Source organism: Dyella tabacisoli (assembly GCF_003350925.1).
Lineage (GTDB): Bacteria > Pseudomonadota > Gammaproteobacteria > Xanthomonadales > Rhodanobacteraceae > Dyella_C > Dyella_C tabacisoli.
In genome coordinates, this window is sequence record NZ_KZ857173.1 from 1 (window position 1) to 57,671 (window position 57,671).

37 protein-coding genes are annotated in these 57,671 nt (G+C 61.0%); 26 read left to right on the plus strand and 11 right to left on the minus strand.

Going from position 1 to position 57,671, the window contains the following annotated elements; translation table 11 throughout:
• The 3 genes from DVJ77_RS00005 to DVJ77_RS00015 form a co-directional block, all read left to right on the plus strand.
• Window positions 1-3,672, plus strand: a 3,672-nt coding sequence (locus DVJ77_RS00005; RefSeq protein WP_114843437.1) for a non-ribosomal peptide synthetase, incomplete at its 5' end; no start/stop codon positions are given.
• Between the two features lie 61 nt (window positions 3,673-3,733).
• Window positions 3,734-3,940 carry an MbtH family protein gene (locus DVJ77_RS00010; RefSeq protein ID WP_114843438.1) on the plus strand — a complete coding sequence of 69 codons (207 nt, stop codon included), beginning with the start codon at window positions 3,734-3,736 and terminating at the stop codon, window positions 3,938-3,940.
• A 361-nt stretch (window positions 3,941-4,301) separates the two neighbouring features.
• Window positions 4,302-5,273: a sigma 54-interacting transcriptional regulator gene (locus DVJ77_RS00015; protein ID WP_114843439.1), complete on the plus strand. Its 972-nt coding sequence runs from the start codon at window positions 4,302-4,304 to the stop codon at window positions 5,271-5,273.
• A gap of 188 nt (window positions 5,274-5,461) precedes the next feature.
• On the opposite strand, the gene DVJ77_RS00020 is transcribed toward DVJ77_RS00015, so the two are convergent.
• The gene (locus DVJ77_RS00020) at window positions 5,462-6,859 is read right to left on the minus strand and encodes a neprosin family prolyl endopeptidase (protein WP_114843440.1); all 1,398 of its coding nucleotides are present in this window, start codon (window positions 6,857-6,859) and stop codon (window positions 5,462-5,464) included.
• A gap of 1,386 nt (window positions 6,860-8,245) precedes the next feature.
• Between DVJ77_RS00020 and DVJ77_RS00035 the strand changes: the two genes are divergently transcribed.
• The 22 genes from DVJ77_RS00035 (at window position 8,246) to DVJ77_RS00140 (ending at window position 42,747) form a co-directional block, all read left to right on the plus strand.
• Entirely contained in the window at window positions 8,246-8,863 is a 618-nt protein-coding gene (locus DVJ77_RS00035; protein ID WP_114843442.1) for a Pvc16 family protein, read from the plus strand.
• Window positions 8,860-10,251: a peptidase associated/transthyretin-like domain-containing protein gene (locus tag DVJ77_RS00040; RefSeq protein WP_114843443.1), complete on the plus strand. Its 1,392-nt coding sequence runs from the start codon at window positions 8,860-8,862 to the stop codon at window positions 10,249-10,251. The genes DVJ77_RS00035 and DVJ77_RS00040 overlap by 4 nt, the downstream gene beginning before the upstream one ends.
• Before the next feature lie 2,051 nt (window positions 10,252-12,302).
• On the plus strand, window positions 12,303-13,481 hold the full coding sequence (locus DVJ77_RS21655) for a phage tail sheath family protein (RefSeq protein ID WP_425480309.1): 1,179 nt from the start codon (window positions 12,303-12,305) through the stop codon (window positions 13,479-13,481).
• Between the two features lie 10 nt (window positions 13,482-13,491).
• On the plus strand, window positions 13,492-13,938 hold the full coding sequence (locus tag DVJ77_RS00050; RefSeq protein ID WP_114843445.1) for a phage tail protein: 447 nt from the start codon (window positions 13,492-13,494) through the stop codon (window positions 13,936-13,938).
• A 3-nt stretch (window positions 13,939-13,941) separates the two neighbouring features.
• Window positions 13,942-15,933 (plus strand): phage tail sheath family protein, encoded by a 1,992-nt coding sequence (locus DVJ77_RS00055; RefSeq protein WP_114843446.1) that lies wholly within the window; start codon window positions 13,942-13,944, stop codon window positions 15,931-15,933.
• Complete coding sequence (locus tag DVJ77_RS00060) at window positions 15,933-16,463, plus strand: phage tail protein (RefSeq protein ID WP_114843447.1); 531 nt, start codon at window positions 15,933-15,935, stop codon at window positions 16,461-16,463. The genes DVJ77_RS00055 and DVJ77_RS00060 overlap by 1 nt, the downstream gene beginning before the upstream one ends.
• Before the next feature lie 59 nt (window positions 16,464-16,522).
• Window positions 16,523-16,729, plus strand: a complete 207-nt coding sequence (locus DVJ77_RS00065; protein WP_114843448.1) for a hypothetical protein — start codon at window positions 16,523-16,525, stop codon at window positions 16,727-16,729.
• 10 nt (window positions 16,730-16,739) lie between these two features.
• The gene (locus DVJ77_RS00070; protein WP_114843449.1) at window positions 16,740-17,435 is read left to right on the plus strand and encodes a CIS tube protein; all 696 of its coding nucleotides are present in this window, start codon (window positions 16,740-16,742) and stop codon (window positions 17,433-17,435) included.
• A 7-nt stretch (window positions 17,436-17,442) separates the two neighbouring features.
• Window positions 17,443-18,684: a phage late control D family protein gene (locus tag DVJ77_RS00075; protein WP_114843450.1), complete on the plus strand. Its 1,242-nt coding sequence runs from the start codon at window positions 17,443-17,445 to the stop codon at window positions 18,682-18,684.
• Window positions 18,681-19,178, plus strand: coding sequence for a phage baseplate assembly protein V (locus tag DVJ77_RS00080; protein WP_114843451.1), 498 nt, complete (start codon window positions 18,681-18,683; stop codon window positions 19,176-19,178). The genes DVJ77_RS00075 and DVJ77_RS00080 overlap by 4 nt, the downstream gene beginning before the upstream one ends.
• Before the next feature lie 15 nt (window positions 19,179-19,193).
• Window positions 19,194-19,934, plus strand: coding sequence for a hypothetical protein (locus tag DVJ77_RS00085; RefSeq protein ID WP_114843452.1), 741 nt, complete (start codon window positions 19,194-19,196; stop codon window positions 19,932-19,934).
• A 12-nt stretch (window positions 19,935-19,946) separates the two neighbouring features.
• Window positions 19,947-20,351, plus strand: a complete 405-nt coding sequence (locus tag DVJ77_RS00090) for a GPW/gp25 family protein (protein ID WP_114843453.1) — start codon at window positions 19,947-19,949, stop codon at window positions 20,349-20,351.
• On the plus strand, window positions 20,351-22,333 hold the full coding sequence (locus tag DVJ77_RS00095; protein ID WP_114843454.1) for a putative baseplate assembly protein: 1,983 nt from the start codon (window positions 20,351-20,353) through the stop codon (window positions 22,331-22,333). Before DVJ77_RS00090 ends, DVJ77_RS00095 begins: the two co-directional genes overlap by 1 nt.
• Window positions 22,330-24,615 carry a phage tail protein gene (locus DVJ77_RS00100; protein WP_114843455.1) on the plus strand — a complete coding sequence of 762 codons (2,286 nt, stop codon included), beginning with the start codon at window positions 22,330-22,332 and terminating at the stop codon, window positions 24,613-24,615. Before DVJ77_RS00095 ends, DVJ77_RS00100 begins: the two co-directional genes overlap by 4 nt.
• A 24-nt stretch (window positions 24,616-24,639) precedes the next feature.
• On the plus strand, window positions 24,640-26,148 hold the full coding sequence (locus DVJ77_RS20965; RefSeq protein ID WP_225427672.1) for a collagen-like protein: 1,509 nt from the start codon (window positions 24,640-24,642) through the stop codon (window positions 26,146-26,148).
• A 115-nt stretch (window positions 26,149-26,263) separates the two neighbouring features.
• A complete protein-coding gene (locus tag DVJ77_RS00110; protein WP_162791293.1) occupies window positions 26,264-28,198 on the plus strand; it encodes a hypothetical protein in 1,935 nt (644 codons plus the stop codon).
• A 10-nt stretch (window positions 28,199-28,208) separates the two neighbouring features.
• Entirely contained in the window at window positions 28,209-30,485 is a 2,277-nt protein-coding gene (locus tag DVJ77_RS00115; RefSeq protein ID WP_114843457.1) for a hypothetical protein, read from the plus strand.
• The gene (locus tag DVJ77_RS00120) at window positions 30,482-32,089 is read left to right on the plus strand and encodes a hypothetical protein (protein ID WP_162791294.1); all 1,608 of its coding nucleotides are present in this window, start codon (window positions 30,482-30,484) and stop codon (window positions 32,087-32,089) included. The genes DVJ77_RS00115 and DVJ77_RS00120 overlap by 4 nt, the downstream gene beginning before the upstream one ends.
• 4 nt (window positions 32,090-32,093) lie before the next feature.
• Window positions 32,094-34,217 (plus strand): ATP-binding protein, encoded by a 2,124-nt coding sequence (locus tag DVJ77_RS00125; RefSeq protein WP_114843459.1) that lies wholly within the window; start codon window positions 32,094-32,096, stop codon window positions 34,215-34,217.
• Window positions 34,218-34,223: 6 nt separating this feature from the next.
• Window positions 34,224-38,576 carry a hypothetical protein gene (locus tag DVJ77_RS00130; RefSeq protein ID WP_114843460.1) on the plus strand — a complete coding sequence of 1,451 codons (4,353 nt, stop codon included), beginning with the start codon at window positions 34,224-34,226 and terminating at the stop codon, window positions 38,574-38,576.
• 2 nt (window positions 38,577-38,578) lie between these two features.
• Window positions 38,579-39,595 (plus strand): hypothetical protein, encoded by a 1,017-nt coding sequence (locus tag DVJ77_RS00135; RefSeq protein WP_114843461.1) that lies wholly within the window; start codon window positions 38,579-38,581, stop codon window positions 39,593-39,595.
• Window positions 39,596-39,606: 11 nt separating this feature from the next.
• On the plus strand, window positions 39,607-42,747 hold the full coding sequence (locus tag DVJ77_RS00140; protein ID WP_114843462.1) for an eCIS core domain-containing protein: 3,141 nt from the start codon (window positions 39,607-39,609) through the stop codon (window positions 42,745-42,747).
• 129 nt (window positions 42,748-42,876) lie between these two features.
• On the opposite strand, the gene DVJ77_RS00145 is transcribed toward DVJ77_RS00140, so the two are convergent.
• The 9 genes from DVJ77_RS00145 to DVJ77_RS00185 all read right to left on the minus strand — a co-directional run bounded on the left by DVJ77_RS00145 (window position 42,877) and on the right by DVJ77_RS00185 (window position 55,160).
• Window positions 42,877-44,064: an iron-containing alcohol dehydrogenase gene (locus tag DVJ77_RS00145; RefSeq protein WP_114843463.1), complete on the minus strand. Its 1,188-nt coding sequence runs from the start codon at window positions 44,062-44,064 to the stop codon at window positions 42,877-42,879.
• Between the two features lie 59 nt (window positions 44,065-44,123).
• Window positions 44,124-45,125, minus strand: a complete 1,002-nt coding sequence (locus DVJ77_RS00150; RefSeq protein ID WP_114843464.1) for a LysR family transcriptional regulator — start codon at window positions 45,123-45,125, stop codon at window positions 44,124-44,126.
• 505 nt (window positions 45,126-45,630) lie between these two features.
• The gene (locus DVJ77_RS21595; RefSeq protein WP_263853798.1) at window positions 45,631-45,753 is read right to left on the minus strand and encodes a hypothetical protein; all 123 of its coding nucleotides are present in this window, start codon (window positions 45,751-45,753) and stop codon (window positions 45,631-45,633) included.
• Window positions 45,754-46,227: 474 nt separating this feature from the next.
• Window positions 46,228-46,809 carry a YceI family protein gene (locus DVJ77_RS00160; RefSeq protein ID WP_114843466.1) on the minus strand — a complete coding sequence of 194 codons (582 nt, stop codon included), beginning with the start codon at window positions 46,807-46,809 and terminating at the stop codon, window positions 46,228-46,230.
• A gap of 140 nt (window positions 46,810-46,949) precedes the next feature.
• The gene (locus tag DVJ77_RS00165) at window positions 46,950-48,434 is read right to left on the minus strand and encodes an efflux transporter outer membrane subunit (protein WP_114843467.1); all 1,485 of its coding nucleotides are present in this window, start codon (window positions 48,432-48,434) and stop codon (window positions 46,950-46,952) included.
• On the minus strand, window positions 48,427-51,606 hold the full coding sequence (locus DVJ77_RS00170) for an efflux RND transporter permease subunit (protein ID WP_114843468.1): 3,180 nt from the start codon (window positions 51,604-51,606) through the stop codon (window positions 48,427-48,429). The genes DVJ77_RS00165 and DVJ77_RS00170 overlap by 8 nt, the downstream gene beginning before the upstream one ends.
• An 11-nt stretch (window positions 51,607-51,617) precedes the next feature.
• Window positions 51,618-52,829, minus strand: a complete 1,212-nt coding sequence (locus tag DVJ77_RS00175; protein WP_114844160.1) for an efflux RND transporter periplasmic adaptor subunit — start codon at window positions 52,827-52,829, stop codon at window positions 51,618-51,620.
• A 141-nt stretch (window positions 52,830-52,970) separates the two neighbouring features.
• Entirely contained in the window at window positions 52,971-53,792 is an 822-nt protein-coding gene (locus tag DVJ77_RS00180; protein ID WP_114843469.1) for a class I SAM-dependent methyltransferase, read from the minus strand.
• Between the two features lie 138 nt (window positions 53,793-53,930).
• Window positions 53,931-55,160: an MFS transporter gene (locus DVJ77_RS00185; protein WP_114843470.1), complete on the minus strand. Its 1,230-nt coding sequence runs from the start codon at window positions 55,158-55,160 to the stop codon at window positions 53,931-53,933.
• Between the two features lie 579 nt (window positions 55,161-55,739).
• Here DVJ77_RS00185 and DVJ77_RS00190 point away from each other — a divergent pair.
• Window positions 55,740-56,627, plus strand: a complete 888-nt coding sequence (locus DVJ77_RS00190) for a LysR family transcriptional regulator (protein WP_114844161.1) — start codon at window positions 55,740-55,742, stop codon at window positions 56,625-56,627.
• Window positions 56,628-56,656: 29 nt separating this feature from the next.
• Here the strand turns inward: DVJ77_RS00190 and DVJ77_RS00195 are convergent, their stop codons facing one another.
• Window positions 56,657-57,544 (minus strand): DUF1684 domain-containing protein, encoded by an 888-nt coding sequence (locus DVJ77_RS00195; RefSeq protein WP_114843471.1) that lies wholly within the window; start codon window positions 57,542-57,544, stop codon window positions 56,657-56,659.
• Window positions 57,545-57,671: the final 127 nt, after the last annotated feature.

Consider the following 57,671-nt stretch of genomic DNA (forward strand, 5'->3'; position numbering starts at 1 on the left):
TTCGATCTGGCGCATGACATTCCGCTGCGCGCGCAATTGTTCCGGCTGGGCCCGCAAAGCCACGTGCTGTTGCTGATGCTGCATCACATCGCCGGCGACGGTGCCTCCTTGGCCCCGTTGGCCCGCGATCTGGCCCAGGCCTATGCGGCCCGCCTCGATGGATACGCGCCGCACTGGACACCGCTGCCGGTGCAATACGCCGACTACACGCTATGGCAGCACGATGTGCTGGGCGAGGCGTCCGATGCCGACAGCGTGATTGCCCGGCAGATTGCGTATTGGCAACAGACTCTGGCCGAACTGCCCGAGCAGATCGCCCTGCCTACCGACCGCCCCCGTCCGCCGGTCGCCAGCTATCGCGGCCAGCATCTGCGTTTCGATATCGACGCCGCGTTGCATCGGCAACTGTTGACCCTGGCCCAGCGCCACGGCGTGACCCTGTTCATGCTGCTGCAAGCGGCACTGGCGACCTTGCTGACTCGCCTGGGTGCGGGTACGGATATCCCGATCGGCAGTCCCATCGCCGGCCGCACCGATGCAGCGCTGGACGATCTGGTCGGCCTGTTTCTCAACACGCTGGTGCTGCGTACCGACACCTCGGGCAATCCCAGTTTCGAGGCCTTGCTGGCGCGTGTACGCGAGACCGATCTGGCCGCTTACGAGCATCAGGACTTGCCGTTCGAGCAACTGGTGGAAGTACTCAATCCCACCCGTTCGCTGGCCCATCACCCGTTGTTCCAGGTGATGCTGGTGCTGCAGAACAACGCCAGCGCGTCGCTGCAACTGCCTGGCCTGCAATGCACCCAGCAAGCTACCCCGCTGACCGTCGCCAAATTCGACCTCAGCTTCGATTTCTCCGAGTGGCTGCTGGAAGATGGAACCCCTGGCGGTCTGTATGGAAATCTTGAATTTGCCCTTGATCTGTTCAGTACCGATGCCGCGCAAACGCTTATCGACCGCCTGCGACGACTGCTCGCAACAGTCGCCACCGATCCTGCTCAACCGATCGGCGCTATCGATCTGCTGGACGATGCCGAACATCAGCAGCTACTCGCCTGGAACAACACCGCGCAACCGATCCCCGCGCTCACACTACCGACCCTGTTCGAGCAGCAGGTCGCGCGCACGCCCGACGCCATTGCCGCCGTCTTCGAGGATCAAGCTCTCGAAAATCAGCGCCTCAGCTACACCCAGCTCAACGCGCAAGCCAACCGTCTGGCCCATGCCTTGATCGACCAGGGTGTCGGCCCCGAGACCCTGGTCGCCGTCGCCTTGCCGCGCTCGCTCGACCTGATCGTCGCCTTGCTCGCCGTACTCAAGGCCGGCGGCGCCTATCTGCCACTGGATACCGACTACCCCGCCGAGCGCCTCGCCTTCATGCTCGATGATGCGCGGCCGGCCTGCGTACTTACCCGTGCCGATATCGCGACCCGCTTGCCGCACACCGCACCGTTGTTGTCGCTCGACCACCCCGACACCATCGCGCGCCTGCAACACGCACCGACCCACAACCCCGCCGATACCGAACGCCTGCGTCCGTTGCAGCGTCTACATCCGGCCTACGTCATCTACACCTCCGGCTCCACCGGCCGACCCAAGGGCGTACCCAATACCCACGAAGGCCTGGTCAATCGCCTGGCCTGGATGCAGCACGCCTACGGCTTGCAGCACGACGACGTGGTCTTGCAGAAAACCCCGTCCAGCTTCGATGTCTCGGTATGGGAGTTCTTCTGGCCGCTACTTGAAGGCGCGCAGTTGCTGCTGGCCAAACCCGAAGGGCATCGCGACCCGGCCTATCTGACCGCGTTGATTCGCGAACAAGCGGTGACCACGCTCCACTTCGTCCCTTCGATGCTGGAAGCGTTTCTGCAGGAGCCCACTAGCGCCGACTGCACCGGCTTGCGGCGGATACTTTGCAGCGGCGAAGCCCTTCCCGGCGCGTTGCGCCAGCGCGTGCGCGAGGTGCTGGATCGACCGCTGCATAATCTCTACGGCCCCACCGAGGCGTCCATCGATGTCAGCGCCTGGGCCTGCCAGGACAACGATACTGGCGTCTCAGTGCCGATCGGCGCGCCGATCTGGAACACCCAGTTGCACGTGCTCGACGAGCACTTGCGGCCCTTGCCGATCGGCGTGGTGGGCGAGTTGTATATCGCCGGCACCGGTCTGGCCCGTGGCTATCTCAACCGCCCCGGCCTGACCGCCGAACGCTTTGTCGCCAACCCATTTACACCTGGCCAGCGCATGTATCGCTCCGGCGATCTGGCCTGTTGGCGGGCTGATGGTCAACTGGAGTATCAAGGCCGCATCGACCATCAAGTGAAGATCCGCGGCTTCCGTATCGAGCTGGGTGAAATCGAAGCGGCACTGACCCAGGCCGGCTACCCGTTGAATACGGTGATCGCACGCGCGACGGGTTCCGATCAAAAGCAAGTGGTCGCCTATGTGGTCGCCGCGCACATCGATGTCGCTGCGTTGCGCACGCAACTAAGCACCCGATTGCCCGACTACATGGTCCCGGCCGCCTTCGTCAGGCTCGATGCCCTCCCGCTCAGCCCGAACGGCAAGCTGGATCGCAAGGCGCTGCCCGCGCCCGATTTCACGCCGACCAGTATGCGTCTGCCCAGCACGGCACAAGAAGTGATGCTGTGCCAGCTATTCACTGAGGTATTGGGGCTGGACCGCGTCGGTGTCGATGACAGCTTCTTCGACCTCGGCGGTCACTCGCTGCTGGCAAGTCAGTTGGTCGGCCGTATCCGCAGAGAGCACGGCGTCGAGATAAGCATCCGCGCCATGTTCGAGGCGCCTACTGTCGCAGCCCTGGCCAAGCGCATGGTCAACGGCGATAGCGAGGAGGCCAGCAACGCCTTCGAAGTGATCTTCCCATTGCGTGCCGGCGGCAAGCGGTCGCCGTTGTTCTTCTTCCATCCAGCCCTGGGGCTGAGCTGGCCGTATGCCGCTCTGATGCGCTATATCAGCGCCGACCACCCCGTCTATGCGGTGCAGGCGCGCGGCTACGCAGATGGAGACAAACAGTTGCCCGCCGACATGGAGGCGATGGTCGAGGATTATGTCGCGCAGATTCGACGTATCGATCCAGAAGGCCCGTATCACCTGCTCGGATGGTCGCTAGGCGGAAATATCGCCCATGCGGTGGCTACACGCTTGCAGCGAGAGCAAGCGGATATCGCCCAACTGGTGCTATTTGACAGCTATCCGTCACTGGCTACCGACGCCCCTGCGGCGAGGGCAGCCGACCCTACGGCGCTATATGCGCAAATCCTTAAAGAAGTGTATGGGCACGTGCCGGAGTCCTACCTGCAAGAACCCTTCTCGTACGAAAAAGTCCGCGACCTGCTGCGCGAAAGTGCATGGTCGTCGCTATCCGAGCGGCAATTGGAAGTATTAGCTTCCATTTACCAAAACAATTGCCAGGTACAGCAAAACCATCGCGCCGGATACTTCGCCGGCCCGGTAACGTTATTCATGGCCACACAGGAGCGCGACGGCAGCAACTCCATGCCGGAGGACTGGCAGGACTTTGTAGACGAGATCGTCGTGCACCCGATCGACAGCACCCACGGCAACATGATGAACCCGCAAGCGGTGCGGCATATCGGCCCGTTGCTGTCAGACCTGCTAGCCGAAGACCGGGAGGTATGTCGCTCTTGAATCTAATGCAAACCGCTGCCGAAAAACTTGAACCCCGCAATCACTTACCTGGAGAAAAGTCATGAGCAATCCCTTCGAAGATACCAACGGCACTTTCCTGGTCCTGGTCAACGACGAGAAACAGCATTCGCTATGGCCGCAATTCGCCGAGATCCCGGCAGGCTGGAAAACCATGTTCGGCCCAGAGCAGCGTCAAGCTTGCCTTGACTACGTCGAGAAGTACTGGACCGATATGCGTCCCGCCAGCTTGGTGGCGATGGAGCAGTAAGCGGCCGCTTACGTTACACAGGCCGTATCGATATTCGATGGCCCACCTTTGGTGGGCCATCGCCGTCTATATAGATGTACCCATCTCCTGCCTTCAGATTGACTGCATCCATTTCAACTCGGTTAGAAATGCACGGCAATACATTGAATAACATCATTTTATTTCCTCACCCTGACTGACGACGGACTTCGCCGGCACAGACATGGATGCCTCCCGACTTCACCGCGCTTTCCAAGTCGCCCAGGCAAACCACCCCTACCGCTGAGATTTCAGGCTCGTGTGGAGTATGTTTGCGGTCCCATCCCGGTCATATGGATGTCGGAGCATGGGGACGTCGAGGGGGGACAATGGAGGCGATGACATGATCGGAAGGTCGCGTGCTTTCAGGGAGATGTTGGCGCTTATCGAGAAAATCACCGCATATGACGCACCCGTATTTATCGAGGGTGAAACCGGCACGGGTAAAGAACTCGCGGCGCGTGCGATTCATTATCAAGGACAGCGTCGAAACGGCCCTTTTGTTCCACTCAATTGCGGCGCCCTGCCCGACAGCCTGGTCGAGAGCGAATTGTTCGGTTATTGCCGTGGTGCATTTACCGATGCACGCACCGATAAACCCGGCGTAGTCGAACTGGCGCACAAGGGCACCTTGTTTCTCGATGAGGTGGATGCACTGTCGTGCAAAGCACAAGTGGCCTTGTTGCGCTTTCTGCAAGACCAGCAGTTTCGACCGGTGGGCGGCTGCGCCGAGCGTCGTTCGGACGTCCGTATCGTTGCGGCGACCAATCGCAAACTCTGCGATCTTGAGGCGCAAGATCATTTCCGCATGGATCTGCTTTATCGGCTACGCATTCTTCATTTGCATATGCCGCCTTTACGCGAGCGCGAGGATGATGCCGAACTATTGGCCGAGCATTTCGTGCAAATCGGCAGCGTGCGTTTTGGAAAATGCGTTCGGCCGATCGATACGCAAACCCTACGCTGGTTCAAGTGTTATGGCTGGCCGGGAAATATTCGTGAACTGGAAAACCTGGTTTATCAGGGCTTTTTGCTCAGTGACGGCCCTTGCGTGCACATGGCCGCACCCGCGGGGTTGCAACCGGTGGAAACCAGCGCGAGAGAAATACTCTTGAACTATCGCTGTGCGAAGGATCGCGCTATTACCGAATTCGAGACACATTTTTTACGTCAAGCCATGCTTCATGCCGGCGGCAATGTATCGGCCGCCGCCCGCCTGATCGGCACCGAGCGCCGTCACCTTGGACGCTTGCTGAAAAAATACTGTATCGACGCATCGATACCGGCGAATTCGGAGCCTGCTCGACTTCTTTAGATCGGTCCGATCCCGAAACCGCCAGTCACATGCCGAATCCCCGCGTGCCCTAACTGCGGCTCTGGGAACTTGGCCACTATTAGTGCCCCTGAGATTTCCAAGTGGCCTGCGCGGCAATCGGTTCCCGCGTGACGCCGTTCGCTCCGGGCGCCACGCGGGAGTGGTTTCATAGCACACAGCAACAACTGCTAACAGCCGTAACCGCCAGGTCCACCGAAGTAGAAGTAAGTGCCCCAGTAATTGGTGGGCGGCGTATAGCCACCCCAGTACGGGCCGGCGATGGTGTAGCAGCTAGGCGAGGGCTGGGCCACGGTTAGGCTGTCCCAGATGGCATTGGCATTGGGGTAGTCCCAGTAATAAAGCTGGCGCTGATAGGCTGCATAGGACCATCCGTTGCTGGCGTAATAGCCGCTGCCTTCCGGCGGCCAGGGATTCGATCCCACCGACTCGCTGCCAAACTCGAGGAGCTGGGCATTGGTGCGCATCGGACCGCTTCCGTAGATCGAGCCGGGGTAATAGCCCACCCAGGTGATGCCGCTCGGGCTGCCAAGCCCCAGCCACCAGTTGCCCTGAAACAGGTAGAACTGCGCGGTGAACTCGTACTGCGCTCCACCCACCGTACTGTAGTTCGCAAACGGGCCGCCGATGAACCAACTACCGTTCACCTGCACAAACGCGCCACAGCTCAAGTTGTAGCACCCGGTGCTCCCGTAGCCGTCCGCGGTCCAGTAGATGAAAAGCCGGGCACTCTGATTCCCGTACAAGCCGGGGTAGTTCTGCCAGCCCACTTCGGCGGTTTGCAGCACCGGGGTATAGGCGATCGTCCATGACTGCGCCAGGGAGAAAATTTCTCCAAGCCCCGTATCCACGTAAGGAGACCACAGATTGATCGTGTCAGTCTGCCCCGTGTTGTTGACGTACTGATATGTATAGGCGTACTTGTGCGCGACCGCGCTAGGTGGATACACCGTCTTACTGGGGACGTGTTCCGCTCCGTCCGGTGCCTTCTGGAAGTAATCCCTCAATGTGGGGAAGCGGGACAGCTCCTTCAGCGTTATCCGACGCATAGGGATGGTGCCCTCGCTGCAGATGCGGGAATGCCCGTATTCGTCGATCTTCTCGTTGGCCGCCAATTGCGAGGTGACTGCCTGCGGTTGCTTGAGGCCAGTGCCATCATTACCGCCGATACGGACTGACGGAAATGTCGTTGGGACCGGCGGTGGTGCGGCAATGGCTTTCAAGCCGCCCTGGCGTGCGCCTGGCTGTTGCAGCATCGGTACGCAGTCGAAATAATCGCCGCCCAGAACGAAACTCTGCTGGACCTGCACCCCTTCATAGACATGAAGAACATGCTGCCGCATGTCTTCGAAAGCCGCCTCGCTCTTCACTTTATTGTTGCCATCCAGCACAAAATTCGTCGCATGGGACGAGTGGGTGTTTTCCATAAACTGCTGGAACGAAACAAACTGCGTTTGATTCGCTTGCGCCGCCAGCGGAAAACTTCCAGCAAGCGCAAACAAAGCTCCCAATACCCATGGCAGCCGCTCGTTACACGAGCGTAGTTGGTAATTGATTGTGCTTTTCACGACAAAAATCCTCCGTTTAAACAAAGAAAAGATAATCTAGTCGTAAATCCATCAACCAACCTGACCTAGCCGATAAAATAGCTGAATGCCAGGAGCGCCGGCTTGCGTCATTGGGTCGCGAACCAGGCGCGCATAAACGCACCCTCGGCAACTTACGATGCCGCAAGATAGTATCGTGAGGCCCGAACTCCCAAGAAAAATGAAAACCACAAGCCAAGCTTTATGATAATTAATCATGCATACCATCGAGTCAATCGTCCATAAGGCATATGCCTGCAAAAATGCGCACTGGCAAATAGAAAATGAATACGCTGTCACGAAATAGAAAATTGAGACTAATATATTTAATTATGTGAATATAAATAATCATTTTCATGAAATATTAGTTGACCATGTAACCATTCCCGATCATTAGGGAAACTCTGATTTTCCCTGTGTGCGCTGGTTTGTGGGCATCGATCTGGGGCGCGAGCCGGCGCCGGGTGAGACCACGGTGTGCAAATTCAGGCACCTGTTGGAAGCGCAGCGCGATCAAGGCGATCACCGATGAGAGGCTGGGCGAGCTGACGGCGCGCAGGTGCAACCCTTGTTCGCGCCCTCGAACCTGTGGCTGGCACGTTGAACCTTGCCAGCCTCGACAGGCGAGGTGCGTCTGTGAAGCGGGAAATGGCTTAATCAGAGGCAGATCAGTGGTTCGATCATGAGAAACGGCCGCTCAAATCGCCATTTCTCGCAACCATGCCGAAGTTTCCTCACGGCCATATGGACGGCTATTTTATCCCCAATAGATCGGGCCATCCCTGGAACGACCGATGCCGGCACCACCTGTGCGACCGCCCGCCCCGCTTGCGCTTGATGACACCCACCCCCTGGGTGCCGCTGCCCCCACCCCTATCAGTGCGTTTTCGCTGCTTTGATGCGTTTTATATCGCCCGCAGTGAGGCGGGGCGAACCCACCCCGCCTTTTGGGTGATTATTTAAATCAAGCAATATCAACAGCTTAATTAACTCACCGTACTGGCACGCCATTTGCCTCTGAGAGCAAGTAGGCATTACGTCGATGAGATAGGGCGGAAGTGCACCGATGGCTTGCGATGACGACGCCACGAGGAAAGCAAGCCTGCGCGCTGCGGTTCTCCGTCATATCGCAGGGCACCCGGATGCATCCGACACGCTGGAAGGCATACAGCGCTGTTGGCTGCTTATCTCCGTTACGCCTGATGTCTCGCGACTGCTTGAGGAAGTGTTAGAGGCATTGGTGACAACACAACAGATGCGGCGCACATCGCTGCCCGATGGCGGCGTGCTTTACACGGCATTACATCAAGAACGCTGACTTAAGAACGCTCACCTCGGAACGATCAAGTCAATAAAAGGACGTTGTGGATGTATCAGGCATTGCATGCGACCAGCGCGACCTTGCAGAAATTTCTCGGCGATCAAATCGTTGCCGATAACTTTCTATATGCCCCTGGTGCGCCTTATCGCCAACGCTCGATGGCCGTTGTGCTCAATACGCCCAAGGAAATGGAGGAGAACACCCAGGAGGGTATTTCGCTGTGGCTTTATCGCGTGGTGCGCGACGATCAACGCCTCAACGATCCGCCGCTGCGCACCGGCCCGCATACATTGAAGGCGCCGCCGCTGCCGCTGCGCCTGCACTATCTGGTAACCCCACTGACCTCACGCGCCAACAAAGGCGACCCGGATACCGAGCAGTATCTGATGGGCAAGGTCATGCAGTGCCTGCATAGCCATGCGGTGATGCAAGGCGCCGACTTGCAACAAGAGTTGAGCGGCACCACCGCCGAACTTCATGTGCGGCTGGAATCGTTGTGCCTGGAAGAGCTGACCCGCGTATGGGATGCCTTGGAGGGGTCTTACCAACTCTCGGTGTCCTATGAAGTGAGCGTCGTCAACATCGACGCCGCACAAGCGCCGGAGCCGATCGAACCAGTGCTGGAAGTGATTCCGCGTGCGGGCCTGATCGTGAGTACCGCATGACCTACGAAACCGTCACGGTCGGCAGTTATCAATACCAGGTTGCGTTCGACGCGCCGGTACCGGTGCGTGCGCATCCCTGGGCCATCGCCAGTGGCCGCGTGGTGGACGAGCTTACGGGAGCGGCGCCCACGGTGCCGGTAACGATCCAGGTGCAGGAGCCGGGCTTGTCGGTGGTGAGTGGCGCCGACGGTACGTTCGCCCTGGTTGCGCTGCCCTGGCAGCGTTTCTCGATGTTCGACACCGGCGCGCTTTCTCTGCACCTCACTGCGATAGCCAGCCATTACCTCAGCTACACCTGGGAAGCGCACTTACTCGATTTGCGCAGACATGTCGCCGCACCGGCGGTGGCTGCCGGCGCCACGCAAGTCACGTTGAATAGCACCGCCGGGCTTTTCAGCGGACAGACGCTGTGGTTCGGCCCCACCGGCGCCACCGAGGAAGCCACCCGCATCGCGGCGTTAGGCCCTGGCGCGCAACAAGTCACGCTGGGTGCGCCCACGCAATTTGCGCATGCGGTAGGCGATGTCGTGGTAGCCGACGAGTACGCCACTACCGTGCTAAGCGATGCTCCGCTGCGGCGCGCGCCCACCGTATTGCGCGGACGCACCTATCGCCGGGACGATGCCACGCAGACGATTACCCCATTGGCCGGCGCGACGATCAAGCTCACCGATTTCTGGCGCAGCCTGCCCGCGTTGCGCGCGATGCAGCCCGGCGCAATGACCGATCCCAACCCCGCGCTACGCCAGTTTGCGCTGGCGTGCGCGCCGGGTATTTATCTCGCGCATGGCAGCGGCACATCGCTGCAAGCCCTGCCGCTATCGCCCGTGCCGGGCACTGAAAAAAACCTCGCCGCAGCCTGCGCGGCCGGAGCGACAGCCTTGTCGCTGACCGATCGTGTAGGCGTCAGTGCCGGGCGCGTGCTGTGGCTGGATGCCGTGCAGGGCGACGCTGCCGAGGCATTGCCCGTGCAAAGCATCCCAGCCGTTGGCAGCGCGGTTGAACCCGTCAGCGCCACGCTGAGCATGCCCACGCAAGTCGTGCATGGCGTGAACGCCGGGATCCAGGTTTTACAGCCGATGGCCGCCACGGCGAGCGCGACGTTGCGCGATGCGGCGGCGGCCGGGGATCGCTGCGTTCTGCTCGATGGCTTGACCGGCCTCACCGCCAGCGGCTGGGCCGAACTTGGCATCGGCGTAGCGGAATACCAGCGCGTGAGCTTGTTGAACGCGATAAGCGACGCCGACGGCTATTTCCGATTTCCGCCGCTGCATCGCCTGGCCGCCCTGCAATTGCAGGCCAAGTCAGGCGTGCTGCCGCTGATGAGTCTCACCGTACAACCCGACTACACGCAAAGTGAAAACTGGATCGACATCGTCTTCGCCTGACCGACATCACTTGACCAACCTCGCTTGGCTAAGGGAGAACAGCAATGCCTGAATATCTCGCGCCTGCCGTCTACATTGAAGAGATCGACACCGGCTCCAAACCCATCGAAGGGGTGAGCACTAGCACCGCAGGCATGCTGGGCATGACTGAGCGTGGACCGGTCAACGTACCGGTGCTGGTAACCAGCTACGGCGACTATGCGTACTGGTTCGGCGAACGCCTGGACCCGGCGCTCTTCCCTGGCGAAACCTGTTACTTGCCACATGCGGTGGAAGGCTTTTTCACCAATGGCGGCCAACGCCTGTTCGTCTCGCGGGTGCTGGAAACCGCCAGCGCGGTTTTCGCCGACACCAAGCTGTTCGACCGCGGCACGGCGGCGGCCGTCTCCACGCGCCTGTTGACGGGAGTCAGCGCATCGCCGCCCAGCAGCACGATTTATGTGCTGAGCAATACCGGCCTGAATCTCACCGTGCCACCCACCTGGGTACAGATCGGCGATGGCTCCAGTGCCGAATTCCGCACTGTGCTCGCTCCCGCCAGCACACCCAATAGCGTGGCTTTGCGCCTGCCATTGCATTACAGCTACGACAATGCAGCGGCGGCCGTCACGGTCGATCATTTCCCGGCCGCCCTGGTCGCGGCATCGTCGCCCAAGCTGCTGGTTGCCGTGGTGCCCGGCGGCACCGCCATCACCATCGATAGCGGCACCGGCATCGCCGCTGGCACCCTGATCCGTCTGGGCACGATCGCCAACGGTGACGAAGAATTGCTTTATGCCAGTGGCGCGGCGACGCCGGCGGGCAGCGGCCGTTTCGAAGTGATGCTGAGCACACCCGCCAGTTTCACGCACTCGGGCGGCAACCCGGCCGACAAGATCGATGTACTCAATGCCTTTGTCCCCGACCCACCGGCAGCGGCGGCCGACATCACCACGCTAGCTGCTCCCGGTAACTCGGTAAGCGCAGGCAGCTCCTTGTTGTTCGTGGCCGCGCCGGGCAACTTCCTGACGGCTGGCGATCTGGTTCGCATCACCGATGGCAGCCACACCGAGCTGCGGCGCATCGGCCATCTCGGCAGCCTGCCGCTCGCCACGCCAGCTTATGCACCCTATCTTGCCGGTGCGGTGGTCGAGGAATGCACGGTCGCCGACGACATCTACGGTAATCGCAGCGTCACCGTCGCCGCCGCGGCAGGCGATACCACGCTGACCCTGGACAAACGCCAGGGCTTGTCGGTCAGCGATGTGTTGCGCATCGGCCTCGCGGCTGATCCCTTGCACGAATTGATCGAAGTCGCTGCCATCGCCAATCATCTAGGCGGCGTCGATCCCGGCGTGGTTACGCTGAGCGCCCCGCTACAACGCGCATGGGCAACCACCACCCAGGTGCGCGCACAAGTAGTGACACGCACTACGACGCCTGCGGCAACGCTATCGATGGCGGCCGCCAGCGGCGATGCCACGCTCATCATCTCGGACTTCAGCGGGCTTTCGGCTACCAGTGTCCTGCGCATCAGTGCCAGCGGCGATCAGTACTTCCATACCCTGAGCGCCGCCCCCGCCGCACTCAATGCGCAGCCGGTGACCTTGAATGCGCCGCTCAATCTGATGCACGCCGCCGGCGAGCAAGTCATAGCGCGCACGCCGCTATTGACCGTGCGCGCGCTCGATCAAGGCGCCTGGGGCAACCGGTTGCGTGTTGCGGTGATCGACAACGACCCGCCTCTGGCCAAGACCAGCATCCGCTCGATTCAGGACAACCAGCATCTGCGGCTGATATCGGCTAACGGCATCGAGGCGGGCACGGTATTGCTGCGCGTCGACGCCGCTGGGCACACGTTGTCCACGCACAAGGTCATCAAGGTCGATCGCCAGAGCGATTCGCTGATTACCCTGGATGCCGCCACGCCATTGCCAGGCACGGCCGCCGTGGCCGACCGCGTGGTCTCGCAAGAGTTTCAGCTCAATGTGTATTTGCTGCGCCAACCCGATCCGGCCGTCCCCACGCGTAGCGAAACGATACTGACGGTCGAGGCGTTTCCCTATCTGTCGATGGACCCGCGGCATAGCCGTTACGTGCACAAGGTGATCGGTACCACCTGGGTCATCGGCGCGGCGCCGCCACTGGACGACGACGGCCAGCCGCTGCGCAAGAGCGACCGCCGCTCCGAGGGCGAATCCTGGCTGATCCGCATCCGCGACGAGCAAAGCGACTTGAGCAAGAAGCAAGCCGTGCGCCTGGGGCCGACACCGTTGACCGACACCCTGCCCAGCGGCGCCAAGCAACCGGCACGACTCTCGCTGACCGGTGGCGACGATGCCGTGGCAACGGTCAACGACACTACGTATATCGGCCAAGACGACGTCGAGCCGGAGCTGCGCACGGGCTTGTACAGCCTGCGCAACGAAGAGGAAATCAGCATCGTCGCTGCGCCGGGCCGTACCGGTGCGGCGCTGCAGGGGGCGGTGATCGCGCATTGCGAAAACATGCTGTATCGCTTCGCCGTGCTCGACGGCCCGCCACCGCCCGATGACCAGCTCACCGACGTGCAGACCTTGCGCCAGCAGTTCGACAGCAAGTACGCCGCCATCTATCACCCCTGGCTGGTCATACCCAACCCCTACCCCGTCAATCTGAGCAGCATCGCCGATTATCCGGTGCCGCCCAGTGGACACGTGATCGGCGTGTATGCGCGCGTGGACAACGAGCGCGGCGTGCACAAGGCCCCGGCCAACGAAATCGTGCGCGGCATTACCGGATTGCGGCGGCGCCTGCACAAGGGTGAGCAAGACATCCTCAATCCCTATCCGGTGAACATCAATGTCATCCGCGACTTTCGCGGCGACAGTCGCGGGTTGCGCGTCTATGGCGCACGGGTCATCACCAGCGATCCCGATTGGAAATACGTCAACGTGCGGCGCCTGCTGATTTTCATCGAGTCATCGCTTAACCGTGGACTGCAATGGGTGGTGTTTGAACCCAACGCCGAACCGCTATGGGCGCAGGTGCGTCGCTCGATCAGCAACTTCCTGACCCAGGTCTGGCGCAGCGGTGCGCTGGAAGGCACCAAGGTCGAGGAAGCCTTCTTTGTGCGCTGCGACCGCACCACGATGACGCAGACCGACATCGACAACGGCCGCTTGATCTGCCTGATCGGGGTAGCTCCGGTGAAACCGGCGGAATTCGTGATCGTACGGATTGGCCTGTGGACCGCGACCGCGACTGACTGAGGAGTAAAGCATGGCTACCGCCGAACGTAGAGATCCGTACCGCGCCTTTAATTTTCTATTGCAGATCGACGGCATTCCCCTCGGTGGCTTCAGCGAAGCCAGCGGACTCACCGCCGAGGGCGATGCGGTCGATTACCGCGAAGGCAGCGACAAGCAATCGAATGTGCGCAAGCTGGTCGGCTTGCGCAAATACGCCAATATCACGCTCAAGCGCGGCTACACGCAGGACACCTCGCTATGGGATTGGTATATCAAAATACGCAACGGCGTACCGGATCGGCGCAACGTCACCATCGTGCTGATGAATGAAGCACGCACCCCGGTACTGCGCTGGCACGCCGAAAACGTGTGGATCAACAAGATCGAAGGCCCCAGTTTCAAAGCCAGCGGCAACGAGGTGGCGATCGAATCGGTCGAGCTGGTGCACGAAGGCCTGATTATCGAGCCGGGCAGTTAATACATGGCCGCTTATGCCACCCCCGGCGTTTACTACGAACGCGTCGATAGTGACGCGGCGTCGGTGTCGCCGTTGCGCACCGACATCGCCGGCTTCGTCGGCATGGCGGCGCGCGGCCCCTTGCATATACCGATGCCGGTGCAATCGTGGCGACAGTTTCAAGCCTACTTCGGCGACTGTATCGGCGGTGGTTATCTGGCCTATGCCGTGCGTGCGTTCTTCGAGAACGGTGGCCGCCGCGCATGGATCGTGCGCATCGCCTCGTCGTGGGCCGACACTGCCGCGTTCGATCTGACCAATCAGGCGGCACAGCCGGCCTGGAGCATTCGTGCGATCAGTCCGGGCGGATGGGGCAACACGCTGCGGGTAGCGCTGCGGGCGACGCACCGCGTGCAAACCTTGATGGACCCGCTGCAATCGACCCCGGAATACGCGCGGGTGACCAGTGTGGCCGGGTTTCAACGCGGCACTCACGTGCGGATACCGATCAAGCCGGGCCTGGCGGTGTACCGCATGGTCGCTGCCGTCGATGCACCCGCGCATCGGCTGTACTGGGTCGATCCCGATCCACGCGGCCGCAGCGACGCGCAACAACCGTTGACCGGCCTGGACCCCAACAGCACGCCCTTGCTGGAAAGCGTGGAATACACCGTGCTGGTTTTCGATGGTGCGCGCCTGCTGGCCACCTATGAGGGCTTGTCGTTGCTACCGGATCACCCTCGCTATGGCCCACAGGTGCTTGCGCCACTGCCGGCGCCGCCGCCCGATCCGCGCGACTGGAAACTCCCGGATACGCCGCCAACGCTTTGCATTGTCGAACTGCGTACACCGGCGCAGATCGACGCCATGCAGCCGCTGGCGGATGCCGCCGTGGGTTCGCTGCTTGGCGGTGGCGTCGATGGCCTGAATCAACTGACGGTGCGCGACTTTATCGGCGAGCCGGTGGACCTCGCCGACGACGATGCCGTGCGGCGCGACAAAACCCGCGGGCTCGCGGCCTTGGCGGCGATTTCCGAAGTCGCGCTGCTGGCGATTCCCGACATCCATATTCAACCGGAGCAGCCGCCGCTTTATCAGCCCTTGCCGCCGTGCATTCCCGATCCGTGCCTGCCGCAGCCGCCACCGCCCGATGCCATGCGTGTGTCGGTGGATGCCGATCTGCCGCCGCGCTTCAGCGACGCGGCGGTTTATCAAGTGCAGGCCGCGATGGTGCAGCAATGCGAGACATTGCGCGATCGCTTCGCCTTGCTCGACGCACCCTACGATTGCGTGCGCGATCCGCGCTTAGGTATCGCCGCCGTGCGCGCATGGCGGCAGCGTTTCGATTCGCCTTTCGCCGCGCTGTATTACCCCTGGGCGCGCGTCGTCGATCCTTTGTTTTTACCTACCGTACGCTCGCGCGATATTCCGGCCAGCGGCCATGTAGCGGGTTTTTGCGCCGCCACCGATATCGCCGCAGGCGTACACAAAGCGCCCGCCAATGGCGAGTTGATCTGGCTGCAAGACCTGACTCAGCCTGTCGATACGGTGACCCACGGCCTGCTCAACGACGAGCATATCGACGTGCTGCGCGCCTTCCCCGGCCGTGGCCTGCGCATTTTCGGCGCACGCACCTTGTCCAGCGACCCGGACTGGATCTATATCAACGTGCGCCGCCTTATCAGCATGATCGCCAAGGCGCTTAAGCAGAGTTGCCAGTGGGCCGTGTTCGAGCCCAACGACATCGTCACCCGCAGCAAACTGCATCTGGCGATCACCAGTTTTCTGTTGATTCTGTGGCAACGCGGCGCGCTCGCCGGCAACGCGGCTCGGTCCGCCTTTTATGTCATCTGCAACGAAGACAACAACCCGCCGGCTATCCGCGATGACGGTCAGCTAATCGTCGAAGTCGGCATCGCACCGGCGATCCCCTTCGAGTTCGTCGTTCTGCGCGTGGGCCGGGTCGGCAACGAGTTCGACATCACCGATACCGGCCAGCCGGGAGGACATGCGTAATGAGCCGCACCGACCCCCTGCTCAACCACAATTTTTTGATTAGCCTGATCGACACCAGCAGCCTGCTGTCGGTGATTGGAACCATTGCGTCCAAGGTCCTGGACAGCGCCGTCGGCGGCTTCAGCGAATGCACCGGCATCGATATGGCGATGGCGCCCGAAGAATACAAAGAAGGCGGCCGCAACGGCGGACTGCTCAAATTTCCCACGCGGGTGACCTGGAGCAATCTCACCTTGAAGCGCGGGCTGGCAAACAGTACCGAACTATGGGATTGGCACTACGGCTTCGCCATCGGCGAAGGCAAGCGCCGGGACGGCATGATTACCTTGCTGGACGAACAGCGAAGCACCCGTTGCATCTGGTACTTCACCCGCGGCCTGCCGATCAAATACACCGGGCCGGCCCTCAACGCCACGCAAAACAACGTCGCCATCGAAGCCATCGAGATTGCCCATGAAGGCCTTTATCAGGTGGGCGGGCTGGGCACGATCAGCGGCGCCATCGGCGCTATTGCCGGATTAGTCGGCTGAATGACAGCGAGATAAGTGCGATCGAATAAAGCGTTACGGCAAACCCAACGAGGTAAGTCATGAGCGTCGAGATTGGTGAAGTGTCGAGCACGGTGCATACGGTGGATAGCGAGCTGCCGCTTTCCGCGCAGGCCATGCAGCGTCTGGTGCACGCGGTGAGTACGGCCGTTCGCGATAGCCACGCGCACCAGAAACGCAGCGAGGAAGAACGTCGCGTCACCGGCGGAGTAAGTGCCGAACGCGATGCCGAAAGTCACGGCGACTGAGGGTCAGCGCATGGAACAACTGCAAAAAGCCATGTTGATCGCGACCTATAGCGATGGGTCGATGGACGCCTTCGAAGTGCCGTTCAACCCCACCGATTTCTCGCTGGACAAGAGCGCGCAGATTGCCGAGATCAATATTCCCGGCCTGGATTCGCCGTTGCTGCAATTCGTGCGCGGCCAGAACGAAAAGCTCACCGTGGAATTGTTCTGCGACACCACCGATCACGGCATGGGCGACGGCGCAACCAGCGTCACCACGCTGACCGATAAGGTCTATTCGCTGATAAAGATCGAACCGGCGGGGCATGCGCCGCCGATCTGCACGTTTATCTGGAACAGCAACTTTCCCGGCGCCGATATCTTGTCCGGCGCAGGCAATCAACGCCGCAACGAATTCCAGTGCGTCGTCGAGAGCATCAAACAGAAGTTCACCTTGTTTGCTCCCGACGGCACGCCGCTGCGCGCGACCCTGACCTTGGTCCTGCGCGAATACAAAACCCTGGATCAGCAACTGGCGCAACTCAATCTCAGTTCGCCGGACCGCAGCCATAGCCACGTCACCCGTCGCGGCGACCGCTTGTGCGGCATCTCCTGGCAGTACTACCACAAGCCCGATGCATGGCGGGCCATCGCGACCGCCAACAGCATCGAAGACCCGCGCAGGCTCGGTGCCGGCGTTTTTCTACGCATTCCAAAACTGAACTGAGCCGCCCATGGAACTGGTCACACTTGCCCAAGAATCGGCACTGCAAAACGGCTTCTACGTGCCGCAGTTCGAGGTGAAGATTCAAGGCGTAGGTTTGCCGCACGACGTGCTGCGCGACGTTATTCAAATCAACTATCACGACAACATCAAAGAAATCGACGGCTTTGAAATCACGGTCAACAACTGGGATTCACTTACCCGCCAGTTCAAATACGTAGGCGCGGAAACCCAGGCCGACCTGGACGGATCGACCGCCGACAGCGAGCGCTATCGGCTGTTCGATCCGTGCAACAAGCAGGTCGAGGTATGGATGGGCTATGCCGGCGACCTGCGCCTGATGCTCAAGGGCAGCTTCACCACCCTCGAACCCAGCTTCAATGCCGGCGCGCCCACGCTCAATGTGCGCGGCTTGAACGCGTTGCATCAGTTGCGACGCAAACAGTACAGCACCACCTGGAACGACAAGCGCGACAGCGAGATCGCCCGCAACATAGCCACGCTTACCGACAGCACCATGGGCAGCAACGCCAAGCGCTTTCCGATGCCGCTGGTGATCGACAGCAATGCCATGGGCCGCGAAGAAGCCATCCCCTATGTCGCCCAAAGCAATCAATACGACATCGATTTCCTGCTGGCGCGCGCATTGCGCCTGGGCTATGTGGTCTATATCCGCGAAGGCGACCCCAACGCCAGCGACCCCGACCAGCAGCAACAGCATGTGTACTTTGGCCCCTCCGACGGCCGTGGCCCCGGCACCCGCGACGTCACATTCCGCCTGCGCTGGGGAGCTTCGCTGACCGAATTCAAACCCACCTTGACCACCGCGCGCCAGGTGCGCTCGGTCACCGTCAATGGCTGGGATAGCTCGCGCAAGAAAGCCATTACCGTCAAAGCCAGCCTCGGCGACCGCGATTTGAACGTCAACACCGATATGCACAAGCTGATCGGCGCTTGCGATCCGCGCGAAGAAATCGTTGTCGACAAACCGGTGCACACCGAACGCGAAGCCAAGCAAATAGCCCAGGCGATTCTTAAAGATCGCGTCAAGGAAATTGTCAAGGCCAACGCCACCTGCGTCGGCCTGCCCGATCTTCGCGCGGGCCGCAAAGTGATGATCGAAGGCTTAGGTGAACGCTTCAACGGCTCGTACTTCGTCACCGACTCCACTCACACCATCAACGACAGCGGCTACATCACCAAATTCAACGCGCGCCGCGAAGTCACCGGAAACCTGGAAGGCCTGCGATGAGCACCATCCACGGCGTGGTCATCGGCATCGTCAAGGAAATCGATCCGGCGCAGGCGGCGGTCAAGCTCGACTTTCCGTGGAAGCAGCCGGCGCAGCGCAGCAACTGGGCGCGCATCGCCGCACCGATGAGCGGCGGAAAACGCGGCGTGTACACCATGCCCGAACTGGAGGACGAAGCCCTGGTCGCTTTCGATCATGGTCATTTCGATCACCCCTTCGTGGTGGGGTTTCTCTGGAACGGGCATGACAAACCGCCGGCCGATAAACGCGAGTTGCGGGTGATCCGCTCGGTCAACGGCCACGAAATCATTCTTTACGATCCGCCCGCGCAAGGTGGCGACAAGGGCTTTATCCGCATCAAGGACGCGCACGGCAACCAGTTGGAGATGGCCAATGGCCGCATCACCATCCAATCGGTGGGCACGCTGCAATTGAACGCGCCCAATGTCGTTATCAACGGGCGTCTGGTGGCGCCGGTGGGACCGGCGATATGAGATCAGGAGCGCGCCATGAGCATTGACGCCAGCACCGATATCGATACCGACACCAGCGCGGCCATCCCCTGTATCGAGCTGAAGGCGCTGAGCGGTATCCCGACGATTCCGCTGCTCGGCGGCGCCGAGCTCAATGCTTTCGTGGATCTCGCCAGCGGCCCGACTAGCGATTGCAAACTCAATCTCAACTTGTTGATCCAGCTTGGCCCGCTGTTCGCCAGCATGGCCTGCTTGTTCAAGATCCTCAACGTAATAAGCAAGATCAAGGATTTCGCCAGTGCGGTGCCGGACCCCACCAAGCTCGCCACCTCGGTACCGAAACTGCTCGATGCGATCGCTCAGTTGGAAGGCTGTATACCGGCGCTGCAGATTCCCAATCTGATCGCCATGCTCAAGCACATCCTGCTGCTTATCATCAATATTCTGCTGTGCTTTCTGACCCAGGTCGACAGCATTCTCAAATTCAAACTGAGCATCAATATGGACGGCACCGACGACAACCCGGTGCTCAAAGACACCTTGATCTGCGCGAGCAACAGCGCCGATGCCGCGATGAGCAATGCGATGTCGTCGCTCAAGCCCCTGCAGTCGCTGATGATGATTATCGGCATCATCGCCGGCCTGACCGGCCAATCGCTGGACTTGCCCGACTTCAGCGCGATTGCCGGTGGCGCCAACGATATTGAAAAAACCGTCAGCTCGATCAAATCCGCGGTGCAGGGTTTGAAGGGCATCGTCGATTCACTGCCAGGTTGATGGGATAAAGCGATGAGCGACGACACACGCGAATTTCTCGGTATCGGCTGGAAGTTTCCCTTGCAGGTAACGGCCAGCGGCAGCGTGGCGCAATCGCGCTATGAGCAGCGCATTGAAGAGTCGATCTATTTGATTCTGTCTACCGCCCGCGGCGAACGCGTGATGCTGAGCGACTTCGGCTGCGGCATTCATGAGCTGGTATTTGCGCCCAACAATGCGGCGACCCGCTCACGAGTGGTGCAAGGTGTGCGCAAGGCGCTCACCGCCTACGAGCGCCGCATCGATGTACTCGATGTCAATGCCGACAGCTCGTCCGGGCAAGACAACCTGCTGTTGATTCGCATCAACTACCGCATCCGCATCAACAATGCGCTTGGCAACCTCGTCTATCCCTTCTACATACAGGAGGCTGCCTGATGCCGCTCGACAACTTGCTGCCGATGATCGACGACCGCCGTTACGACGACATCGTTACGGAGATCCGCACCCGCATCGCACGCTATGCGCCAGAGTGGCGCCCCGGCGATGCCGCCTGGACCGATGTCAACGACAACGATCCCGGCGTGACCTTTGCGCAAGTATTCGCCTGGCAAGCGGACATGCTGCTGTATCGCATGAACCTGGTGCCGCAGCTCAACTACATTAAATTTCTGCAACTGCTTGGCATCGAACTGGAGCCGGCGGAGCCAGCCAACGCCGAGGTGACGCTGCCGGTGTTGACCACCAGCGCGAACAGCGTGGTGACCGTGCCGTCACGCACCCCGTTGAGCGCCGACCCCGGCGATGGCGGTACGCCGTTGATCTTTGAAACGGTGCGTTCGCTGAAGGCTTTCCGGGCGCAGCTCAATCAACTGCTGACCGCAGAGGGCGGCGGCTATAGCGACATCAGCAACGCCAATGACGGCGTGACCGGCTTTCAGCCATTCGGCCCGCAAGCAGCCAAGGATGCGGAGTTGGCGCTGGGCTTTGTGGACAGCGCCCCGCTACCGGCCGAAGTGCTCGACCTGGCTATCGTCGTACAAAGCGATCCGCAAGCTTTCGGCTGGTACGGCTGCGGCGACACCATCGCCACGCCGGCCAAATTGGCGTGGGAATACTGGGACGGCACCTATTGGACACCGCTGACCCTGCTTAAAGACGAAACCCTGGCCTTCACCCGCACCGGCCACGTGCAATTGAAATTGCCCGCGGGCGGCATTACCGCCACGGCGAAATTCAGCGGCAACCCTAAAGACACCACCAAGCGCTATTGGATTCGCGTGCGCGTGGCGTCCAGCCAGTACCTGAATCCACCGATCTTGCTGGCGGTACGCACCAATACCGTCCTGGTCGAACAAGCCGAAACGATCCACGACGAGATTCTCGGCGGCAGCGACGGCAGCCGCAATCAAAGTTTTCAGCTCAACGGCCTGCCGGTAGTCGCCGGCTCGCTGCAATTGCAGATACAACAAAGCAACGACGGTTTCGATACCTGGACCGAAGTCACCGATTTCTTTGCCGCCGGACCAGCCGACCAGGTCTACGTGCTTGATCGAAGCTCGGGAAAAATCCTCACCGGCGATGGGGTCAATGGCGCGATCCCGGTGGCCTATGTGGGTAACCCCGGCGCCAACGTAGTGGCTCGTGTCTATCGCGTCGGCGGCGGCAAACGCGGCAATGTCGCGGCCGGGCTGATCGATACGATGACCACCCACGTAGACGGTATCGATGACAACGGTATCGGCAATCTGTTGGCCGCTTACGGCGGCCGCGACGAAGAGACGCTGGATCAAGCCAAGAAGCGCGCACCGCAGGCTTTACGCAGCCGTGATCGCGCTGTCAGCAATAGCGATTTTGAATACCTTGCGACACAGGCCGGCAATGTGCGTCGCGCCAAGGCGTTGCCGTTCTTCCACCCGCAGTTTCCCGGACTCAAGGTACCGGGCACCGTGTCGGTCGTGGTGGTACCCGATACCGACGACCCGGCACCGCAAGCCAGCGATGGCCTGCTGCGCACCGTATGCAGTTATCTCGATGCCCGCCGTCTGCTGGCTACCGAATTATTTGTGTTGCGGCCGCTCTATCAGCTAGTGCTGATACAGGGCGATGTGATCGCCGCCGACGATGCCGACCTGGCGCAATTGGGCATCGCCATCGAGCAATCGTTGCTCGATTATTTTCATCCGCTGAAGGGCGGCGAGAAAGGCGACGGCTGGCCGTTCGGCGGCACCATTTATTACTCACGGGTCTATCAGCGCCTACTGGGCATCCAGGGCATCGCCAGCATCAGCGACCTGACCATCGTGCTGGACGGCGAAGCTCAGCCGCCGTGTACGGATATCCCGATTCAACCGCACGCCTTGCTGTATTCGGTGCAGCACGCGGTGATCGCCAACTACGATGCCGGGGCGACCGCGTGAGCACAATCACCGCAGGCCTGATACCACCCAACGCACCGCAACGAGTGCCGGCACCGCCGCAGTTGCCTGACGATGCCTTGTCGCTGTTACTCAATGCCCGCGTTGGCTGGCGCATGCTCGACGACGGCGGTTTGCGCAAGACCCCGCATGAGGGCGATATCACGCTGCCCTGGTTTGCCGGCAGCGCGCGTGATTTTGGCGAGCCGTCGGGAAGCTTCGGTGGACTGTGCACACCACTGCAAGTCGCCGCCGCTGGCAACAGCCTTTATCTGCTCGACGCCACCACCCAGCTCAGACATTTCGATCCTTGCTGTTGCCGGTTTGTCACCATCCCCTGCACCGGCGGCCATGGCGGCGGCGGCCGGCAACTGCGCAATCCCGGTGGCATCGCCACGCATGGCGGGTTGTTATATGTCTGCGACAGCGGGCGCGATGGACTCACTATCAACGGCTCCGATCCACGCCGGCAGGCATTGCGCGAACGCCTGCGCCGCGAGAACCACCGCGTCAGCGTGTTTCTTTTGAACGGCTATGCGCTGCGCGGACATCTGCGGCCGGCTGCGGAGAAATATCCGCATTGGAAACCACGCGCCGTTGCCTGCGATGCACGCGGCGGTGTCTGGGTCACCGATATCGCCAATCAGCGCGTGCACCACTTCAGCGCCAACGGTCATTGGCGCGGCACGCGCGGCCCCTTGTTCAACGTGCCGTTGTATATCGCGGTCGATCGCTGCGGCGTGATCTACGTGGTCGATCTCGATCCCGTCCACAACAAGCCGCGTTTGCAGACGATGCACGCCGACGGCGCCTTGCTGCCGCCGCCCGCCAGCGTGGAGGCCGCCGCCGAACGCTTCGATGCCCTGCCCTTCGCGGTGCTGGCCGATGGCACGCTCGACCTGCGCACGCTATGCAGCGAGAACCCGTGTGCGGCCAGTGGCTACTTCGACGACGATGGCGAACCACTGAGCGCCGCGCCGCCTGCACCGTCTCAGATCTACGAAGTCGATGGGCATTTTCTCAGCGGTCCGCTCGATAGCGGCATTCTCGATTGCCAGTGGCATCGCATCGCGCTGCAGGGGTTGATGCCGGCTGGGTGTTCGATCCTCGCTGAAACCTTTTGCGCCAATGAGGCCTATAGCGCGGCGCAGATCGACGGCTTTGCGCAATGGCAGGCATTGACGGTGGCCTTGCCCAGAAATAGCGACAAGACCCCGTGGTCATGGGACGGCCTGATCCGCAGTCCGCCCGGCCGCTACTTATGGTTGCGCATGAGTTTGCGCGGTACCGGCAAAACCACGCCAACCTTGCGTGCGGCCGAGATCGAATTCCCCCGGATCACCTCACTGCGTTATCTACCGGCGGTATTCGCCAGCGAGCCGGTAAGCGCGGATTTCACCGCGCGTTTCCTCGCCTTGTACGACACCACCACGCGCAGCATCGAACGCACCGTCGATAACCTCGCAAGCTGGTTCGATCCGATGAGCACGCCGGCCAAGGCCGTCGGTGGCGCGACAGTCGACTTTCTCACTTGGCTGGCGTCATGGGTGGGCCTTAGTCTCGACCGTGGCTGGAGCGAGGCGCGACGACGCGACTATCTGCGCCGGGCGAGCCAACTGTATGACCTGCACGGCACCCCGCGCGGCTTGCATGAAATGCTGTTGCTTTTGCTCGGCTGGCGTGACGCCGCGACGCGTTATTCGCACCGCCCGGCGCGGCGTCGATGCGTGGAAACACCGCGCAACTGCCGCCCCGTCCCCGCATGTATTCCCTACCAGCCACCGCCGTTGCTGCTTGAACATTTCCGCTTGCGGCGCTGGTTGCAGCTTGGCACCGGCAGGCTGGGCGAACAGGCGGTGCTATGGGGGCGGCGCATCGTCAATCGCTCGCAACTCGATACCAATGCGCGCACTAATCGCACCCTGCTGCTGACGACGCCCGACGCCGCCAGCGACCCCGTGCTGGTGCACGCCAACCGCATCACGGTATTCGTGCCCTCGCGCTACCGCGACCAAGCGCAACGACGCTCGCTGGAGCAGCTACTGCGCAGCGAATGCCCTGCTTACGTGCAGTACGACATCGAATACGTCGAGCCGCGCATGCGCATTGGCGTGCAATCGATGATTGGTCTGGACGCGGTCATCGGACGTCTACCGCAAGGCCTGCCACTGGGCACGACCCCTTTAGGAACGGCGTCGATCTTGAGCGCCGCCGCCCCTGCCATCCCGCCGGCGCAACGCATCGGGCGCAATGCGCGCCTTGGCACGCCACCACCCCTCAACTGACGGAACGCTTCGGAGAACGAGATTATGGCCAGCGATCCCATCGAAGCCACCCAGGCAAAGTGTCCGGCCTGCGAGTACGAGCCGTTCTCGCGCAATGCCTACTGGACCGGCAAGCTGATGTTGGCGCGCGATTTTATCGACGAGCAGCATTACGTCGTGGAGAAAATGCGCCATCACAATCAGTACCTACATGGCGAAGGCGTGGTCTGCGGGTTGAAGGTAACCCAGCACAACAAAGCCAGTTGTCGCAGCCATTACGTATACGTCGAGCCCGGCACCGCGGTGGACTGTTGCGGTCACGACATTGTGGTGACCGATCGCGACATCCTCGACATTCTCGCCCAACCGGCGGTGATGGCGATCAAGGACACCAAGGCGCATACGCTGCAAATCTGCATTCGTTATCGCGAATGTCCCAACGAGGACATTCCGGTGCTCTACGACGATTGCGGTTGCGACGACACGCGTTGCGCACCCAATCGCATTCTCGAATCCTATGAGTTGGGCGTCATCGTCGATCCGCCATCGGTCACCGTGCCGCCACCACCGGCCAAGTGCGGCGATCTATGGCTGCAAAGCCTGGACGGCTGTCCGCATTGCGACCAACCCGATTGCCTCGTGCTGGCCACCATCGCCAACTACGTGGTCGGCAATCAATTGGTGGACCCGCCGGCTCCGGTGCCGGCGCCGACCGAAGGCTTTGCGCTGATCGACAACATCACCGGGCGCATCTTGCTACCGAGTACGCAAACGCTCAAAGAAGTCATCGACTGCATTCTCACCAACCCCGGTGGCGGTGGTGTGGGGCCACCCGGAAAAGACGGCGCCCCCGGCAAGGACGGCGCGCCGGGTAAAGACGGTGCGCCTGGCAAGGACGGTACGCCCGGCAAAGATGGTGCACCCGGCAAGGACGGCGCGCCGGGTACCAATGGCACCAATGGCACCGACGGCGCCCCCGGTCTTCCCGGCAAAGACGGCGCGCCCGGCCCAGGCCTGGAAGCAGGCCTGCGACGCATCAATGCCTTGAGCTGGACGCATGGTAATACCGAGCCATCGGTATTCACCATCACGCGCGCCGATGGCAGCCGGGCGTTCGGCTTTGTGATCTCTTTCAATGGCCCGATCCTGTTTGGTACAGCCAACGATCAGCATGTTTTTCAGGTCCTGGTGCCACAGAACAACGCCAGCGCCGCATCCATCGTGAACTGCCGTTGTGCGCTCAAGGGCAGCATCGTGCCGGTCAAGGCGACGCTGTCTGGCCATCTGGTGATCGACGCCGTTGAAATCCCCGGAAGTCCAACGACCATCGACGCGATCGCTTTTGTGCCGTCAACGAAAGAGCTGCCCAACATCTTCGATTTCTGGGCCATCTTGCGCTGCGACTTCGTACTGGAGGGCGCCGGCAAAACCGCTGTCGCCGGACAGTTCACCCGCGCCGAACTACCTACCGGGCAACTGAGCCACGGCAGCCCCTACGGGATTCAGGGCGGTCTTTTCGAGAGCTGGTTCGGCTTGAAGGGTCAGACGCCATGATCCCCGCAGCCAAGATCGACCCATGCAGGCATGCCATGCGCATGAACCTTGTTGTGACCACCATCGAATGCTTAGCGCCGGCGCCCGGAATGCCGGCCACATCGAGGACACGCTAATGGCTATCAGCACGTCCAATTATCAGCGCGGCGCCATCCCCTACCCCGATTGCAACGCGACACCCATGTGCGACAGCACGCCAGTGTGCCCGGCATGCGGCGGACTCGAATGTCTTTGCCGGCCACGTTTCTTCGCCGGGCAATTGCTGACCGATGAAGACCTCAACCGTCTCGATCATTACATCGTCGCCAAGAATCGCCTGCATAACCGATATCTGGTCGGCACCGGCGTGGCCTGCGGCCTGGAGGTGATCTGCAATGTCTGCGGACCCGACCAGGGCGGCACCAAGGTGACCGTGCGGCCCGGCTATGCCGTATCGCCCTGCGGCAATGACATCGTGTTGTGCAAGAACGTCAGCGTGGATGTCTGCGACTTGATCGGTAAATGCCGGCCGCAAACCGATGCCGACTGCTTTCAGCTTTTTCCCGCGGCTGTCGAGACGACGAAGGTCAAGATACCCGCTGCGGAGTTGGGCAAAATAATCAAAGACATCAACTATAAGACGGGCAACAAAACGACAAGCTACGGTGATACCGAAGACTGGGTGCTGGCGGTTTGCTATGCGGAGAAACCATCGCGCGGTGTCGGCGCCTTGCGAGAATCGGCCAATGGTCCAGGCGGCTGTTCCTGCGGCGGTCAAAGTGGATGCAGTTGCGGCGGCAGCGGCAGTAGTGGTGGCTGTTCGTGCGGTGGGTCCAGCTCAACCGGCAAAAGCGATTGCGGTTGCTCATCAACCAGTACCGCCAGCAAGCCGGCCAAGAACGCGCCGGTTTCCTGCGAACCCACGCTGACCTGCGAGGGGTATAGCTTCAAAGTCTACAAAGCGCCCAATACATCGCTTAACAGGTGGCAAACCAACTATGGCGAAGCGGCCAAGCGCTTCATGTGCTGCATCTTGCCGCTGATGGAAAGCGTGCAAGGCTCGCTGAAAAACAAAGCCTATAACCACGGGCAAATCTACGGCTATCTGCTCAGCCTGCGCGACACCATGGCAGAGTTCATTCGCAGTCAGGGCTTTTACGATTGTGAACTGGCCAGCCGATTGGCCGCTGTCGGTATCACCGCACCGGACAGCAGCGTGTATGACCTGAAAAAGAAGTCCACCGGCCTGTTGCTGATGCAGAGCTATGCCCGCTCGCTGCAAGGGCTGAGCAGCATCGCCGAAGCGGTCATGCAGAAATGCCTCTGCGGCGCGTTGTTGCCGCCATGCTCGCCATCGGCCATGGCCGACTGCGTGCCGCTGGCGACGATTACCGTGTCGGCCAGCGACTGCCGGGTCATGCAAATCTGCAATATCAGCGCACGCGCGTTTCTGCCTACCTGGCCGAACATCCAGTACTGGCTCTCAATGTTCAGCGGCAACGGCGGCTTGTTCGGCAACCTGCGGCAGACGCTGGAAGACATGTGCTGCGGCGGCATAACCTGGGGATCGAGTATCGGCGTCAGAACCGGCGCGAACGGCTATTCCATGCATGTTCAATCGGCACAGGTTCAAGCAGATGTAGCGAAGGGCAAGGCCAAGGCGCCGCCCGCGCCTGCCGCCGACACGACCGTACCTGGGGTATTCGCCTCATTGCTGGGCAATGCCATCGCGCAGCCCGATCGTCAGGTCAACGCGCAGAGTCTGTTTCTCGGCAGCCTGGGTATGACGCAAGCCGACGGCACGCCGCTGGTCAGCGAACAAGAGCAAGCGCATCCGGCCGATTTCCTGCTGGCGCATCAGGTCATGGCGCCACTGCTGCGGCAAATATTGCCTGCCTCCGCATTGGACATGTTCAGCGCATCGCCTACCGCATCGGCCGCAGCCGCGCCGGCCGGGGCGACCGGCAAAACCGTGGACGTCAATGAGCTCGCCGAGCAAGTGAATGCGCTGAGGAAACAACTCGCCGAGCACAAACGACTGATCGCCACCATGACCAAGCGCAAGCCCTGAGGATACTGTCATGGACCAGAGTCAACGCCCGGTTTTCTTCGAGGGGCAATACCTAGGCGCTGCCGACCTGACGGCCGCCGTGCTGTACGAACACGTGCAGACGGCGCGTCATGCCTTGGGCGCGCATACCTGGGGTATCGCCATCGGATTGGATCTGTTCGAGCGCACCCTGCCCTCGGGTACGTCGGTCGATGTATCCCTATTGCCGGGCGTGGCCTGGGACGGCTACGGCAATGCCGTGGTCATCACCTCACCGGTCAAGCTCGGCGTCGATGCTTTCGCCAATTTCCAAACCGACACACCCGACGGCGGGGTGCTGGTCAAGATATGGGTGCGCTACAAGGAGGCAGCTACTCCCACGACGCCGGCCGGCTTCGCCTTATGCAGCGGCGATACATCCAACCGTATTGCGGAGAGCTACGCCATCGTCGTCGGCGATCCGCCGAAAGGGCCGCATGACTCGATCACCTTGGCGGGCCGCAGCGTGCAACCCGATATGGCATTGCAGCTATTCAATCCCGACGAACCCACGCTGTACGACGAATCGGTGCCGTTTCAACAGTTTCCCGAGTCTGGCGATAAGCGGCGCTGGTTGATTCCGGTAGGTATGGTGCGCTGGTTTAAACAAGGCAGTCAGCCGGGTACGTTTTTGCCGCGCGACGACAGCGGCGGCAGCGATGGCCTGCAAAGCAAGGATAGCGATCAAATCCGCGCGTTTCGCCAATACCTCGGCGTCGTCGCGGAAAGCGTGCAAGCGGCCGATGGCGTAATTCGTTTGCGCGATCGCAGTGTCGACCCCACCAGAGTGCACTTTCAACCGCCACGCATTGACGATGCGGCGCATCCGCCGGAAAACGATCTGGTCTGGGTCGAGGGCAATCTACGCGTCTTGGGCGATGCCCGGCTGCTCGACGGCGCACTGGATTTCCGCACCGATACCGGCGATCGCAAAGGCGTACCGCAAGTGCTGCGACGGGTGGATGGCAACAAGGCGGGCGGCAGCGATCTGCAAGTGCTGTTTGCCGCCAAGGATGGCGCCAGCGGAAAAAATGCCTTCTCGGCCGGCAATGTGAATGTGGACAGCACCGGCGCACTGAAAGAGATCGTGCCCTTTCTCACTGTGCGCGACAACGGCTTGACCTGCGTCGGCGGCGATACCCCGGCGGCCACCTTGCATGTCGCGGGCGATCTGGCGATCGATAAAATCAGCGGTGGCGCGGCGCGTGCGCTGCCGGCCCATGCCACCCTGATCTGGAACGACGGTAGCTGGCTTTGGCTCAATGCCAATCAAGACCAGAGCCAGCCGATTCCCGGCGTGCGCACGCCGGGCGAATTCGCCTGTGGCTCCTTGAACGTCGGCGGCACCGGCGGCAACTGGAGCGACCCCGGTACAGGCAATGCCTGGTTCAGCGGCTCACTGGGCATCGGCACCAACACCTTGGATGCCAGCGTGGTTATTCAAGGGGCCAATAAGCATCAAGGCAAACTGTGGTTGTTTCGCAACGACGCCGATTTTGAATATGACGGTGGCGACGATTTTCTCTACGTCTTCCAAAACAATGGCAACGTCACCGCATTCTTGGGCGGCAAATTCGGTTTCGGCACGACGACGCCCACGGCGCAGGTGCATGTCAGCGGTAACCTGCAGGTGGACAACGGCTTCAGCACCAGCGGCACAACGATCTTCAACGGTGCGTGCACGTTTAAAAGTACGGTGACCTGCGAACAAAGTGTCACCCTGCAGCAAACGCTTACCTCCAGCAGCAGTGCGCAATTCACCGACATAACCGCCACCGGCGGCCTGACAGCCAATCATTCGACCATCAGCAGTTGGATCAATGTAGGCGACGACGTCAACGTCAGCGGTGACGTGAATGTCAGCGGCGACGTCAACGTCAGTGGCAGCAAGAATTTCGCTATCCCGCATCCTAAAGACGCCACCGGACAGTGGTTGGTGCACGCCGCGATCGAAGGGCCGGAAGCCGCGGTTTTCTATCGCGGCGAGAGCTGCTTGCACAACGGTGCCGCCACGGTGGAGCTGCCTGATTATTTTGAAGCGTTGACCTGCGCTCAGCAGCGCACGGTGCAACTCACTCCACGGTATGAAGGCGATGAGCCGGTCTCCGCCCTTGCCAGTACCTCGGTGCGCGACGGGCGTTTTCACGTGCGCGCGATCACTCCCGGCAATGCCGAGCAGCGGTTTTATTGGGAGGTAAAAGCCGTTCGTTCCGATCTGCCGCCGCTACAGGTCGAGCGCGTGGCCGATGCGAGTTTCATGCGCTCATGAACGCTCTTTCCTCCACGCCAGCCTTACGTGTGCGGCGATGGCAAACGCGCTATTTCGTTTCGTCTGCGCATCCGGCGCCCAAGCAGGTGCAACAAAAGCTGGACCAAGCTTTACGTACACGTACCGCCGAAGCATTGGCGGCGGTATGTGCCCGCTTGCTCGCCGCCGACGATGCCAGCCTGGTTTTCATCCGGCGGCTGGATTTGGAATGGCATGTGGATAGCGCTGGCGATGCCGACCAGCTCGCTCGATGCAGCGCGCAAGCATTGGGCAAGGCCTTGGCCCAGACGTTGGCGGCAGGAGAGAGCGACAACCTGATCCGCTTTCGCGATCGCGCGGCTTATCTGGCCCGCTTTATCGGCGATTGCGCGGCAGGCGATGCCTGGCAGCGCTGGTATTACGCGTCGTTCGACGGTTTGCGTCTATTGCCTGCTTCGGCAGCCATTCGCAGTGTCTTGATCGACGAGCCGCAGGTGGGACTCGCCGCCTTGTTGTCGCTCTCGCACGAATCCGCGCTACGCATTCTCACGACGCTAACCGCCCATGACGCGCAGCGTCTGCTGCAAAGCTGGGATACCCCGGCCATGGATGCCACGGCGAGTTTTATCGCCACCGTATCGATGGCACTGCATGCACCCTATCTCGCCCACTCGATAGAACACCGCAGCCTGTGGCTTTATCTCGCCATGGCAGCGCAGGGTACGGCTTGTGTACCCGCCTGCTGCGCCGTTGCCGGCTTGATCGAAACGCTACACCAGCTACCCGAATCACAGCGGACCCTATGGATCGATGCTTTTGATCCGGCCCAGTCGCTGCACGGCCATGTGCCGGCCACCTGTCTTACCTGGTTGAGCGGCATACCAGCGACGGTGCGTCAAAGCGGTTTGCGGCAACTTGCCGGCCATATGTCAGCGCCTGCGGCCGATGCATGGCCGGATACCACCTACACCCCGTTCGGCGGTGCCTTCATGCTGCTGACCAGTCTCGATGCGATGGCCTTGCACGAACTCACTCGCGATTGGCCGGACCTTGAGGTGAGCGTCGACATGCAAGACGACGTGCATCTATCCGCACCCCAACTGATGCGCTGGCTGCTGCTTGCCCATGCGCAAGGCGCTCAGCGGCTGCGTCCCTTTCTTGCCGACCCGGTATGGCGTGCCTTGCTCGGCATCGATGCGCGTCTATCGACCGAGATGATCGTGGCCTGGCTAGGCATGCTCGGCATGCGTCGCCGCCGTGGCTGGCTGCGTGGGCTGCACAGCGAAGATAGCCCCCGTGCCGTCGTCGACGACGAACGATATTTCCTGATGTCGCTGCCCGGTCCCTGGTCATCGCGCTGGCATGCCGCGCTGGCGACGGCGGCACAGCATCTATTGCATCGTTTTGCTTGCAAAATTCCCGGCTTTGCCACTTCGCGTGCGCATTATCTGCATAGCCAGTTTCTGGATGCCGGCGCCCAACTTGAGTGGCAGCACGAGCATGTGCAGGTCACCCTGGAACGCCCTCCCCTCGCCTTGCTGCTCAATCTCGCCGGGCTCAATCGCGGACAGCGCGAGCTGCCCTGGCTGACCACGCCCGCCATGACTTTCTTCAGTCGCGAGTAATGCCATGACGCTAGCCCCCGCGCTCTATCCAACGACCTTGCTGGCGCGCCTGGACCGTTTGATCGAACGCGAGGTGCTGCGGCTGCGTGCCCGTTATCAGCTTTCGCTGGACGAGTTTCGCGGTCTTTACATCAGCGACGCGCAGATCGACGAGGTGATCGCCCAGGCCTACGCCAACGCCGATTTGACCGATACCCGACTGGCCGATCTCTATACCGATGCCACGGCCGATAGTCGCGGCGAACGCGATCCCCGCTGGGAACACATGTGCCGCGTTTTTCAGCTTTCCACGCTGGAAGAGGATCTCGTGCTGATTGCGCTGGCGCCGGAGCTTGATCTCAAATACGAGACGCTTTACGCCTATCTCAACAACGACGTCACGCGCAAATGGCCGACCACCGATCTGGCTCGGCGACTGCTTGGCGATGCTGCTTGTTACGCGTCCGATGTCGACGCGGCGCTGGCCCCTGCGGCACGCCTGCGAACTGCCGGGATCGTGCATATGATCGATCCCCCCGGCATGCGCCCCTCGCTGCTCAATGCCGGCTTTGCGCCCAATATTGCGCTGGTGCGTTATTTGTTCGGCGCGGCGAGTGCATCTTCCCAGCAAAGCCAAGGCCATACGTCCCCAAGCGATCCGGCTCACGCGGGCGATGCCTCGCCCGATGATCCGCTACTGCAGCGATTGACCGAGCTGTTCAGCAGCACCGGCACAAGCGAAGCACCCGACGAGCCGCCGGTGCTGGTTATCCAGGCGGCCACACGATATGAGCGCGAAGCGCTTGCCGCCGCATTGGCTCAACGGCTCGCCCTACCCTGGCGCAGCATCGATATATCCGCACTGCGCCGCGATGGCCGTCCATTACAGGCCACGTTGGAGCAAAGCGTTTTTGAATGCCGACTGGAAACCGCGCTGATCTTGATCGAGGGTGCCGAAACCCTGGCCGAGCGCGACGGCCAACTGGCGCCGGAGCTGGCCGGATTGCTGGATCTGCCGATCGCTCCGCTGCTGCTGGCAGCACAACCGCATACGCCCTGGCGCAGCCTGCTCGGTCAGCGTCGTGCTTTATCGCTGTCGCTTGGATCTCCGCCGTTCGCCATGCGCGTGGCGTTATGGAAAAAAGCCGCGCCGACGATCAGTGCGCAAGACTGCGCCGTATTGGCGGAACGCTTTGCCTTCAGCGCACGGCAAATACACGCGGCGGTTGCCGATGCACGGGATTTGCGCATCCTGCATGGCCTACCCGCCGTCGATGCGAAGTTGTTGCGCAGCGCGGCACGCCAGCAGATGCAAAACCATCTTGGCGCTTTGGCCAGCAAGGTCGAATGCAAGCTGGGCTGGGACGACCTGGTATTGCCGGAGGAGATTTTGCAGCGCCTGCGCGAGATCGCCGCGGCGATTCGCTACCGTCACCGCGTCTATCACGAATGGGGTTTTCTCAGCGGCGGCATGGGCGGCGGCATGAAGATTCTGTTTGCCGGCGCATCGGGCACCGGCAAGACGATGACCGCCGGCGTGATCGCGCACGAGCTGGATCTGGACTTGTACCGCATCGACCTGTCCGGCGTGGTCAGCAAATACATCGGCGATACCGAAAAGAATCTGGACCGCATTTTTACCGCCGCCAGCACGCATAACGCCGTGCTGTTCTTCGACGAGGCCGATGCCATGTTCGGCAAACGCTCGGAGGTCAAAGACGCCCACGACCGCTACGCCAATATCGAGGTCGCTTACTTGCTGCAAAAACTGGAAGAGCATGCCGGCATCGTGGTGCTGGCGAGCAACTTCAAGCGCAATATCGACGAGGCATTCGCGCGTCGCATGCACTACGTAGTGGATTTCCCCAAGCCCGATGCGCAGCAGCGCGAGCGCTTGTGGCGACGTATGTTTCCTGCGCAAGCCCCGCTGGAGCGGGATATCGATTTTGCTTTTCTGGCGCGCCAATTCGAGCTGCCCGGCGGCGACATCCGCACCATTTCCCTCGATGCCGCTTTTTTGGCGGCGCAGGAACAAGCCGCCATCGGCATGTCGCATCTGGTGCGCGCCTTGGCGCGACAACTGGCCAAGCAAGGGTCCACGCCGTCACCGACGGATTTCAAGCACTACCACCCGCTGCTGCGCCACTGATTCGCCATGGGCGATACGGCGCGAGCGGCACCAGGGCCAAGCGCGACCGCAGATCGGCCGCCGCTGCGCACACACGCCGAGCCCTCCCCCGAAAACCCGCAGGCGCAAAGCGAGCCGGTCCAGGTGCAACAAGCGGCAGGCAATCAAAGCTTGCAACGCTTGCATCAGGATGCAACACCGACGCCACCGCCCGATTCAACGCCGGCAGCGGCCGGCGCCGCTCCGGCAAATGCAGCGCCGGCGAATGTCGATCACGACAACAGCGCGATGCCCGCCGCCGCTCAACCCGATGCAGCCGCAGCGGGAACGGCCGCACCGGATGCCGCACCCGGTGCGGCGGCACCCGGACCAGCATCACCGGCGGGCGCTCATCCGGCGGCGGCAGGGGCAGCAGCACCTGCTGCCACAGGAGGTGCCGCACGACCGGGTGCAGCCGGGGCGGCGCACCCAGCCGCAGGCGGTGGCGGCGCTGCCGGCGCGCGAGGTGCTGCGCACGCGCCGGCCGGAGCCGCCGCTGGTGGGGGACCAGCCGGTGGCGGCGACGCGGCAACCGCCGGGAGCGGACTCGACTCCGCCGATACCGGCGATTTGGCGCTGATCGACGAAGAGCTGGCCGAACACCAGCGCTGGTCATCGGCCTCGGTGCGTGTCGGCGCAGCCGAATCCACCCAGCGCGCCGCCTTTATTGCCGAGCAGGCCGGTGCCGGCTTTACCGAAGGCGCCGGCAGCGGTCTCCTGATGGGCCTGGGCATGGGGGCCGGCACACGGGTCGCACTGAAAGTTGCGGACGTCGCGGTACGTCGCTTTGGCGGGCGTATCGCCGGCAATGCCGCCAAATTCACCCCGATCCCGGCCGTCGGCGCGATCATCGGCGGTGCGATGTCGGCCTACGGATTGGCAACCCGCAACTGGGCAGACACCGGCAAAAAAATCGGCCGCATCGGCCAAGGCGCGTCCACTTACGAAAAGATCGCCAACACTATCGACGCGATTTCCGAGGTGATCGATGTCACCACCAATATCTTGAATGTCATCGCGGGTGTCTGCGGCGCGATCGCCGTCGGGTTATGGGTTGCCGCCGTGGTCACCGTCGGAGTGCTGTCGCCGTTGGCGGGCATTCTGACCGAGGTGGCGTTGGCGATCGGCGCGGCAACCATGATTCTCGACGGCATCAATGCCGGTGTCTTGCATCCGGTCTCGCTGGCTTTTCGCGCCCTGCACGAATTCACCAGCGACGCCGACCCGACCCAAGTGGAAGCCGACGGCGCCGAGTTGTCCTCCGCCGCAGGTGCCGCAGGCGGAGCGTTGGGTGCTTATGCCGGAGGCAAGATGGCTCACATCGGCGCCCGACCGCCCAGCGGGCATCTGGAGCCTGATCCACATCCCGATCATCCCAATCCATCGGCACATGCCGGCGAAGGGCCTACCGTTACCGCGACCCCGCCGATCGATGAGCACGCGTTACCCGGTGGCACGACCGAACACGCGCCCGAACCGGTGCCTGGCGCTGCCGATCATCCGGCCACGCCGCCACATGAAACAGACCCTCATGCAACGGCACCGCCGGTTGATCCGAATGCGCCGGGTTATCGCATCAGTGACGAAGCCAATGTGCCGCCAGCGGCGGCGGCACCTCCATCCGCCCCGGCACCCGTATCCGATCAAGCGCCTCTGCCGGGCGTGGTCGATCGCAATTACGGACGCGGCAGCCCGCCACCTGGGGTAACCCCGCCGCCGGGTACGCCGGTCCCAGGCCAGCCCGAGCGCGCATTTATTCCCAACCAGCCTGAGCTCAACAGACCATGGATGTACGACGAGCGCGTGCCCAATCGCGGCGACCTGGGACATAACGTGCAGCGCGATCATGTGATCTCACAACAAAAGATCCGCGATCAAATGGTCGATCCGCATGGTGTCTTGAGAACCCCCGATCTGGATTCGCTCACCGTGCTGGCGGAAACCGGCAAAGCAACCGCCACCAGCCCGGCCAAGCCACATACCCAGGCAACTTTTATCGATCCGCAAGCCGACGTGCCGGAGATTCATCGCCTGCGCGATCTGGATCGGCCCGCCAACTGGACCACCGACATTGTCGAGCCAAGTCGAGATGCCCGCTTACGCGCGGGTTACGACCCCGCCGCGGTGGACACCGTCATCCTCGATCAAATGGGCCGTCTGCATGAGCAATACCGCAACCACGAAATCAACGATGCGCTGAAGACTCTGGCTGCCGCCGAAGCCAAAACAGGTCGGCCTGCCGGGGTCGATACCGATATCGCCAGTTTGCACAATCAGCTCGATCAGGCTTTCCCGGATGGACCTTCATCGCCCCCGCCAACCGCCACGGGTGCCGCCGCCCCGGCAACGACTCCGGCGGCACCGCCACCAACCGCTGCGGTTACATCGGCACCGGTCGCACCGCCTGCCGCCGGACATCCAGCCGAACCAGCCAATTTAGTGCCCGATCACGTCGATACCGCAGCCAGTGTCGATGCACCCAGCGGTGCCGGCTCCATGGCACCGGGAGACCGTGTTCGCATAGCTTCCAACGAGCCGCCAGTGCACGATCGCGACGTCTTGGCTGAGCGTGAACATGAGGCGCTGGTCGAGCATGAACGCGATACGGCGGCGGCCAGACGCACTATGTATGTTGACGACCCGACGACGCCCTCTGGACGCACCATGCGTGTCAGCGAAAGCACGCGCAGCAGCACCCCGCTCACACCCGAGCAGAAGGCTGAGGTGCGTCATCGTATGTCGACGCAAATGGGTATTCCGCCGGAGATAATCCAATTTTCCGATACATCGCCCACCGCGTTTTTACCGGGCTTCGACATGTTTATTATCGGGCCGGATCTCAACCCCTTGCCCGTCGCCTCACGCCCTACCGGCTTGCGCAATCCGGCCAATGCGGCGCTCGAAGCACAAGCGGCCATGGGACACGAAGCAATCGGCCATCGCGAAGCCTGGCTGGCGGGACAAACCCGCGACGACGTATGGCATGAAGAGTTGCAGGCCAGTGCCCGCGCTGCCCTGCACACGCCGGACTTACCGCACGACCAGTCACAATTGCTGATGCAAGATGCCGCGGCGCGGCGACCGGCGGGCCACACTGAAACCATTTATGTGTTCACCGACCGCGTCGGCCCCGATGGAAAACCGCTGCCGGAGCCACGCGGCCCCGGCTCGGCGGGTTCCGGCGGTACGGGCACGACGCCGGCAGTGGGCACTCGTCCACAAGACGTGCTGCCCAAGGTGATGATTGACCCTTCCATCATGGGGCCAGCCCCTGCGGATCATGCTGCAACACCCGTCACGCCGTCGGCACGTACACCAGCGACGCCGGTCGCAGCCGCACCCGGCGGTACCGCGGCAACACCCGCTGTCGTCGCCCCGCGCCTGCCGCCGGCACTGGCTGCACCGCACCCTGCCGCGCCAGCCCCGGACAGCCCTGCCGCCCCGCCGAAAGGCAACGCATTTATGCGCGGCTTGCGCGAAGGGCTCGAACCGATCGTTACTCACGTCAATCCCGCCTATACGCCGCCGCCAGTGACACCGCAGCAAATCATCGATATTCAAAATGAAATTCTCTGTCTGTTGGCGGCACGCGCCGAGGCGGAAAATGAAGCGGCACGCATGGCGACGGAACGCTCGCATCATCAGGCGCAACAGGCTCCCCTGGCGCGTGCCCATCGAGAAATGAGCGGGGCGCAAACCGCCGTGAGCGCGCATAGCGCCGCAGTGCAACGACGCCAGCAAGCGAATGAGGCGCAACAGCAACGCACGCGTGAATCGGGCGCGACCCTGGCCGGCGCCCCCAATCAACTGGCGGGCTTGAGCGTCATCACCATCCCGCTGGGCTTGTTTCTGGGCCTGACCCAGTATGCGCATCTGCTACCCGAAGGCGACGTGCGCAGCGGCATGATGAAAATGGATGGCGACAGCCGCAAGCTGCTGGCCTCATTCGATGAGATGGGGCAAAGCGTCGATACGCAAAACGCGGCGACGCCCGCACGACAACAAGCCGTAGCAGCCGATGCCGGCCGCCTTGGCAGCACATCGCAGCAAGCCACGCCGACCCGCCAGGGGTTTGTCCGCGCCGCCAGCGGCGCGCAGGCTTTGCAGCAGGCCAATAGCGAACGTATCGCGCGTGCCGGCGCGGCGCATGCCCAGGCCACCGGACAGGCGCAGGTCATGGGCAACGATGCCGCGCAACGCGAGGCCACGGTACAAACCTTGTCGCAAACCCTGCAGACTTGGGCGCAAGCTCACAAGGCGCAGCGGCAAGCCGCCTTGCAAACCACCGCTGCGCGCATCGAAGCGCAAGGCGGCCATGTCATCCAGCGTAGTGAGGGCTGAGCATGCAAACCACCGAACAACGCTTACGCCATGCCCGCGAACAAGGCGAGCCGAGCCAGCTTGCTTTCGCGCTGGCCGAACATGCCGAACCCTTGGCTCGCAGCGGCCGCCTGCACGAAGCGCGCGACCTGCTGGACGAGGCGGCGGCCCTGCATCACCAACTGCAGCATGACTACGACGAAGTCCGGTGCACCCACCTCGCGGCGACCTTGTCGCGTATCGTCGGCGATCTCGAAGGGGCTTGCGAGCGCGCCCGGCGAGCGCTCGAACAAGCCTCACCGCATACGCCAGAAGCGGTTTCCGCCGCCGCGGAACTAGCCGAAAGCCTCGGCGTGCAAGGCGATGCGGAACTGGCTGCGGAGTATTGGCGTCTTGCGATAACCCATGCCGAGGCCGCCGGCGCGCTGGCGACGTCCATCGCCGCGATGCAACGCCGCCGGGCGATGCTTTTGGCGAGTCGTGAGCAATGGGCGTCCGCCTTGGATGCACTATCCGAGGCAAGAGCGCTTTACCGCGCTCAAGGCGAAGCGGGCGACGCTTTGCGCACGCTTATCGAAATCACTACCGCGCTCGGCCATCAAGGCCAGGCCAACGAAGCACATCAACGCTGGCAAGAAGCCTGGGCCGAGGCGCAGGCGCAAGACGATCCGCAAGCACGGTCCGATCTACGTTTGCTGCAGGCCAGTTTGCTGTTGCAAGAAAACAACGTCGGCAGCGCGCGCGAGGCGGCGGCGCAAGCGCGACAAGCCGCGCTGGATGCTTCGATGCCGGTCAACTATGTGGCGGCCAGCATGATGATTTCCGAGCTAGCCGAGCATGCGCAAGCCGAACAAGAAGCCTATGCCGCACTTGCTACCGGCTGGGCCACGCTGATCGATTTGCTGGGTCGCGAGGCAGCGGCGGAAACATTTCGCCCACCCCTGCAAGCCTTGCGCAGCCGCCTGGGCGACGAGCGCTTTACCGCCGCCAAACACGCTTATGAAGAACAGCAGCGGCAAGCGCGCGTCACGATTCACTAAAGCCAACGGCGATGACCAGTCATTTCCATCAGCTAGGCGCCAGTCTTCGTAGTTGGTTGGCGCACCGCTACGACAGCTCCGCCATGGTCGAGCCCAGTGCCGCGGATACGGCGCAACTCGGCGGGGCCGATGCGTTTGTCGCGAGTGCCGGAAACCTGGCCGCCGCGCGGCATTTAAGCGGCACGCGCGAGCCTGATAGCGCATCGGCAAAACCCGGCTTGGACAACGCCGATCTCCCGCCGCCGCTACGCATAGGCATGCCCGGCGGCCTGCATGAACGCGAAGCCGAGCGCATGGCGCGCGCCAGTTTCAACGTAGATCGCGGCAACACCGCGCACGACATGCCGGGGGCGCCCACGCCGGTGGGCAAAGCCGATACCGTGCAGCACCTGCCCACGCTGGCCAGCGCCGAACGACTGCGCTCCCCTGCACTGTACGGCACGCCCTCCGGTGGACAAGCTCTCGACCCACGTCAACGCGAGCCCCTGCAGCGCGCACTCGGGCATCGCCTGCCCGACGTCAGCCTTGCCGATGTACGTATTCACGACGATGCCCATGCGCATGAGGCTGCGCAGGCGCTGGACGCGCGCGCGTTCACGCGCGGCCAGAATATTTTCTTCGGCGCCGATCGTTACTCGCCCGATACCCACAGCGGTCGCCGCCTGCTCTTGCACGAGCTGACTCACACCTTGCAGCAGCGCGGCCAGGCCGATCCGCTGATTCAAGCGGATTTCCTCAAGGATTTCGCCGGACGCCAGGACGTACCCATTGCCGGCACCACCGTGCAGCCACCCGGCACCGTGCGGGTCAAGACCTACGATGGCACCTGGGTGTTCGCGCCGTATGGCATTTACAGCCCAGGCGATGTTCCCGTGCAGTTTCAAGATCGCATCATGGAATCGGGCAAAGCTTTTCAATGGCGAAATCCGGGCGCATCGCTGGGTGCCGCCGTCGATGCCGAAATGCAACGCATGGAAAACAAGGGCGAATTGACCGTGCGCGATATGCGCGTTCTGTCGGAAAGCGCTGGCGCCAAGATGAACATCCGCGTTGCCATGGCGCGCGTCGGCGACGATTACCGTTTTGTCGGTTACGACATGTCGGTCATTTTTGGCGCGACCGATCCGGGCACCGGCAGCGTCACCAATGGTTTCGTCGAAACGGAAAAAGGTACCACCGGCGGCGTCGGCCGCAGCCTGTTTGTCGATCGCGTCGTGCGCGCACTCAGTAGCGGTATTCCAACGATGCAACTGGAGGTCTACACCACCCAGCGCACCGGTGATTTCCATGCCCAGATATGGGAGACGATCGGACGTCCAGGCGTGCCCAACGAAGGCGACAAATATTCAATCGATACCCGCGAGATGCTGCGCATCGCACTGACCTGGAGCGATGCGCTGACGGTAGAGCAGCGCGGCGAACTGGTGCGCCTGGCAACAGCGGAGGTAGCACCTACCCCGCAGCAGGTGCAGGCGGCACTCGCCACCAGCGAAGTGGGCAGCGGCGGCAATGCGCCCGGCGGCTTTTCACCCGGCGCGCTTGAAGCCATGCAAGGCCTCGCGCGCGAGGTCAACGCCAACCTGCGTAAAGCCGTGGAGCTGGAACGCTACGAACAGCTCAGCGACCCCGACACCATCGATCGGGTGATCGCAGAGAATGGCGGTTATGCCACGGTCGGCGGGCGACTCTACCGGGTCCAGCGCGAGGGCGCGCAAACCCGTTACAGCGAATTGCACCCTATCGCTATTCGCACCTTGGTCGCTCCCGGTGAAAGCATCACCCAGGGACCCGCGCCGGCAGCCAAAGACGTCGACGCACTTAATACCCCAGCCCCACCCGAGGCAAAGCAAGAGTCGGTGGTACAGGCGAAAGAAGGCGATGTCATCGTGGTGCCGTTCACCACCTTTATCGAAGCACGCGATGCCGGCACCGGCCGCGTGTTGTTCGGCATCCAGGAAAATCAGCGCTGGTACCGGCTGGAAGCCGGCGAAGGCAAGCGCCTGCAATTCGATCCACGTACCGGCGAGCAACTCATTCCCACCGGCATGGTCAGCCCTACCGGACAGCCGCTGCTGGCACGTACCTGGGACCCCGAACCCTATACCCCGGCGCAAATGCGGCCTAGCGGCGTGGCCCAGGGCGCCGTGGCCGCGGGCGGTATTTTCGTGGTGCTCAACGAGCTATTGGGACCGATCGGCGCAGGCTTGCAACTGCAGCGCGGCAATATCGCTCGCGGACATGCGGAAATCTCCTTCTGGAATGCTCTGGGCGCCAACCCGCGCACCGGTGTCTGGGACGGCATCGATCGCAAGCCGGCCGCCGAAGGCCAAAAGCCCGATACCGCCGTCTTCGGCCACATGTTCTATCCCTACGTCGCCGACATCGATGCCGACAGCCTGCGGCCGAATATCGCGATGCGCATCGGCACCTATACCGAATTTCAATCTCTGCTGGCGGTCGGCAAAAGCCTCGGCGCGATTCAGGAAACCGACGGCAAGTTTTTCGCTGTCGCCAATCACATGTCAGCCGAAGCGGTGATCCGCTACGACATTACCGAAGCAGTGAATCAAGCCCGCCTATCGACCCTCGCCCGTGCCGAATCGGACTTGCGCAACGAACTGGCGACGATGCCGGCCGAGCAGCGCGGCGGCAAGATGTTCACCATGAAGGCAGGCGCGGCGATCTACCGCTCCGAGCAAGGCTCACAATTCATCCGCAATGCCGCCGGACAAATGGGACCCTCTCCAATGGTGCGTGAAGTCGGCCGGCGAACCAGCAATATCATTCAATACCTATGGACCGGTTATGCCGGCACCCGCGTGCAGGTGGCTCCCGCCAATGCCGATGCTTATCGCGCGGCAGCCTACGCGCAGTACCCGGTCTATCGGCCTATCGACGACGTCTGGAAAGAAGTCAAAGACTCCGGTCGCAGTGTCTCGCCTGGTGCACTGCCCGGATGGTCCGAAGATCCGCTCAACGCTTTCAGAGCCGGTCCCGGCGAAGGCAAGACCACCGGATTCGGCACCACCGACTATGTACGCGACCCCGATAACCGCGGCCAATGGACCATCGCCACGGGTGAACTGAAAACCTTCTGGGTCTCGGCCGCCGATCTCACCCATGTCGACGACAAACAACTGCCTGGCGATTGAGCCTGAGCGGATTACAAAAGTATCTCCCTCTCTCGTCGATCAGATATCGCAGCGCGGGTGGAGCGAGCTACCGGCACGCAGATTCGGCGCCGTTGGAACCTGTTCACGATCCGGGTACGCCATGGCGACTTACCAAGCCTGCTGCAAAAGTCGCAGTAGCTCGCCGACCGATTCGATAGGACGCGGATTCAAGGCAAGCAGCGGGTCATGAATCGCCATTTGGGCAATCGCATCGAGCTGAGCATGGTCGACTCCGCTATCGCGCAATCTGCCGGGCAACCCCAAGCGCTGCACCAAATCGGCGACGATGTCCGCGAGTTCGCGGCCCGAATCGTCGATTGAGGAAGCAAGCCTGTGCTGCTTATCTCCATTGACTGCGGCGTTGTAGCGCAATACATGCGGAAGCATCACGCATGACGTCTCGCCATGCGGCATCCCCGTCGCGCCGCCCAGGGCGCGGCCGATGCCATGACTTGCGCCGGATTTAACGCCGGCCGCATTGCCTTGAATGGAAAGCCAGGCCCCTTCCAGGCAGGCCGCACGCGCCGCCGTGTCGGTCGGCGACTCGAAGGCCTTCTCCAGTGCATCGACAAGAAGCTTGGCCGCATAGAAGGAAGTTGCATCGGAAAGAGGCGTCGCGGTTATCGAACACCATGTCTCCAACGCATGATCCAGCGCACGAATGCCCGTACCTAGCCATAGACGTGGCGGCGTAGCGAGGGTCATCTGCGGATCGAGTATCACGATATCCGGCGCAAGCCCCGCATGGTAAAAACTTTTCTTGTGCGGGCCGCGCTCATCGGTGATCCCGGCGAAGGAGGTGTACTCGGCGGCAGACAGCGTTGTCGGAACCGCTATAAAGGGAAGTGACGGACTGACGAGGGGTATCGCATGGGTTTCTTTGTGCTGCCCGGAAAGTAAGCGATCCAGGCCGACCGCATCCGTCAGTCCGTTCGCCAGACAAAAACGCGCGATCTTGACCGCATCGCAAACCGACCCGCCACCGATGGCCACCACACCGTCTGCATGTGAAAGCTCGCCCACCAGACGTATAACGTCCTCCCTGGGAGTATGAGCGCGCATACCGGTGACCAGCGACAGAAAGGCCGGGCCGAGCGCCTTGCGCACGACCTCGGCCATCCCCCCGGATCCGGCGAGGCTGTTCGCAGTCACGACCACCACGCGACGCGCAGACAACCGACGCGTCGCATCGGGCAAGGCATCCACAAGTGGTATGCCAAAAGATACCGTCTGGAGCGGTACCGGCATCGACCACCCGGAAACGCGCCCCTCTTCTACCGAGGAAACACGACTCATCGCGTTGTTGGTTGCCTGCACTGTCTTCCCTTTCGATGGTTGGATTCGCCCATGGCACCCTACGATCCAGCTCCCTCGGCCAAGCGTTTTCTCCCTGCCGCATTCAGGTTGCTTGCCATTCCCTCACGCGTGGGTTCGCAAACGTCCTGTGGCGACGATAGGAGTTGCGGCATCAGTGAGCTTATTAGCTCGATGAATTTACGCAGCTTCAGCGGATAAAACTGCAATCGCGGGTAGACCAGAGAAATAGGCACCGATGTGCCAGACCAGTTGGGCAATATCCTGACCAGGCGCCCTGACTGGATATCTGCATGAACAGCGCATTTCGAGATCAATACGGCCCCGACACCCAAGAGAGCCGCCGCCCGCGTCGCCAATACATGGTCGGCAATAAAGCTGGGGGAAATAGATAGCCCGCGAACATTTCCATGTTGATCTTGCAGGTCGATCTTGTTGTGACAGTTGGTAGAGAGTGCCACCCACGGCAACTTGGACAGATCTTCGGGAGCACGAATGCCGCCATGTTGCGATAGCAATGATGGAGCCACCGCGATGATTCTCTGTACCTCGCCCAACTGACGTGCGATCACCAACTCGTCCTTTACCGCCCCGACGCGGATCGCGCAGTCAACGGCATCTTCGGCAAATCGCACCGATGATTCGCTGAGACGCCACTCCAGGCGAGCCGCGGGATAGGTCTTGAGATATTGAGCAGCTATTTCTATCAGCCACTCTTGTCCTAAGACGCTGGGCACCACCACACGCAGTAAACCGCTGGGACAACCGGTCTCGCCGCGCAGCTCGTTCTCGAACGTCTCCAGCCCTTCAACGAGCTTACGAGCGTACTCATAGTAACGCCGGCCGCTTTCCGTAAGGCTCATCCTATGGGTGGTTCGATTGAGAAGTTGCATGCCAAGATGTGCTTCCAGCATCCGTAGTTGGCGACTGACGGTTGGCTGGCTCGTGTTCAACTGCTTCGCGGCCATGGATAGGCTGCCGGCAGAGAGTATCCGCACGAAGGTACTCATTAGGGTGAGTTGATTGGAGTTGCCTTTGGCCATACGGCTATCAATCCTTCTCGCAATCCTGAGGAGCGCTGCTGTTCCCTGATCTTTAAACTCTTATAAGCACACAACCCCGGCATGGCACGCAAACGGCCATCCGTATAGATCAAAAATTAATACAACAAAAAATGCCACCGATAAACATCGGCGCACCGCGCATCGACCACTTCAATCACCTCGCCTAGTCACTAATGACGGCGAATACTCAACTCTTCCAGAGAATATAGTTACAAGGTGAATCATGACTTAACACTCATGGATTTTCTATATAACTATAGTTATAACCCATATCGCCGCCAGAAGACCTTGAATATATCGTCATGACGGATGGCCTTGTAATAACCAATAGCCATATTGTTCGTACAGTGTCTTATAAGGTCGAAATACATTAAACATGCAACAAAACGGTAATCCAACGTAAATCGCCATGCACCCTCCACCATTACCGGATCGACGTAACCGAACCGGTGCTTTATGAAATGGCTGTGCAGCGCCGCCGCAGTCACGCACCCGCACCCTTTCTCACCGGCCATGCCGGCTCGACCAAGGCAAGTAATGCATCCCACGGCACCGCTTTATTTATCGCGGCGAGGAAGACCTCGCGCGACGCCTGTTTGCCCGACATCGAAAAAGGCGCACCTTTTCGTGATCGGCAGGGGTGTCTGGATCGTTGGTTGATATATGCATGACAGGAGCTTGCTTATTTAGTCGATACATTATTAGCAATAATTACTACAATCTTATGATGTTGATTCACCATCCGACATCTCATAAAACCGCCCATTCACCCAACAAGACGTCGTAAAATAAAATAAACATATAACACCGACAAAGCGCATCTTTTGCGACACCATCTTGATTATTTAATGTAGTATTAATTAACCATTTACCACTCAATGACCTTACAGCCCTTAAAGAGCTAAATTATGGTGTAGTCATTGTGACGACGGCGTCAAACCTGCAAATACGTTGGACAATGCACTAAAGGCTGTCCTCTAGTACCGCTCTCGAATAGTGGGCGCGATAGCATGGCGCAAGTTACTGCTTATCCACCCGTCGCCTTGCGGCGTCGGCAATTAAACCGCCGGTTTATGCCGGCTTATTTTGCAGCATCGGCCTGGGTGGTTATCTTCAGGGTGATCTCGTCACTGACGTCAGGCACGTTGAAATTCATGCCGAAATCAGAGCGCTTCAACGTGGCAGTCGCGTCGAAGCCAATCGCCTGGGCCCTGCTTACAGGGTTATAACCTGCTTTGTTCAGGGTCGCCTGCAGCACGACCGGTCTGGTCACACCATGTGCGGTGAGGTCACCGATGATCGTATATTTTCCACCGCCGAGCGACCGCACCCGCTTGCTCTTGTAGACGGCCGTGGGAAATTTTCCGGCATCGAAGAACATCGCGCTCTGAAACTCAATATTGAGCTGCGGCACGAAGGTATCGAGCTTGGCGATCGGCAGCGTCACTTGCACCGAGGACTTGGACGGATCCTTATCGTCAAATATCAACGTGCCCTTATCGATGACGGCAACCACGATCGGATTGGAGAAACCGTAATTTCGCCGGCTCAGTACGACAAAGGTATGGGTGGGGTCGAGCTGGTAAGTGACTGGAGCGGCCCGGACCGATGGCGCAACGGAACTCAGCAGAGTAGCGGTAACGATAAAGGGAAGTGCGCGCATGGGTAGCTTCATTCGGTTGTGAAGTAAGTGCCGTCCCCTCGTTCTCGCCGCAAGCTGCCCGCCTAAGCACTCGCTGAATCGGTCGGCGCGAAAACATGGTCTTGGTGGACGGCACATCACAGCGTACCTGATGATCTACATCATTGGGTTAGAGGTGAGGCCAAGGTCGCCAACCCTTCGCGCTTGGGTATATGTTGCGGCCAGCCGCCGGCCAGGGCTTTGTAAAGCGCCACGGCCGCGGTTGCAGTGCGCGTATGGCTGTCGGCGTAGGCATCCTGGGCCTGCAACTGGGTGCGTTCGGCGTCGAGTACTTCGTATAGATCGATCGCACCGGCCTCGAAACGCACGCGTGCCAGTTGCGCGGCTTGCGCGCTGTCGGCAGCCGCACGTGCGAGCTGCTCGTCCTCGCTGCGCGTGCGTGCGTAGCGCACCAGGGCGTTTTCGGTATCTTCCAATGCCAGCAATACCGTCTGCTGATATTGCGCCAGCAGCCCCGCAGCATCGGCATGACTCGCCGCGATCCGCGCGCGAACCCGGCCGATATCGAGGAACGACCAATCGATGCCGAGCGCAAGCAGGCTGGTTTCACTGGAGCTCTTGAACAGATCGCCAGATCGAAACGCCTGGCTGCCTAAGGCGCCGCTCAGGCTCAGTCGCGGAAAAAGATCAGCAGTGGCTACACCGATACGCGCAGTCGATGCGTGTAGCCGTTGTTCCGCCGCGACGATATCGGGCCGGCGCCGCAGCAGATCGCTCGGTGTGCCCGGATCGATATCGGCCGGCAGCGTGGGCAGCGATTTTTGCGCATCAAGGTCGGCTATCAAAACTTCCGGCGAGCGCGCCGTCAACACCGCGAGTCGATGCTCGTCGACCGCAATCTGCGCCTCCAACGCGGGCACGCGCGATGCGGTGATCTCAAATTGTGCCCGTGCACGCGCGGTATCAAAGTCGGTACCGCGTCCGGCGCGCAAGCGCGTATCGACCAAGTGCAATGTTTCGCGCTGATTGTCGGCGTTCGCGCGTGCGACACGCAGTTGTTCTTGCGCGCCACGCAACTGGACATAAGTGCTGGCGACTTCACCGACGATACTGATCTGCATAGCCTGCAGATCGCTGGCGCGTGCGGCTGTTTCGGCACGCTGGGCTTCGACGTGGCGGCGCACCCGGCCGAACAGATCCAGCTCCCAGCTTGCATTGGCGCTTGCACTATAAAAGCGGGAGCCGCGCGGGAAGCCATACGATTGATCCTTGCTCACCAAGCGATGACCGCCCTGCGCGTTCGCCGTGATGGTGGGATAGCGGTCGAATTTTGCCTCGCGCAACAATGCGTTTTCGCTGTCGTAACGCGACAGCGCGAGACGAAGATCATTATTCGCCGCAAGCGCCTGGTCGATCAGCGCCGTCAACTGTGGATCGTTAAAGCTCTGCCAGAATTCGCTGTCGGTTGTCGTGCCACTCCCGCTGTCCGAGGGTTTCTCGTCCGCGGGTTTCTCGTCGGCAGGCTTCTCCTTGCGCGCAAAGCGCTCCGGTGTCGGCGTCTCAGGGTGGCGGAAATCCGGGCCGACGGCACAGCCGGCCAGCACGAAAGTCAGCAGCATCGCAGCGGCAAGTCGGGTCTTAATCATGGCTCACCTCCAAAGTGCCGCCGTCATGATGCATAGACAGGGCATCTCCACGCCGACTCGCCAGCTTGCGCAGCGCTACATAGAAGACCGGAGTCAGGAACAGGCCGAACAAGGTCACGCCGAGCATGCCGGCGAAAACGGTGACACCGGTCGCCAGGCGCACTTCGCTGCCGGCGCCATGACCGAGCAACAACGGCACTGAGCCGGCGATAAAGGCAATCGAGGTCATCACGATCGGACGCAGGCGAAGGCGGCAGGCTTCAAGCGCAGCCTCGACCGTTCCCATGCCCTGCAACTCCATCTCGCGGGCGAATTCGACGATGAGAATCGCGTTTTTGCAGGCTAAGCCCATGAGTACGACCAGGCCGACTTGCACAAACACATTGTTGTCGCCGCCCGTCAACCACACGCCCAGCAAGGCCGCGCACATACATACCGGCACGATCAGGATCACCGCCAGCGGTAGCGTCCAACTCTCATAGAGCGAAGCAAGCACGAGAAAGGCCAGCATCACCGAGAGAGGAAACACCACGGCCGCCGCATGGCTTTGCGTCACTTGCTGGTAGCTGATGTCGGTCCACTCGAAGGTGATGCCGGGCGGTAGCACTTTCGCGGCGATCTCGGTCAACTTGGCGATCACCTGCGCCGACGAGAGCTTTTTCGGATCAGAGTCTCCGATCAGGTCGGCGGCCGGATAGCCGTTGTAGCGCATCACCGGATCGGGCCCATAGGTCGAGGCAACCGACACCATCGAGCCAATCGGCACCATTTCGCCGCGTGCATTGCGCGTACGCAGATTGCCGATATCCGCTGCCTGTTGGCGATAACCCGTGTCCGCCTGGGCGATGACCCGATAGACACGCCCGAACATGTTGAAGTCGTTGATGTAAGTCGAACCCAGATAAGTCTGCATGGTGTCGAACAGGTCGGTCAGTGCAACCCCTTGCGCCTTGGCTTTGTCGCGATCGACTTTGACCTCAAGCTGCGGAATGTTGGCCTGATAAGAACTGACCGGGAAGGTCATGCCCGGCGTTTGCGCGATGGCTGCCTGGAATGCGCCCAGCGCATTCTGCAAGGCTCCGTAACCGAGCCCGGCGCGGTCTTCCAAATACAGCGAGTAACCCGAGCCATTGCCCAAGCCCTGGATCGGTGGCGGCAACAAGGCATAGGCGAAGCCGTCCTTGATGCCGGCGAACTTGGCGTTAAGCTCGGCGTTGATTTCCGCTGCGCTGCGGCTGCGTTGGTCGAACGATTTCAAGATGATGTAGGACGCCGTGAGATTGGGCGTGTTCACCGTCTGCAATGCGTTGAGGCCGGCGTAGGCCGACACGATATCGACCCCCTCAACGCCCCGCGAGATCTCCACCATCTTGCGCGTTACCGCATCGGTGCGAGCGAGCGAAGCGCCTTCGGGCAGTTTGGCGCCGGCAAAAAGATAGAGCTTGTCCTGGGTCGGAATGAAGCCGCCGGGCACCGCGTGGAACAGCAAACCGGTGGCGATCAACAAGCCTACATAGACGGCGAACACCGTGCCGCGGTGACCGAAAGCGCGTGCCACTGCCCCCTGGTATCGCTCGGAATTGCGCTGGAAGAAACGATTGAACGGATGGAACAACCAGCCGAACGCGCGCTCGATCGCTCTTGCCAATGCATCCTTGGGAGCGTCGTGCCCCCTGAGCAACTTCGCCGCCAGTGCCGGTGACAGGGTGAGCGAGTTGATCGCCGAGATCACCGTCGAAATGGCGATGGTTACCGCGAACTGTTTGTAAAACTGGCCGGTAACGCCAGTGAGGAATGCCATGGGCACGAATACCGCGCAAAGCACCAGGGCGATCGCCACGATCGGCCCCGATACTTCGCGCATCGCCTGATGCGCGGCGTCGCGAGGACTCAAGCCCTGCTTGATATTGCGCTCGACGTTCTCGACCACCACGATCGCATCGTCCACGACGATACCGATCGCCAGCACCAGGCCGAACAGCGTCAGCGTATTGACCGAGTAACCCAGCAGGTACAGCAGAGCGAAGGTGCCGACGACCGACACGGGTACCGCAACCAGGGGAATGATCGAGGCGCGCCATGTCTGCAGAAACAGGATCACCACCAATACCACCAGAATCACCGCCTCGATGAGGGTATGTTCCACAGCGCGGATCGACTCGCGCACGAACACGGTGGGATCCCAGATGGCGTGATAAGCGACGCCGGGCGGGAAACTCGCGGACAACTCGCGCAGCTTCCCATACACCTCATCGGCAACTCCCAGCGCGTTGGCGCCGGGCGACAGGAAGATACCGATGGTCGCGCCGTTCTGGGCGTTCTGGAACACCCGCATGGTGTAATCGCCGGCACCGAGTTCGGTCCGCGCCACATCGGAAAGATGGACGAGCTGACCATCGGTTCCGCTCTTGAGCACGATATTGCCGAACTCCTGCTCGCTGCGCAGGCGCCCGCGCACATTGATCGAAATCAGGAAGTCGGTCTTTTTCGGTGACGGCTCGGCACCCAGTTGTCCGGCCGACACTTGCACATTTTGTTCGCGCACGGCGTTGATGACGTCGACCGTGGTCAGGCCGCGCGAAGCCAGTTTGTTCGGATCGAGCCAGATGCGCATCGCATAGTCGCCCGACCCCTGCAACTGAGCGTCGCCGATGCCGGTCAAACGCGATAATTCGTCTTTGACATGCAACGTCAGATAGTTGCGCAGATATAGCGGATCGTAACGATTGTCGGGCGAGTACAGACTGACGTACATCAGCGGCGTGGGTGACTGTTTTTGCGTGGTCACGCCGTACTGCCGCACCTCTTCGGGTAGCCGCGTCAACGCCTGGCTTACACGATTTTGCACGCGCACGGCCGCGGTATCCGGGTCGACGCCCGGAAGAAAGGTAACGACGACCCGCAAGCCGCCGTCGGACCCGGCCACCGAACGCATGTACATGATGCCTTCAACGCCGTTGATCGCTTCTTCCAACGGCGTGGCCACCGATTCGGCTATTTCCTTCGGATTGGCGCCGGGATACATCGCATGCACCACCACGCTCGGCGGCACTACATCGGGATACTCCCCGACCGGGAGCAACGGCATGGCAATTGCGCCCACCGCGAAAATGATGATCGACAGCACGATGGCGAAGATCGGCCGATCAATGAAAAATTTCGAGAAATCCATCGATGAGCCTTTCATTTCGCGACAGTCGCCGTCTTGCCGGAGCCACCCGCGGGTGCCGTGGCGACCTCAACCTCCATCGGGACCATCGTCGGTTTCACCGGCGCGCCGGGATAAAAAATCCGCTGCAGCCCGTCGATAATCACATTGTCGTTGGCGCTCAAGCCTGACTCGATCACCCGCAGTCCATTACTCATTCGCCCGAGCTTGACCTCTTTGCGCATGGCCTTGTCGCCAGGCCCGAGCACATAGACATATTTGCGGTCCTGATCGGTCAATACGGCCTTGTCATCGATCAGGAACGCATTGGCCGAACCGGCGCCGGCGAGTTGCACGTGCGCGTACATGCCGGGCGTAAACACATGATCGGCATTTGCAAGCACGGCACGCATATGGATGGTGCCGGTCGCCGAATCGATCTTATTGTCGAGAAAATCGACGGTGCCCAGGTGCGGAAAACCTTGCTCGTTGGCCAGACCCACCCGCACGGGCGATGAGGTCGCGCGGCCCTGCCCTTGTCGCGCCTGCGTCTGGTAATGCAGATAGCTCTGCTCATCGGGATCGAAATAGACATAGACCGGGTCTTGCGACACCACCGAAGTCAACAGCGTCTGGTCGGCAACGGCGAGGTTCCCTGCCGTCAGCATGGCCCGGCTGACACGACCATCGATCGGTGCGCGCACTTCGGAGAACTCCACATTGAGCTTGGCGGTAGCCACCGCCGCCTCGGCGGCGCGCAAATCGGCATGGCTCTGCGCATACTCGGCCTGACGCGTTTCGGCCTCTTCGCTGGATGTGGCCTTGGCCTGGAACAAGGCCTTAGCTCGCTGGTCCTGAGTCTGGGCCAGCACGGCCGTCGCGCGAGCATGCTCAAGACGTGCGGTGGCACTGTCGAGCGCGGCACGATAGGGGCGCGGATCGATGACGAATAGCAGGTCGCCCTTATGCACTTCGTCGCCCTCCTTGAAGGCGACGCGCTGCACATAGCCGCTGATGCGCGGCCGAACCTCGACCGAATCGACCGCGCTGACGCGGCCGTTGAATTCGTCCCATTCCTGCACGGGCTTGGACAATAACGTCGCCACGCTGACTGCCGCGGGCGGTGCCCCATCCGCTGCGGCCTTGCCGTCCTGGCAACCGGCCAGCACCAGCGTCGCGATGGAGGCCAGGAGAAGCTTGGGCGCATAAGCCAGCAGCGCGCCAGTTTCCACTCCGCTTTGCGGCATCAACAGCATCTTCATGATTTTCCCTTTATGACCTGATACCTGCGAGCAGCCGAACGTGCGGTTCGATGACTTCGCGTCGAAAAAACGTCGGCTTCGATCATCAATTCGCCGAAGCAAACGGGAGCGCGCCACGGCGGCGCGCTATTTAGCTTTGATAAAACGCAGAGTCATGCGGTCCGACTCGCCGATGGCCAGGTACTTGGCCTTGTCCCGCTCGCCCAACTTCAGTGTCGGCGGCAGCGTCCACACGCCTTCGGGATAATTTTTCGTATCCTTGGGGTTGGCGTTGATCTCGCTCTGCGCATCCAAGGTGAAGCCGGCATCGGTAGCCAACTTAATGACCTCGGCGACCGGCACGTAACCGTTCTTGCTGTCGTCTACGCCCGCTGAAGCGCGATGATCCACGACGCCCAGCACACCGCCGGGCTTGAGTACGGCGTAGAACGCCTTGAACATGGCCGGCGCATTGCCGGCAACCGACCAGTTGTGCACATTGCGGAAGGTCAATACCAGGTCGGCCGAACCCGCCGAGCCGAATACCGGCGCATTGCCGTTGAATTCGACGATGGAGCTTTTACCGTAGTGCGCAGGATCCAGAGAGAACTTATTGGCCAACGATGCTTTGGCTTTGCTCGCGTTCTCACCGCCTCCCTCCGCGTACACGGCGGCAATGTAATGCCCACTGTCGTGCAACAGCGGCCCGATAATTTCGCTGTACCAGCCATTGCCCGGAGTGATCTCGATCACGGTCTGTCCGGGATTGAGGCCGAAAAACTGCAAGGTCGCCGTGGGATGACGGTACTTGTCGCGAGCGCGGTTTTCCGGCGAACGCCAGGCTCCATCCAACTGCGCCTGATATTGCGCTGAAGTAAAGCCGGATAGATCCGACGAGCCCTGCGCCTGTGCGGGGGCGTTGGCGAACAACAACAATGCGCACGACGCCAGAATGAATCGATTAATCATGATCGGTCTACTCGCAAGCTAGCCAAGTTACGGAATCGCTACCGGCATCTAAGCCGTATGAATCGTTCTGCCGAAGGCCGCGAGGCAGATGCATCGCGGCCTCCGAAGTACTGCATTGAAGTACTGCACTGAAATCGATCAAGCAGCCTTTGCGGACGGAAAGCCGGCCGAGCGCGCGTTGAAGGCGACAAGCAACGCAAGAACCAGCAGCGTCAGCAGCGTCCAGGGGAAATACGTAACGCTGGACGAATTGAGCAGAATGCCGCCGATAAGCCCGCCACCCGCGATCGCTACGTTCCATACCGTCACGATGATGGATTGGGCCACATCGGCCGCGCTCCCGGCGGCTTTGGCCGAAGCGGTCTGAAACAGCGTTGCCGTGCCGCCGTAGGCCAAACCCCAAGCAGCAATGCAGGCGTAGACGATCATGGGATTCTTGCCCCACAGACCGAGAACCAGGGCTGCGACCGTAAATAGCGCCGTGCTCGCAATGACCAGCTCGCGCATCCAGCGATCGATGAGAACGCCGACGATCCATATACCGAGAAGCGCCGCGAGACCGAATACAAGCAGCACGACATCGATCCTGTCCGCCATGCCGGCCGGTACCAGGAACGGCACGATGTAGGTGTAGAGAATATTGTGCGCAAGAATGTAAGTGAGCGTCACGAACAGCACAGGCTTGACGCCAGGCAAGGAGAAAACACTGGAGATCGGCAGTCTTTTTCCGGCGGGTTGCCCGGCGAAGTTGGGGAGCTTGATGACCATCCAAGCCACCAGCAGCAAGGTCAGCAGGCTCATCGTCCCGAAGGTGTATTGCCAGCCGATGGCCGTACCCAGGAACGTGCCGGCCGGAATGCCGATGGTGAGCGCAAGCGGCGTGCCCACCATCGCAATGGCAATGGCCCGCCCTTGCTGATGCTCAGGCACCATGCGCGCCGCATAACCGGCAACCAGCGCCCATAACAAGCCAGCGAACACACCGGCGAAGAACCGCGCCACCAGCGTCAGCTCATAGCTGGTCGATATGGCTGTTACCGTGTTGACGACAGCAAAACCACCCACGGCGATAAGCAGCAGCAGCTTGCGTCCCCAGCCCTGCGTTGCGATCGTCAACGGAATCGCCGCTACGATCGACCCGATCGCGTAAATGCTTACCAGTTGACCGACCAGAGGCTCGGAAACGCGCAGGCTCGCACTCATTTGCGGCAGCAAGGCCGCCGGCAAGGTTTCAGTCAGAATCGTGATAAAGATGGAAGCGGCCAGCGCCAGCAGCGCGGCCATCGGAAGGCGTGCCGGGGCGGCAGCCGCGGCACGAACGGTGGAGCGGTCATCCGCTGGATCAATGCCCCTATTTCTAGTCGTCATAGCCAATGCCTGTAGTGGATGTATAAACAAAGACGCATCAGCGCAAAACCGGCGTTCCGCAGAACGTCCGACTTCAGCAACCGAAGCTTGCCCAGATGTTCTTTAACCAAGGTTCGTACAGCTTTTTATTTCGCCTTAAACCATATTTCTTATTAGCTATTAAGATATTGCTTATAAGCATAAGAACCGCTTTAGAGTAATAATCGATAGCGATATAAATGATTTTTTTGTGAAAACAAAAAAACATTGCCTCTGAAATAATTTTCGAAACCGCGCGACATTAATGCTCAATGAGCAGGAATACCTAAGGACAGGAGCACTCCAATCAGCCGCGAAGGCCGTACCACGCAAGTCATCCAACGACCGCCGGCCCGGCGCTCCAACGTCATCCCAGGTCGTGTCCGACCGCTGCAAGACTCATCCAGAACCTGAACAACTTATTGATAAGTAACGCTACTTCCGGTCACTTCGGGCAATAGGCCAAACAAAGCCAAGCACAGCTCCATAGTCCCGTTGCAGTTGTCATGTAGTACAAGCTACATTGCTTTCCAGCAAAATAAATAGTCGAGAATGCAATTCATGCTTGCAGAAATGCAATTCAAGATGACCTCGACGGATCTGGAGGTCGTTCTGGCCGTAGTGAGAGCCAAAACCCTGGTTGAGGCAGGAAAACGCCTCGGTGTTGATGGATCCACCGTATTCAGGTCGGTGCAACGACTTGAAAAAGGATTGGGACAACGATTATTCGAGCGCTCGCGCAGCGGCTCTCAACCCACCGAGCTTGCCCTCCAATTGGTCCAGCATGCAGAACGCATCGAGTTTGAACTTGAAGCCGCGCGGACAGCCATGCAAAAAGACCGTGACGGCCTCGTGACGGGCTCGGTCAGAATTGCCATGACCGACACCATCCTGCGCGGGCTGGTTCTCCCCGTACTCGGAGATTTGGCGATAGCCCAGCCGCTGCTGCAGTTCGAGCTCACGACCAGCAACGAATTCGCCAGCCTGGCAAAACGCGACACCGATATAGCCTTGCGCGTCACCCGGCAACCGCATGACCACCTCGTCGGCAAGCTCATCGGCCGAATGCGTATGGCGCTATTCGGGCCACGGACGCACAACATGCCCAACTTCGACCTGTCCAACCTGTCGCGATGCGCCTGGATCGCGCCCGACGATGCCTTGCCGGCACATAGCACCGTGCAGTGGCGCAAACGGCATTACCCACAGGTAACGCCGCGCTACAAAGTCAACAGCATCCTGTCCGTCGTGGACGCCATCGCATCCGGGTTGGGCATAGGCCTTATTCCCTTGTTCCTCGCCCAACATCGCAGCGATCTGGTGCAATTGTCAGAACCTCTGGACGAGTGCGAAACGCAGCTTTGGCTGCTGACCCACACCGAATCCCGGCATATAACCCGCGTCTCGACCACCTATACCTATCTGGCGAACCATCTCGTACTGGAGTAGCCGCATTCCCGTGCTGAGTTCGGATGAGATCACACTGACTCGATGCCAGCGTCACTCGGCGATGGGGCTTGATGGCCCCGATAGCGCTTCTCGCCGGCGGTCACGCGTATCTCTAGCTGGTTCTCCGGCGGCGCCAGCGGGCAGTTCGCATAGGGAGTAAATGCGCTGGGTGGGTTATGCGCCTTGTTGAAATCAAGCACGATCTGCCCATTCTTGGGTAAAGCGGCATATAGAAAACGAGCGCCATCGTAGGTTTCGTTGCCCGAGGTCTGGTCAGCCAGCACAAAGAACAGATCGCCGTCCGGCCGCTCCTGATAAGGCAGCAGCTCATAGCTGCGACCATGCCGCTGAAACACCGCCTTGCCGGGCACATCGACAACACCCGTTGTACCCAGCCGCTTCGTCATCCGAAGCTTGGCGGGCGTGGCAAACGGAATCCAGTCGGCGATCACGCGCCAGGACGAATCGATAAAAAAATAATCCAGTCCACCGAAATGCTTGCGTGTAACGGCCTCATCGTCCTTCACCCGCAGCCCTTTACGGCCTTCGCGATTAATCACGTAGAACTGCGCCGCGCCAAAGCTGACCGTCGAAGGTCCGCCCCCGGTTTGAGTGTCGTCAAGCAATGTGGCTTCACGCAGCGGCTTGCCGTCTATCGCAGCCTCGCTTTCCGCATTCAACCGGATGTGCACCTCGCCGTTCTGCAACAAGGTCACGATACCCAGATACGCCGGCCCGCCGTCGAACACGATGTCATTATCAGCCGCGCTACCGACTCGGTTAGCCCCCTGTTTGAGCCAATCGAACCCCACCAGGCTCAACCAGCCAGAGGGTGCCAGCAGATGCTCTGCCCGCTCCTTTTGCCATCGCTGAATTTGCTGCAGGTAATCGGCTGGAAAAGCAAAATGGTCGCGCATATAACCTCCAAAGATTCAGGAGCCACTGCAGAACTCAGACGTAGACCGTGGCTGCGGCGACACTGTCCCGATGCGGCACGCGCCGCATCGGGACAGCCGGACACACGACATCGAATGCGCCGACCAG

Coding starts and splice junctions, on each gene's coding strand:
- DVJ77_RS00145 (WP_114843463.1), bottom strand. CDS start 44,064: ATGAGTCGTGTTTCCTCGGTAGAAGAGGGGCGCGTTTCCGGGTGGTCG.
- DVJ77_RS00085 (WP_114843452.1), top strand. CDS start 19,194: ATGAGCATTGACGCCAGCACCGATATCGATACCGACACCAGCGCGGCC.
- DVJ77_RS00070 (WP_114843449.1), top strand. CDS start 16,740: ATGGAACAACTGCAAAAAGCCATGTTGATCGCGACCTATAGCGATGGG.
- DVJ77_RS00185 (WP_114843470.1), bottom strand. CDS start 55,160: ATGACGACTAGAAATAGGGGCATTGATCCAGCGGATGACCGCTCCACC.
- DVJ77_RS00110 (WP_162791293.1), top strand. CDS start 26,264: ATGGCTATCAGCACGTCCAATTATCAGCGCGGCGCCATCCCCTACCCC.
- DVJ77_RS00035 (WP_114843442.1), top strand. CDS start 8,246: ATGTATCAGGCATTGCATGCGACCAGCGCGACCTTGCAGAAATTTCTC.
- DVJ77_RS00135 (WP_114843461.1), top strand. CDS start 38,579: ATGCAAACCACCGAACAACGCTTACGCCATGCCCGCGAACAAGGCGAG.
- DVJ77_RS00015 (WP_114843439.1), top strand. CDS start 4,302: ATGATCGGAAGGTCGCGTGCTTTCAGGGAGATGTTGGCGCTTATCGAG.
- DVJ77_RS00095 (WP_114843454.1), top strand. CDS start 20,351: ATGCCGCTCGACAACTTGCTGCCGATGATCGACGACCGCCGTTACGAC.
- DVJ77_RS00075 (WP_114843450.1), top strand. CDS start 17,443: ATGGAACTGGTCACACTTGCCCAAGAATCGGCACTGCAAAACGGCTTC.
- DVJ77_RS00060 (WP_114843447.1), top strand. CDS start 15,933: ATGAGCCGCACCGACCCCCTGCTCAACCACAATTTTTTGATTAGCCTG.
- DVJ77_RS00160 (WP_114843466.1), bottom strand. CDS start 46,809: ATGCGCGCACTTCCCTTTATCGTTACCGCTACTCTGCTGAGTTCCGTT.
- DVJ77_RS20965 (WP_225427672.1), top strand. CDS start 24,640: ATGGCCAGCGATCCCATCGAAGCCACCCAGGCAAAGTGTCCGGCCTGC.
- DVJ77_RS00010 (WP_114843438.1), top strand. CDS start 3,734: ATGAGCAATCCCTTCGAAGATACCAACGGCACTTTCCTGGTCCTGGTC.
- DVJ77_RS00190 (WP_114844161.1), top strand. CDS start 55,740: ATGCTTGCAGAAATGCAATTCAAGATGACCTCGACGGATCTGGAGGTC.
- DVJ77_RS00140 (WP_114843462.1), top strand. CDS start 39,607: ATGACCAGTCATTTCCATCAGCTAGGCGCCAGTCTTCGTAGTTGGTTG.
- DVJ77_RS00130 (WP_114843460.1), top strand. CDS start 34,224: ATGGGCGATACGGCGCGAGCGGCACCAGGGCCAAGCGCGACCGCAGAT.
- DVJ77_RS00165 (WP_114843467.1), bottom strand. CDS start 48,434: ATGATTAAGACCCGACTTGCCGCTGCGATGCTGCTGACTTTCGTGCTG.
- DVJ77_RS00050 (WP_114843445.1), top strand. CDS start 13,492: ATGGCTACCGCCGAACGTAGAGATCCGTACCGCGCCTTTAATTTTCTA.
- DVJ77_RS00115 (WP_114843457.1), top strand. CDS start 28,209: ATGGACCAGAGTCAACGCCCGGTTTTCTTCGAGGGGCAATACCTAGGC.
- DVJ77_RS00120 (WP_162791294.1), top strand. CDS start 30,482: ATGAACGCTCTTTCCTCCACGCCAGCCTTACGTGTGCGGCGATGGCAA.
- DVJ77_RS00040 (WP_114843443.1), top strand. CDS start 8,860: ATGACCTACGAAACCGTCACGGTCGGCAGTTATCAATACCAGGTTGCG.
- DVJ77_RS00055 (WP_114843446.1), top strand. CDS start 13,942: ATGGCCGCTTATGCCACCCCCGGCGTTTACTACGAACGCGTCGATAGT.
- DVJ77_RS00195 (WP_114843471.1), bottom strand. CDS start 57,544: ATGCGCGACCATTTTGCTTTTCCAGCCGATTACCTGCAGCAAATTCAG.
- DVJ77_RS00090 (WP_114843453.1), top strand. CDS start 19,947: ATGAGCGACGACACACGCGAATTTCTCGGTATCGGCTGGAAGTTTCCC.
- DVJ77_RS00150 (WP_114843464.1), bottom strand. CDS start 45,125: ATGGCCAAAGGCAACTCCAATCAACTCACCCTAATGAGTACCTTCGTG.
- DVJ77_RS00125 (WP_114843459.1), top strand. CDS start 32,094: ATGACGCTAGCCCCCGCGCTCTATCCAACGACCTTGCTGGCGCGCCTG.
- DVJ77_RS21655 (WP_425480309.1), top strand. CDS start 12,303: ATGGACCCGCGGCATAGCCGTTACGTGCACAAGGTGATCGGTACCACC.
- DVJ77_RS21595 (WP_263853798.1), bottom strand. CDS start 45,753: ATGTCGGGCAAACAGGCGTCGCGCGAGGTCTTCCTCGCCGCGATAAAT.
- DVJ77_RS00065 (WP_114843448.1), top strand. CDS start 16,523: ATGAGCGTCGAGATTGGTGAAGTGTCGAGCACGGTGCATACGGTGGAT.
- DVJ77_RS00180 (WP_114843469.1), bottom strand. CDS start 53,792: ATGATTAATCGATTCATTCTGGCGTCGTGCGCATTGTTGTTGTTCGCC.
- DVJ77_RS00170 (WP_114843468.1), bottom strand. CDS start 51,606: ATGGATTTCTCGAAATTTTTCATTGATCGGCCGATCTTCGCCATCGTG.
- DVJ77_RS00080 (WP_114843451.1), top strand. CDS start 18,681: ATGAGCACCATCCACGGCGTGGTCATCGGCATCGTCAAGGAAATCGAT.
- DVJ77_RS00175 (WP_114844160.1), bottom strand. CDS start 52,829: ATGCCGCAAAGCGGAGTGGAAACTGGCGCGCTGCTGGCTTATGCGCCC.